Source organism: uncultured Oxalicibacterium sp. (assembly GCF_913776015.1).
In the GTDB taxonomy this organism is placed as follows: domain Bacteria; phylum Pseudomonadota; class Gammaproteobacteria; order Burkholderiales; family Burkholderiaceae_D; genus Oxalicibacterium.
The window spans coordinates 1-57,671 of the sequence record NZ_CAJYMD010000051.1; the positions used below are offsets into that span (position 1 = coordinate 1).

General features: G+C 52.6%; 49 protein-coding genes (1 of these 49 running past the window's edge). 16 read left to right on the forward strand and 33 right to left on the reverse strand.

Translation table 11 applies throughout. The annotated features are described in order from the left end of the window. Window positions 1-609: helix-turn-helix domain-containing protein (locus QZ725_RS08280; protein ID WP_293778382.1), on the forward strand; the 609-nt coding region annotated here is incomplete at its 5' end. A gap of 65 nt (window positions 610-674) precedes the next feature. Here QZ725_RS08280 and nikR read toward each other — a convergent pair. The 11 genes from nikR to QZ725_RS08335 all read right to left on the reverse strand — a co-directional run bounded on the left by nikR (window position 675) and on the right by QZ725_RS08335 (window position 14,375). Beyond that, window positions 675-1,160, reverse strand: a complete 486-nt coding sequence (nikR, locus tag QZ725_RS08285; RefSeq protein ID WP_293778384.1) for a nickel-responsive transcriptional regulator NikR — start codon at window positions 1,158-1,160, stop codon at window positions 675-677. 12 nt (window positions 1,161-1,172) lie between these two features. After that, window positions 1,173-2,549 (reverse strand): type III glutamate--ammonia ligase, encoded by a 1,377-nt coding sequence (glnT, locus tag QZ725_RS08290; RefSeq protein ID WP_293778386.1) that lies wholly within the window; start codon window positions 2,547-2,549, stop codon window positions 1,173-1,175. Between the two features lie 30 nt (window positions 2,550-2,579). Then, complete coding sequence (locus QZ725_RS08295; protein ID WP_293778388.1) at window positions 2,580-3,356, reverse strand: creatininase family protein; 777 nt, start codon at window positions 3,354-3,356, stop codon at window positions 2,580-2,582. Further along, complete coding sequence (locus QZ725_RS08300; RefSeq protein WP_293778390.1) at window positions 3,353-4,273, reverse strand: ABC transporter ATP-binding protein; 921 nt, start codon at window positions 4,271-4,273, stop codon at window positions 3,353-3,355. The genes QZ725_RS08295 and QZ725_RS08300 overlap by 4 nt, the downstream gene beginning before the upstream one ends. A gap of 21 nt (window positions 4,274-4,294) precedes the next feature. Then, window positions 4,295-5,260 carry an ABC transporter permease gene (locus QZ725_RS08305; protein WP_293778392.1) on the reverse strand — a complete coding sequence of 322 codons (966 nt, stop codon included), beginning with the start codon at window positions 5,258-5,260 and terminating at the stop codon, window positions 4,295-4,297. Window positions 5,261-5,293: 33 nt separating this feature from the next. Then, entirely contained in the window at window positions 5,294-6,259 is a 966-nt protein-coding gene (locus QZ725_RS08310; RefSeq protein WP_293778667.1) for an ABC transporter substrate-binding protein, read from the reverse strand. A 531-nt stretch (window positions 6,260-6,790) separates the two neighbouring features. Beyond that, window positions 6,791-7,912: a collagen-like triple helix repeat-containing protein gene (locus tag QZ725_RS08315; RefSeq protein ID WP_293778394.1), complete on the reverse strand. Its 1,122-nt coding sequence runs from the start codon at window positions 7,910-7,912 to the stop codon at window positions 6,791-6,793. 222 nt (window positions 7,913-8,134) lie between these two features. Continuing rightward, a complete protein-coding gene (locus tag QZ725_RS08320; protein WP_293778396.1) occupies window positions 8,135-9,538 on the reverse strand; it encodes a molybdopterin-dependent oxidoreductase in 1,404 nt (467 codons plus the stop codon). Window positions 9,539-9,614: 76 nt separating this feature from the next. After that, on the reverse strand, window positions 9,615-11,636 hold the full coding sequence (locus QZ725_RS08325) for a sensor histidine kinase (protein WP_293778398.1): 2,022 nt from the start codon (window positions 11,634-11,636) through the stop codon (window positions 9,615-9,617). 15 nt (window positions 11,637-11,651) lie between these two features. Continuing rightward, window positions 11,652-12,311 (reverse strand): response regulator transcription factor, encoded by a 660-nt coding sequence (locus tag QZ725_RS08330; protein ID WP_293778400.1) that lies wholly within the window; start codon window positions 12,309-12,311, stop codon window positions 11,652-11,654. Between the two features lie 99 nt (window positions 12,312-12,410). Then, entirely contained in the window at window positions 12,411-14,375 is a 1,965-nt protein-coding gene (locus QZ725_RS08335; protein ID WP_293778402.1) for a TonB-dependent receptor, read from the reverse strand. 328 nt (window positions 14,376-14,703) lie between these two features. Between QZ725_RS08335 and QZ725_RS08340 the strand changes: the two genes are divergently transcribed. Further along, window positions 14,704-15,246: a DUF2846 domain-containing protein gene (locus QZ725_RS08340; RefSeq protein WP_293778404.1), complete on the forward strand. Its 543-nt coding sequence runs from the start codon at window positions 14,704-14,706 to the stop codon at window positions 15,244-15,246. A gap of 69 nt (window positions 15,247-15,315) precedes the next feature. Here QZ725_RS08340 and QZ725_RS08345 read toward each other — a convergent pair whose 3' ends face one another. From QZ725_RS08345 to QZ725_RS08395, 11 genes are all read right to left on the reverse strand, one after another. Beyond that, window positions 15,316-16,254: a DUF5655 domain-containing protein gene (locus QZ725_RS08345; RefSeq protein WP_293778406.1), complete on the reverse strand. Its 939-nt coding sequence runs from the start codon at window positions 16,252-16,254 to the stop codon at window positions 15,316-15,318. Between the two features lie 30 nt (window positions 16,255-16,284). Beyond that, complete coding sequence (locus QZ725_RS08350) at window positions 16,285-17,898, reverse strand: type I restriction-modification system subunit M (RefSeq protein ID WP_293778408.1); 1,614 nt, start codon at window positions 17,896-17,898, stop codon at window positions 16,285-16,287. 46 nt (window positions 17,899-17,944) lie between these two features. Next, entirely contained in the window at window positions 17,945-19,090 is a 1,146-nt protein-coding gene (locus tag QZ725_RS08355; RefSeq protein ID WP_293778410.1) for an AAA family ATPase, read from the reverse strand. After that, window positions 19,083-20,312 carry a restriction endonuclease subunit S gene (locus tag QZ725_RS08360; RefSeq protein ID WP_293778412.1) on the reverse strand — a complete coding sequence of 410 codons (1,230 nt, stop codon included), beginning with the start codon at window positions 20,310-20,312 and terminating at the stop codon, window positions 19,083-19,085. Before QZ725_RS08360 ends, QZ725_RS08355 begins: the two co-directional genes overlap by 8 nt. A gap of 3 nt (window positions 20,313-20,315) precedes the next feature. Then, complete coding sequence (locus QZ725_RS08365) at window positions 20,316-23,351, reverse strand: type I restriction endonuclease subunit R (protein WP_293778414.1); 3,036 nt, start codon at window positions 23,349-23,351, stop codon at window positions 20,316-20,318. Window positions 23,352-23,605: 254 nt separating this feature from the next. After that, on the reverse strand, window positions 23,606-25,483 hold the full coding sequence (locus QZ725_RS08370) for a TniQ family protein (RefSeq protein WP_293778416.1): 1,878 nt from the start codon (window positions 25,481-25,483) through the stop codon (window positions 23,606-23,608). Continuing rightward, the gene (locus QZ725_RS08375) at window positions 25,473-26,444 is read right to left on the reverse strand and encodes a TniB family NTP-binding protein (RefSeq protein WP_293778417.1); all 972 of its coding nucleotides are present in this window, start codon (window positions 26,442-26,444) and stop codon (window positions 25,473-25,475) included. The genes QZ725_RS08370 and QZ725_RS08375 overlap by 11 nt, the downstream gene beginning before the upstream one ends. A 17-nt stretch (window positions 26,445-26,461) precedes the next feature. Then, window positions 26,462-28,444 (reverse strand): Mu transposase C-terminal domain-containing protein, encoded by a 1,983-nt coding sequence (locus tag QZ725_RS08380; protein ID WP_293778420.1) that lies wholly within the window; start codon window positions 28,442-28,444, stop codon window positions 26,462-26,464. After that, window positions 28,422-29,111: a TnsA endonuclease N-terminal domain-containing protein gene (locus tag QZ725_RS08385; RefSeq protein WP_293778423.1), complete on the reverse strand. Its 690-nt coding sequence runs from the start codon at window positions 29,109-29,111 to the stop codon at window positions 28,422-28,424. The genes QZ725_RS08380 and QZ725_RS08385 overlap by 23 nt, the downstream gene beginning before the upstream one ends. A gap of 237 nt (window positions 29,112-29,348) precedes the next feature. Continuing rightward, entirely contained in the window at window positions 29,349-29,789 is a 441-nt protein-coding gene (locus QZ725_RS08390; protein WP_293778426.1) for a helix-turn-helix transcriptional regulator, read from the reverse strand. A gap of 281 nt (window positions 29,790-30,070) precedes the next feature. After that, window positions 30,071-30,757 carry a hypothetical protein gene (locus QZ725_RS08395; protein ID WP_293778428.1) on the reverse strand — a complete coding sequence of 229 codons (687 nt, stop codon included), beginning with the start codon at window positions 30,755-30,757 and terminating at the stop codon, window positions 30,071-30,073. 122 nt (window positions 30,758-30,879) lie between these two features. Here QZ725_RS08395 and QZ725_RS08400 point away from each other — a divergent pair, with 122 nt between their 5' ends. Further along, window positions 30,880-31,725, forward strand: a complete 846-nt coding sequence (locus QZ725_RS08400) for a bis-aminopropyl spermidine synthase family protein (protein ID WP_293778431.1) — start codon at window positions 30,880-30,882, stop codon at window positions 31,723-31,725. Beyond that, window positions 31,718-32,296 carry a hypothetical protein gene (locus QZ725_RS08405; protein WP_293778432.1) on the forward strand — a complete coding sequence of 193 codons (579 nt, stop codon included), beginning with the start codon at window positions 31,718-31,720 and terminating at the stop codon, window positions 32,294-32,296. The genes QZ725_RS08400 and QZ725_RS08405 overlap by 8 nt, the downstream gene beginning before the upstream one ends. Here QZ725_RS08405 and QZ725_RS08410 read toward each other — a convergent pair. Genes QZ725_RS08410 through QZ725_RS08420 form a run of 3 tightly spaced genes read right to left on the reverse strand, consistent with a single transcriptional unit; the run spans window position 32,293 to window position 34,370 of the window. Beyond that, window positions 32,293-32,937, reverse strand: coding sequence for a hypothetical protein (locus QZ725_RS08410; RefSeq protein WP_293778434.1), 645 nt, complete (start codon window positions 32,935-32,937; stop codon window positions 32,293-32,295). The two genes, QZ725_RS08405 and QZ725_RS08410, sit on opposite strands and share 4 nt — an antisense overlap. Next, a complete protein-coding gene (locus QZ725_RS08415; RefSeq protein ID WP_293778437.1) occupies window positions 32,934-33,947 on the reverse strand; it encodes an ImmA/IrrE family metallo-endopeptidase in 1,014 nt (337 codons plus the stop codon). Before QZ725_RS08415 ends, QZ725_RS08410 begins: the two co-directional genes overlap by 4 nt. A gap of 36 nt (window positions 33,948-33,983) precedes the next feature. After that, window positions 33,984-34,370, reverse strand: coding sequence for a hypothetical protein (locus QZ725_RS08420; RefSeq protein WP_293778440.1), 387 nt, complete (start codon window positions 34,368-34,370; stop codon window positions 33,984-33,986). Here QZ725_RS08420 and QZ725_RS08425 point away from each other — a divergent pair. After that, window positions 34,369-35,121, forward strand: a complete 753-nt coding sequence (locus tag QZ725_RS08425) for a hypothetical protein (protein ID WP_293778443.1) — start codon at window positions 34,369-34,371, stop codon at window positions 35,119-35,121. The two genes, QZ725_RS08420 and QZ725_RS08425, sit on opposite strands and share 2 nt — an antisense overlap. A gap of 7 nt (window positions 35,122-35,128) precedes the next feature. On the opposite strand, the gene QZ725_RS08430 is transcribed toward QZ725_RS08425, so the two are convergent. Both QZ725_RS08430 and QZ725_RS08435 read right to left on the reverse strand, forming a co-directional pair. Beyond that, a complete protein-coding gene (locus QZ725_RS08430) occupies window positions 35,129-35,710 on the reverse strand; it encodes an ATP-binding protein (RefSeq protein WP_293778445.1) in 582 nt (193 codons plus the stop codon). A gap of 7 nt (window positions 35,711-35,717) precedes the next feature. Continuing rightward, window positions 35,718-36,041 carry a hypothetical protein gene (locus tag QZ725_RS08435; RefSeq protein ID WP_293778448.1) on the reverse strand — a complete coding sequence of 108 codons (324 nt, stop codon included), beginning with the start codon at window positions 36,039-36,041 and terminating at the stop codon, window positions 35,718-35,720. Between the two features lie 184 nt (window positions 36,042-36,225). Between QZ725_RS08435 and QZ725_RS08440 the strand changes: the two genes are divergently transcribed. The 3 genes from QZ725_RS08440 (at window position 36,226) to QZ725_RS08450 (ending at window position 39,995) form a co-directional block, all read left to right on the forward strand. After that, window positions 36,226-37,704 (forward strand): serine protease, encoded by a 1,479-nt coding sequence (locus tag QZ725_RS08440; RefSeq protein ID WP_293778451.1) that lies wholly within the window; start codon window positions 36,226-36,228, stop codon window positions 37,702-37,704. A 33-nt stretch (window positions 37,705-37,737) separates the two neighbouring features. Beyond that, window positions 37,738-38,880: a potassium channel family protein gene (locus QZ725_RS08445; RefSeq protein WP_293778453.1), complete on the forward strand. Its 1,143-nt coding sequence runs from the start codon at window positions 37,738-37,740 to the stop codon at window positions 38,878-38,880. 335 nt (window positions 38,881-39,215) lie between these two features. Beyond that, window positions 39,216-39,995, forward strand: a complete 780-nt coding sequence (locus QZ725_RS08450) for a metallophosphoesterase (RefSeq protein WP_293778456.1) — start codon at window positions 39,216-39,218, stop codon at window positions 39,993-39,995. Window positions 39,996-40,234: 239 nt separating this feature from the next. Here the strand turns inward: QZ725_RS08450 and gyrB are convergent, their stop codons facing one another. From gyrB to dnaA, 3 genes are all read right to left on the reverse strand, one after another. Next, entirely contained in the window at window positions 40,235-42,733 is a 2,499-nt protein-coding gene (gyrB, locus tag QZ725_RS08455; protein ID WP_293778459.1) for a DNA topoisomerase (ATP-hydrolyzing) subunit B, read from the reverse strand. A gap of 429 nt (window positions 42,734-43,162) precedes the next feature. Then, window positions 43,163-44,269 carry a DNA polymerase III subunit beta gene (dnaN, locus tag QZ725_RS08460; protein ID WP_293778461.1) on the reverse strand — a complete coding sequence of 369 codons (1,107 nt, stop codon included), beginning with the start codon at window positions 44,267-44,269 and terminating at the stop codon, window positions 43,163-43,165. Between the two features lie 323 nt (window positions 44,270-44,592). Beyond that, window positions 44,593-45,981, reverse strand: a complete 1,389-nt coding sequence (gene dnaA / locus QZ725_RS08465; protein ID WP_293778463.1) for a chromosomal replication initiator protein DnaA — start codon at window positions 45,979-45,981, stop codon at window positions 44,593-44,595. Window positions 45,982-46,347: 366 nt separating this feature from the next. Here dnaA and rpmH point away from each other — a divergent pair, with 366 nt between their 5' ends. The 5 genes from rpmH to mnmE all read left to right on the forward strand — a co-directional run bounded on the left by rpmH (window position 46,348) and on the right by mnmE (window position 50,380). Then, complete coding sequence (rpmH, locus tag QZ725_RS08470) at window positions 46,348-46,482, forward strand: 50S ribosomal protein L34 (protein ID WP_040041456.1); 135 nt, start codon at window positions 46,348-46,350, stop codon at window positions 46,480-46,482. 9 nt (window positions 46,483-46,491) lie between these two features. Continuing rightward, window positions 46,492-46,881 carry a ribonuclease P protein component gene (gene rnpA, locus QZ725_RS08475; RefSeq protein ID WP_293778466.1) on the forward strand — a complete coding sequence of 130 codons (390 nt, stop codon included), beginning with the start codon at window positions 46,492-46,494 and terminating at the stop codon, window positions 46,879-46,881. After that, entirely contained in the window at window positions 46,881-47,141 is a 261-nt protein-coding gene (gene yidD / locus QZ725_RS08480; protein WP_293778468.1) for a membrane protein insertion efficiency factor YidD, read from the forward strand. The genes rnpA and yidD overlap by 1 nt, the downstream gene beginning before the upstream one ends. Before the next feature lie 17 nt (window positions 47,142-47,158). Beyond that, complete coding sequence (yidC, locus tag QZ725_RS08485) at window positions 47,159-48,850, forward strand: membrane protein insertase YidC (protein WP_293778470.1); 1,692 nt, start codon at window positions 47,159-47,161, stop codon at window positions 48,848-48,850. Window positions 48,851-48,982: 132 nt separating this feature from the next. Beyond that, window positions 48,983-50,380 (forward strand): tRNA uridine-5-carboxymethylaminomethyl(34) synthesis GTPase MnmE, encoded by a 1,398-nt coding sequence (gene mnmE / locus QZ725_RS08490; RefSeq protein ID WP_293778472.1) that lies wholly within the window; start codon window positions 48,983-48,985, stop codon window positions 50,378-50,380. A gap of 206 nt (window positions 50,381-50,586) precedes the next feature. Here mnmE and cfa read toward each other — a convergent pair whose 3' ends face one another. After that, the gene (cfa, locus tag QZ725_RS08495; protein WP_293778474.1) at window positions 50,587-51,744 is read right to left on the reverse strand and encodes a cyclopropane fatty acyl phospholipid synthase; all 1,158 of its coding nucleotides are present in this window, start codon (window positions 51,742-51,744) and stop codon (window positions 50,587-50,589) included. Between the two features lie 356 nt (window positions 51,745-52,100). Between cfa and QZ725_RS08500 the strand changes: the two genes are divergently transcribed. From QZ725_RS08500 to QZ725_RS08510, 3 genes are all read left to right on the forward strand, one after another. Beyond that, window positions 52,101-54,329, forward strand: coding sequence for an NADP-dependent isocitrate dehydrogenase (locus tag QZ725_RS08500; RefSeq protein ID WP_293778477.1), 2,229 nt, complete (start codon window positions 52,101-52,103; stop codon window positions 54,327-54,329). 202 nt (window positions 54,330-54,531) lie between these two features. Then, entirely contained in the window at window positions 54,532-55,434 is a 903-nt protein-coding gene (lpxO, locus tag QZ725_RS08505; protein ID WP_293778480.1) for a lipid A hydroxylase LpxO, read from the forward strand. A 220-nt stretch (window positions 55,435-55,654) separates the two neighbouring features. Further along, window positions 55,655-55,780, forward strand: coding sequence for a hypothetical protein (locus QZ725_RS08510; protein WP_293778483.1), 126 nt, complete (start codon window positions 55,655-55,657; stop codon window positions 55,778-55,780). 260 nt (window positions 55,781-56,040) lie between these two features. On the opposite strand, the gene QZ725_RS08515 is transcribed toward QZ725_RS08510, so the two are convergent. Both QZ725_RS08515 and QZ725_RS08520 read right to left on the reverse strand, forming a co-directional pair. Then, on the reverse strand, window positions 56,041-56,265 hold the full coding sequence (locus QZ725_RS08515; protein ID WP_293778486.1) for a Lar family restriction alleviation protein: 225 nt from the start codon (window positions 56,263-56,265) through the stop codon (window positions 56,041-56,043). 234 nt (window positions 56,266-56,499) lie between these two features. After that, window positions 56,500-57,671: the 3' portion of a DUF4153 domain-containing protein gene (locus QZ725_RS08520; RefSeq protein ID WP_293778489.1), read on the reverse strand. It continues 649 nt past the right edge of the window; 1,172 of the gene's 1,821 nt are visible here — the last part of the coding sequence; its start codon lies off the right edge, out of view — the gene reads right to left on this strand; the stop codon is at window positions 56,500-56,502.

A 57,671-nucleotide genomic window follows, 5' to 3' on the forward strand; every position in this document is an offset into this window, starting at 1 on the left:
CGTGCTACGACGCATTGGTATTTCGGCCGCACTTTGCAAGAGAGGCATCCCGCCATTCACGTCGACGAAGACAAGATCTTCGTCAAAGACGGTGAGATGTGGTCCTCGGCTGGCGTCTCGGCTTGCATCGATCTTGCGCTCGCATTGGTGGAAACCGATCTCGGCACGGAAATCGCGAAGACGATCGCGCGCCTGATGGTCGTCTATCACCGTCGCACCGGCGGACAATCACAGTTTTCAGCGCTCAGTGAGCTCGCGCCGAGTTCGGATCGCATCAAGGACGCACTGAACTATGCAAAAGAAAATCTGCACAAGGATTTGAGCGTGGAAGACTTGGCCGAACATGTGCATTGGAGCCCGCGCCATTTCAGCCGCGTGTTTCAGATGCAGACCGGCATGGCGCCGGCCAAGGCGATCGAGAAGCTACGCATCGAAGCCGCGCAGGAACTCATCGAACAAGGCCATTCGTCAATCGGACGTATTGCTGCCATGGCCGGTTTCGGTGATGAAGAACGCATGCGCCGCGCCTTTCTGCGGACCTTGGGCCAAGCGCCGAAGGCATTCGTGCATCAGGTGAAATCACGTCACGACAACGTGTACTTGAATTGATCCGGAAACACGGCCGGCCACCAAGGGCCGACGCATCGATGCCATGAAATCAATGGTAGGAAACGTCAATCCTCATCCGGTTCGGCATGCAGCTGTGGAATCGCTGCCGCCATTAGTTGCAGCTTACCTGTGACGACGCCGCGCAAGGTCAGCATGGTGTTCGCCAGTTCCTGCAAATAGTTAGCCGGCCCCTGCAGCAAAATGACTTCCATCATCTTGTCGTGACTCAAATGCACGTGCAGCGAACTGATGACTTCGTGGATATGCTGATATTGAATATCCGCCAGATTCTTCTGTAGCCCGCGTGTCGTGCGGTCGTAGAGCAAGGTCAGCGTGCCCACCATGACTTCATTCCCAAGCTTGCGCTTGTGTTCGACGAGCTGGTAATTGACCATGTCGCCAATCGCTTGCGAACGACTGCCATAGCCACTGCTTTCGACCATGTGATCGAGTTCTTCCAGCAGCGCCGGGGGCAGAGAAACGCTGATCCGACTGACCAGCGCATTCTCTTTTTCGTCGATGGGGGCAGTGCCGACTTTTCTCTTCTTCATGCGTAATGGCGCTTAGAACATATAGCTGTAGCGATCGATCTCCCACTTGCTGACAGACAGGTGGTAGCCTTCCCATTCTTCGGTCTTGTAACGAATGAACTCGTCGCGCAGGCCCTTGCCCAGCACTTTTTCAACCAGGGGATCGGCAGCGAAGGCTGCCACGGCATCTTGCAGCGTGTGCGGCAGAAATTCGATGCCGCGCGCCTGACGTTCTTCATCGCTGATGGCGTACAGATTATCCTCATTCGGCTTGCCCGGATCAAGATTCTCGCGAATGCCTTCGAGACCGGCCGCCAGCACCAAGGTTGCGGCCAGATACGGATTGACTGCACCATCCGCATTGCGCGACTCGCAACGTCCGCCACCTGCGGGCACACGCACCGAGTTGGTCCGATTGTTGGAGCCCCACGAGTTAAATACTGGTGCCCACGAGAAGGTGCTCATCGCACCGCGACGTACTAGGCGCTTGTAGCTGTTGACCGTCGGCGCGAACACGGCACACAGCGCGCGACCATGCCGCAGCACGCCGGCGATGAAGTTGTAACCCAGCGGCGTCAGGCCAATCCCGTTCGGATCATCCTTTGGATCACAGGCAAACAGGTTCTTGCCATTTTCCAGGTCATACAACGACATGTTGAAGTGCGCGCCGTTGCCGGTCTTGTCGGCGAACGGTTTCGGCATCATGGTCGCAAGGAGCCCTTGTTCCCGTGCGAAGTGCTTCGCCATGAAACGGAAGAAGGTGAGGCGATCGCAGGTGGTCAATGCATCGGCGTACTGGAAATCGAATTCGAATTGACCATTCGCATCTTCATGATCGAAGGAATAGAGATCCCAGCCAAGATCGTTGATCGCCGAAGCCACCTTGTCGAGCCACTCGAAACTGTTGGTAAAGCCGCGCACGTCGTAGCAGGGCTTGATCAGCTTGTCTTCCGCATCGGGCACCGAGAGCTTGCCTTGCTCGTCCTGCTTGAGCAGATACACCTCGCACTCGATACCGAGGTTCATGCCGTAGCCCATCTTTGCCGCTTCATCGAGTTGCAGCTGAAGTGCGACGCGCGTGTTGAGCGGATAGGGCTTGCCTTTGAAATGGTTGTCCGACGGGATCCACGCAATCTTCGGTTCCCACGGCAGTTGGATCATGCGGCTGAAATCCGGCATGGAGGTCAACTCATCTTCGTTCGGTGCCTGTCCGAGTCCGTCGAGTGCATAGCCGGTATAGCGTTCCGAGCCCTTGGCCATGTTGCTGATATGGGCGATCGGGACGACCTTGGCTTTGGGGATGCCATGAATGTCGACATACGCGCCGATACAGTATTTGACACCGCGGTCTTCCAGTTCCGACTGCAGCGCGCCGATATCGAGTTTGCTGATATCCAGGGGGGTGATCATGATGGTCCTCTTTTACTAGGTGATGCCGAATCAGGCAGGATGGAAATAGGAGAATTCGAGTGGCGGACTTTCTCGCGTGCCGGTTTGCACCAGTGCCGTGAGGTCTTCTGCCAGCCAGTCAAAAATTTGCTGGCCCTTCTGGGCCGTGGCCACACTGGGTTGTCCGGTGACGCCATTGAGGCTAGTGCGATTGACCGGATGCGCGAACACGCAACCGCAGGTGCGATCGGGGTCGTCGGCTTCGGCCAGCTTGTCGGGGCGCACGCCTTCGGGTGCGATGGCGAGCATCAGCGAGGTTTCTGCATCGTTGGCATGCCAGTCGGCGGCATCGGCACTGTGCGCATCGCGCACGCGTGCCGATAGCGTTGCGGTATTGAGCACTGCCACCATTAGATCGTCATGCTCGGCGCGTAACATCTCCAGCGCGCAGCGCAGCGGTGCTGCATTGGTGACATGCGCATTGACGATGAAAAGACGTCGTACACCGCTGTGATAGGCCCAGTCACCAATCTGCTTGATCAGTTCGATCAGTAATACCGGGGTCAGTGCGATCGTTCCGGGCCAGCGATGGCTATGCCCCAGCGAGCAGCCGTACGGGAAAGTCGGCAGCATGGGCACACCGGTACGCGCCGACACTTCGGCACACAGCTTTTCAGCGATGATGAAGTCCACGCCATTGCCCAGATGCGGCCCATGCTGCTCGGTCGCCCCGACCGGTAGGATCGCGGCCTGGCCACAGGCACTGAGCTTGGCTGGCAATTCCTGCCAAGTGAGGTCTTGCCAGAGGGTGCTGGTTGAGGAGTTCATTCCACACTGTCCTTCACATCTGTCATGCGAAACATGTTTTGCCTGATCAATTCGCTATTGCCATGCGTGGTCTCGTCACCCTCGTCAATCGGCGGATGAATCAGATCGTCGAGACGCTTTTTGGTCGCGATGAATTCAGGACTGGTGAATTGCTCAGAGGAGCGTGGGCGCGGTACCGGCACTTCGATGATTTCCGCGACTTCGCCCGGATGCGGCTTGAGTACCAGAATGCGATCTGCCAGATAGATGGCCTCATCCAGATCGTGCGTAATGAACAGAATGGTGATGTCGATGTTGCGCCAGATGTCGAGCAGGTGGCTCTGCATCTTGCAGCGCGTCTGCGCGTCGAGGGCACCGAATGGCTCATCCATCAGCAGGATGCGCGGCTGGTTCACTAGCGCACGAGCGATCGCGACACGCTGACGCATGCCGCCAGACAATTGATGCGGATAGCTATCGGCAAATTTCGTGAGGCCGACCAGATCGAGCCATTGACGTGCATCGCGCTCGGCGGCATCGAAGCCATGCCCGCTCATGCTGGGCCCAAACATCACGTTCTTCTTGACCGTCAGCCACGGGAAGAGCGAGTAACCCTGAAATACCATGCCGCGATCACGGCCCGGACCATCGACCGGTTTGCCGTCGAGCAGCACGTCGCCAGAGGTCTGCTTTTCCAATCCTGCCAGCGTGCGGATCAGTGTTGACTTGCCGCAGCCAGATGCACCGATCACACAGACGAACTCGCGTCGATGCACCTGAAAGTTGATGTTGCGAAGTGCTTCCGTCTCGCCCTGCGGCGACACGTAACGCTTGTGCAGATTCTTGACTTCTAGAATTACCTCGCGCTGCTTGATACGCGCAAAGCGCTCTCGTACTGCATCCGACTGATCCAGATAACTGTGGTCAAAGGGTTTCATCGCATCGCTCCTCGATCTTTCTCACGCACGCTTCTGGTTTTGATCCCAGGCGAAGAATTTGCGGCCGAGCTTTTCCAGCAGCAGATCGCTACCGAAACCGATCACGCCGATGATGATGATGGCGGCATAGACGTTTTCGAAATGCTGGTACCGCGCCTGCTGCGTAATGAAGAACGTGATGCCGGAACTGGTACCGATCAGCTCGGCAACAATCAGATAGGTCCACGCCCAGCCAAGCAGGATGCGCAAGTCGCGATAGAGGTCGGGCAGGATGCCAGGCAGCATGACTTTGGTAATCAGTTGCACACCTTTCGTCCCCAGCGTACGTGCCGCTTCGATGATGGTCTTGTCGAGCTTGCGCGTGGTATTGGCAACAATCAGCACTTGCTGGAAGAACGTCCCGATGAAGATGATCGCAATCTTGGGGCCGTCATAGATACCCAATACGGCCACCGCCAGTGCGCCGAATGCCGGTGCAGGCAGGTAACGAAAGAACTCGATGAATGGCTCGCTCAAGCGACCGAACAAGGTATAGGTACCGGCCAGGATGCCCAACGGCACACCGACCAGAGAGGAGAGGAAAAATCCCCAGAAAATGATCTTGATGCTGTGCCACAGACTTTCATGCAACCACGGCGCACCGCGTTGCGCGGGAGGAGTCGTGAAGCCTGTATAGAGCGCCTTGGCAACTTCATGCGGTGCTGGCAGATAAATCGGATTGGCCGGCGTGCCAACGGGCAAGGCGAGATGGCCGCTTTGCATGGCCTCGACTTGTGTCGCAAATTCTTCCCGATCGACCAGCATGCCTGGCGCAAAGTAATCGACACCACCGGCCTCTTCGACCAGCACCTTGGGGTGCCAGACGAAGGGCAGATAGCTGACGGCGCACCAGAGCAGGATCGGCAGCACGAACGACGCAATCGTCAGTACCTTGCGACCATGCGGTTGCTGCAGCAGATGAACGGATTGTTTGAAAAACGTGCGCATGCGTGTTCCTGTCCGGTTCCTCGAGATGACGGCTTACTTGCCCAGCGTGATGGCAGGATCGAGGTAGGAATCGATGTTCTCGGGCTTTGCATACACCTTGTTTGCCACGTTGAACGCGTCAACGATCTTGGTGGAGCCGTAGATGGACTTGAACCCGTCGCCCTTGACGTAGATCTTGCGACTTTCTTCCAGCGTCAGGAAGTTGGAACCGTTCACCATCTTCTGGTATTCGGCAGCAGAAACACCGCAACGCGCTGCCATGATCTTCACGGCATCGGCACTGGTTTTCGGATCCTTGATGTAGGCGACGATCTTGTCCCAGACTTTGGTGACCTTGATCCAGTCGGCCTTGCGCGCCTTGGCGCTGGCGGGATTGACAGCCAGTACGTCATAAATCAGACCCGGCTCATCTGCGGAGGTATAGATCGGCTTGGAACCCGGCACTGCCTTCATGGCTTCCCCGGCCACCGGCTGCCACACGCCGATGGCGGCAATGTCAGGCGCGGCGAAGACTTGCGGCAACTCGTTGGTCTTGGCATTGACCAGCGTCACGTCGCTTTCCTTGAGGCCGGCTTTTTTCAAGGCATTGAGTAGCAGCAGATGATCGACGAGACCGACTTCAACCGCGACCTTCTTGCCCTTGAGATCCTTGATCGACCTGATGCCCGGTTTGGCCAGGATCATGTCGTTGCCGTTTGAGTAATCGTTGATCAGCACCATCACGCTTTTTGCGCCGCCCGAACCGGTTACCAGCGCATCGCCGTTGGTCATGCTGACGGCATCAATTTTTCCTGCGGTGAAGGCATCCATGGACGCCGAGTAATCGAACCACTCCAGTTTCACATCCACGCCGGCTTCCTGGAACCAGCCTTTTTCCTGCGCGATATGCCAGGCCGCCCATGCGGGATAATCGCTATAGCCGATCTTGAGTGATTGCGCTGCGTGCGCACTGACTGCGGTCACCGCCAGCATGGCTGGCAGGAGAATCTTTTGCAGCATCCGCTGCAAGGATGAACCAATGGTATCGAGCTTCACGGCATACTCCTTCTAAGGTTGAAAGTATTACGATTGTCTTTTTTCGTAATACTTTCAACCATTTAGCAGATTGCATGCCATGCGCCACTAATAATGTAAGCTCATGATTTTATTGGAATTAATTTAATTAACGCTTCTCTAACGCGTCCGTATTCGGTGCGCAGCATGATATTTCGCACCACGTTTGTTCAAATGACTGGTCCGTCTTCGTGCGCCCATCCACGTTGCACCGATTCGGATTCGATCTCGAATCAGCGAGAGAGCAAACATCGCCTGTCGAACAAGCGCCTATGTGAGGCGTACTCGATCTGCTTTATTGATGGCAAAGATCAATGCACGTTTAAGCAGGCCTTTGCTTCTCAGCAAAATGGGGAGATACCACATGCTCACGCGTTACCCCTCCACTCATCAACTCACAAGCGAAACGGCAAAACAAAAAAGCCTCAGAGCGAGGCTTTTTTTCAGATGCATTAAGAGATGATCAGTGTCGTATCTTCATCGACTCACCAATCCTGTCACTCCAGAAGTCAAATTCCGAATGGGCGTAAGCACGCTCGGTATAGTCGTGCCGTTTGCGGCATCGTTATTCACATTCACGCCTACAAGAACGTCAACAGTCGCTCCCACTGACGCACCCACTCCGCCAATACCATTCATGCCACCGCCGGCCAAACCACCCACGGTATTGGTCAAGCCGGAAATCAGATTCGATCCGCCCGTGCCCTGACGGTCATGCAGAATGACACCTGCCGAGGAGACAGTCTGTCCCGCAGAACTGACAACTGTTCCCAATCCAGTACCGAGTTCTGAACCACCAGTTAACGATTGGCCTACGCTATCGAGGCCACCACCGACACGACCGAGCATGCCATCAACCGGCTCGTCCAGCCCCGTCGCATTGCCCACCTGTTGCGTCAGGGTGGTTGCTCGAGCGGTCAACGGCGTAATGACGTTACTGCCAGTCTGGGTGACTTGCTCCACCGGCCCGGACGACAACGCATTCGTCAGCGTAGGAGACGCATTACTCACACCGACTCCCACCTGATTCACAAGCCCGCCAACCGGCTGCGTGACAGGTGCCAATGGGGATAACGGGCCACCGCCCGTGTTGGCAACGAGCGTCCCGGTATCCTGCGTGGTTTGGCCGACGCGCTCGACGACATTGCCGGTATTGGCGACCGTTACGCCAAGCGGATTCTGTACGTTGCCAATTTGGCCCAATCCATCCGAGACGCCCTGACCTAGTGTCTGCACAACACCATCCGTATCATCGACAACGCGAGCGAGGTCAGACTGCGTTTGGGCAGGCACGATACCCACATTGGCGTTCTCCACTGTCGCACCCAGTGCGGAAATCGCGCCACCTGTGGCGGTCACGAGATTACCGGCATTGCCCGCAACTTGCCCCATGGGCGAAACGGGGCTACTGACGTTATCGATGGCTGAGTTACCGCCACCAGAGCCATCGGCACCGCCGCCACTATTTCCGCCAACAGATCCATTCGAGCCACCTAAACTTGCACTCGTCGAACCGCTACCACTTGCACAGCCAGTTAGCGCCGCCACCAACACAAGCGTAGATAGCGGGATGAAACCAAAAGGGGAAGTCGTCTTCATCATGATCTCCTGTTATCGATATGGAAGAGCGGCGGGATGCGTGCGGCTATGCGCCCACCGTCTCAATATAGTTTTCTGATCGACAGGATGAAAAGACAGACGATGGTGCAAATTGACGTAGGAAAAACTATTCTTTCCTGCGTGCAAAACATGAGGGAGGGTAGAGAGAGGAATCAAACACCCTGCACTGAACAGCCACGGTCAGTGCAGGATGAACACGTCTTAAACGACGCGCACCATGAATTTTGGAATCGCAAAATAGTTGTAGCCACCTTTGTTGAATGGCACATTGACGGGCTGCGCATTGCCTAGTCGATCTGTGGTGCGGGTTTCAATCACGTAATCGCCGGGAGCCGGTGAAAACGGCAAAGCAAAGCGCACCCATGTATAGCGATTGACTTGTGGATCGATGATGCGCGCTTGCTGCCAAGCACCGCCATTTACGCGCACGTCGACGCGACGCACACCCGCGTTCGGTGCCCAGGCGTAGCCGCGCAGGATTTGCGGCCCGGCCTTGAGAATCGGACGCTCGCCGCGATCAAGCGGATAGTTGGATGGCATATCAGGCTGACGATTCAGCATCAGCGGCAAGGCCAATGTAGAGCGACCTTCCTGCCACGTCACGGGAATGCCGAGAATCTGATCTGGACGGACAAAGCGGAATTCATCGTTCGGCGACGGCTTCGGCGGCGGATATGCCGGCCCCATCATCGTGTGATCGTAGGTGTTGAGGCGCACCCAGAAATCGTGCGACGCAATCTTGATTTCAGTCAGCCACTTGGTCGATGCACCGCCGCACCAACCGGGGACCAGTGCACGCACCGGCGCCCCATGATCCGGTGGCAAGGGCATGCCATTCATCTTGAACGCGAGGCCAATTTCATCCGGCCGCTCCAGCACATCCTGAATCGACATCGGCCGCCCCGTATCCGACTCTGTATTCGGCGCCTTACCATCCACGCCCGACCAGAACAGCACCGCCTTCGCATTCTTCTTGAGCCCGACCAGATCGAGGATGTAACTCATCGGTACGTATTCCCACTCGGCCTGCCCGACACCACCCAAGCCCCAACCATTACCCGTCACACGCTCCGGCTCATTCAGAAAGCCCTCCTGCTCCCAGAACAGCGAACGTCCGTTGCCCGTACACTGCATCACACTGATGATCGAGCGCGATGGCATCTTGAGCAGATCGTCATAGGTGATCGTCATCTCACGCTCAACGCCATCGCCATGAATCTTCAATTGCCAGTAACGTGGATCGACACGCTTATCAAGTTCAGGGCGCGGCGTCGGAAAGGCATTGCGAATGTAAAACTGCGACACCGGCGTGATATAGGTATCAAAATTCCACCAAGCGCCACCTTGGTTCGTCTTGTTCAAGTCCGTCAGCAAACCAACATCCTTGACGAACGAAGGATGAAACCGACTTGCTCCACGCCCAGCCTCGCCAATCGTCAAACGTGCGGCCGGCAAAGACTGCGCAGCGTTTTGCGCCAAGGCAGGAAAGCTTGAAGTTGCGCCTACCGCCAGCGCCGTCATGAAGAAACGACGGCGACCGGTATTTAATTGCAGTTCTTTTTGTGCAGACTGGATCAGATGCGCGAACTCATCGGGACGGGACATGCAGCCTCCTTCGGAATGAATGAAGCGATGACCTTATCATTTCTCGCCTGCGGGACCTAGACGGCGTTACGACAAATCAACCGTCGATGTTTTGCACGCGCGGCAAAGTCAACCGAAACACATTGCCGCCCGAAGGTGGGCAGAGCAACTGCAAGGTACCGCCATGCTGTTCTGCAAACCGTCTGGCCAAGGCCAACCCGAGTCCTGTGCCAACACGGCTGGCGCTGGCACGACCACGATAGTAGCGCTCAAAGATCAGCACGCGCTCGTCTTCGGCAATGGCTAGGCCATCGTCGTGCACGTCAATCGTCCATCCGTCGATATCGGCTTGCGCAGAGAGTAGGACAGTGCTTCCCGGAGGGCTGTACTTGACTGCGTTATCGACAAGTGTGCGCAAGGTCAGACGCAAGCCATAGGGATCAGCCCACAAGTGCAGATCCGGCGCAACCTGCATCTGCAGGGTATGGTGATCGCTGAGTGTGAACGCTGCTTCGATCGTATCGGCAAACAATGGTGCGACCGCCACTTCCTGCGGGACCATCGGCTGCGACAGCTGGGCGAACCGTTCATCGCTGAGATAGTCGTTGAATAAGGACGACAGACGCTTGGTCGCCTGGCGAATCTTCTGTACGCGAAGTTGATGCTTGTCGCTGGCAACCGCCGCATCGCGTTGCAGATTCTGCGCCGACGCGTCAATCACTGCGAGCGGGGTGCGTAATTCATGCGACACGGTCGCAATGAAATGACGCTGTTCCTGCTGCACGGCGTGCGCGTGATTGAGCGCGCTCTCTGCGCTCTGCTTGGCTTCTTTCAATGCACGCGTACGTTCATCGACAAGCTTTTCCAGTTCGCGTTCGGAACGATGCGACAAACGCAGCATTTCACGCTGCGCGGTCTCCTGTGCCAGGCGCATCGTGTAATAGCGGCGACTGATGGCGTAGAAAACGATCAGGAAGAACGTCATCGAACTGATGTACATGATGTTGTTCGTGAGCCAGTTCGGTGCCAGCACATGGTAGGACGACGCAGCCGAATACAGATACGACATCACCAGCAAGAAACCGCCGCCCACAAAGGTGAGGCGTATTTCGTTTTCACTACGCATGGCTGGGCCCGATAGAAACAGCACGCCCAATGGCAGAATCACAAAGATGACCGTGAGATTGAAGAAGTAGAGTGCGTACCGATGATAACCGGCCAGCGAGGCACACATCGTCACGGCACAGAGCGCCCAGATGCCAAGCAGGCCATGTCGTGTCAGTCGCGGGCGCGTACGATGCAAACCCACAAAGACGACAAAGAACTGCACGGCAGCACCAATCATCATCACGAAGGACAACGCATAGAACTGCACGATCACCCGTCCGCTTTCAGGCATGACATATTGCTGCCACAAACCCGTCGAGATAAGCGTAATGAAGATGCAGGCCGTGACATAGAGCGCGAAACAGAGATATACCTTGTCACGCATGACGCGCTCGAACCACAGACTCGCCAGCACGAGCAACGCATACATGCCAATGTAGAGACCAAAACCCAGTTGCTCTGTCCCACTCGCCGCCAGAAAAGCCATTGGCTCCCAGACCGTTAGTCTGGCCGTGCGCCACATGCCACTGTCCACGCGCAGGTAATACTGCCGCGTTTCCCCTGCGGGTAGATCAAGCTGGAAGATCGCGTGCCGATACGTAATGCCGCGCTGACTGAACGGCAACAACGATCCTGCTGCATGCTGCGTCACGTTGCCGTCAGGCTGCAAACTGTATAACGTGACGTGCTCCAGAATCGCCGGTTCGACCTCCAGCCAATAGGCGTGTGGATCCGTGCGCGTGCCACGCAGGCTGAAGCGTATCCAGACCGCCGCATCCACCGCGTCGCGCTGCACCTGATCAGCAACCGGCGCAAACGTCGCGTCAGCGGCGCGAATGTCAGCCAACGTCATCGCATGACTACGATCCACCAATTGTGCGAGCTGGCCCCGCAGATCAAGCTTGGGTTGATCGACGATGGTCACGGCATGGGCGAAGCCATGAACCATCGCAGTCAAATACAGCAGCAAGAGCAAGGCAATCGATTTGCATAGCGTGGGAAAGCGCATCATCGTGAGTGTGTGCGGTCAGACCACATCGATCTCGGACGTGAAGGTGAAGCCCTTGCCATGATCAGTACGGATCGGCAATTCGGCTCCCGTCGCCTTCAACCAGCGGCGTCGCAGCCGACTCACCAGTTGGTCGAGCCGACGGTCATCAAACTCCAGCCAGGCAACACCGAATGCGGCAGCAATCGCACGACGCGTCACCACTTCTCCAGCGTGTTGCGCCAGGATTTGCAGCAAGTTCGTTTCCATGTCGTTGAGCACTTCGCAATGCTGGTTCGGCGCTGTCAGATGGCGCTCGACCAGATGCAGCCGCCACTTCGATGCGACACGCCGCTGCAACGATTGCAGATGCGCGAGCAGTTCATCGAAACTCACGGGCTTGACGAGGTAAGCATCGGAACTGTCGCGCAGACTCGCAAGCTTGATATGCACGGCACTCTGCGCAGTGAGCATGATGATGCCGCACTGTGGGCGTTGCTCGCGCAAGTCCGCTGCGATGGCAAGCCCGTCACCATCGGGCAAACCGACATCAATCACAGCGATATCGAACGCGAACAATAGAGATTGAAACTCCTCCGTGGTTGATGCCTCAAGCACGCGATAGCCTTCGCCTTGAAGGAAATCGGCGATCTCTTCACGCAAATCCAGTTCATCTTCCAGCAGGAGTACGGTTGTCATGTTTCTTCTAGCGAATGGGGCATATGGCCGAAAATTTCCAAGAAGAAATTGTCGAAGAAAGCCTGTCGCTAATTCTGACCAATCCTGACAGCGCCCCTATTACCAGCGCTTCTCTACACCCGCAAACACGGCACGCACTTGCCCTGGACGGAATACAGCGGTCGACGTTGATGCGGCACTGGCATTGACCAGAATATCGGCAGTTGAGGCATAGTGCTTGTCGCCCAGATTGCGCGCGTCCACAAAGAAACGATAACCAGTTTTGGTGAGATAGCCTGCCTGCAGATGCAAGACGCCGTAGCCCGGCGCCTTGAGTGTGTTGGCTTGGTCAGCGTACCAGTTGGAGCCCAACTCCATCCTCGGACCAATATAGAAACCATCTACATGACGATAGGTGAAACCGGCCTGCAATACGTGATCGGGAATACCGGGCAACTTATTGTCCCCGTAAGTAGTATGGCCATCGAAGCGGAAGTGATTCCACGTATAGGCCAGATTCCAATCTAGGCTTCCTTGCAGGGATGGCAAAGCCTGATTCCCGTGCAGGCCAAGCTCCAGTCCACTGTGCTCGGTATCGGAAGACGAATTGATGTTAATCGGCGGCAGTACCGGCGAAATTGCGTTGGCAACGACAAGCAGCTCCCTGCTGACGCGACTGCGATAGAGCGCCACATCCCATCCCATCTTTTGATCGCCGCCGCGCATGCCGACTTCAAAAGTCGTCGCACGTTGCGCATCAAGCGTGGTGGGTTGTGCCGGTGGTAGCTTGGTAAAGAACGTCAGGCTGGCTGGTGTTTCGTGGCTACGGCTGAGGTTGGCATAAAGCTGTGTGCGTCGCGCTTCGTCCAGATCCCAGATCAAGCCGAGCTTGGGATCGAATGACTCATAGGTTCGTGATGCTGATCCGTTTGGATATTGCGTCAACAATGCCGGTGTCTGATTCTCCGTACGTCGTTGATCACGACGCCATTGCGCTCCCGTGACCAATGCCCAGCGGTCGGCAAATTGATAAGTGTTCTCGGCGAAAAGCGCAACCGTTGAACGTCGATCTTTCACTGCTCCTGTCGTGCCTGGCATGGTGAATGGCGGAGGTGCCGGCAAGAGACGGTTATCGCCGTTACCGCGCGCACCGTTCACGCCCCAGACGAAGCGGTTACCCGCAGCACCGAAGTTGGGGATTTCGTGCCGCAAAGAGAAACCATAATCGACCGCATCGTATAACGCGCGCGCGGCGGGCGTCGGTGAATCGAATTTCGTTCCGGTGTGGAATATACCCGCCGACAATCGTTGATCGCCCAGATCCAGTTCATGCTGATAGGCGACATGCCAGCGCGGCGAGGTATGAATTGAGGCATTTGCCCGTCGATTATTGGCGTTCGCCGCACTCGGATCACGCTGAAGTTGATCCAGCGTGATCGTGCCCGGCAATCCACCCGTGTACCGCTCTTCCGTCAGATGAAAACGACCGCGCGAGGTCGCACTGAATTGATAACCGAGATTGGCGTACAAGCGCGACGAACGCTCCGCCGCGTTCTGACGAAAGGTGTCGTTCTCATAATGCGTGAGCGACACATATGCATCCAAACCCTGCTCCCAAACCTTGCCACCTTTAAGCTGTGCACGCCTGAAGCCATCCGAACCAAGCTCAAAACGCGCCGTCGGGGTACCATCATTGCGAGCCGTTGGCGAAATGAGATTGATCGCACCACCCAAGGCAGAGATACCATACGCCAGCGAAGCCGCACCGCGATAGACCTCAATACGCTGCGCCGTCATGGTGTCTGCAGCAATCGCTTCGTTCATGTCGTCCAGTCGTCCAAGCGGCAGACCATCCCGCAACAAGCGTATCCCGCGAATACTGGTACTAGAAATGCCCGATCCACGCATACTGATACGCGCAGCCTCTTGGCCCGAAGGACGCTGTACATACACGCCAGGCATCCCACTCAGCGCATCTGCTAACCCAATCGATGCACGCTCGCGGTATTCGTCGCCTTCACGCAAAGACACATGACCAGGAATATGCCGCAGTGCCTCCTTCGCACGTAGGGTTTCTTCGGACATAGCTTGCACATCAATCGGCGAAAGCGTTTGAGAGACAGGATCGCTTTCATAGGCGAAAGCGGAGCAGGGTAAAACGAGCAGAGCGAGAGAGGGAATGAAAGAGCGCATTGCGAAAAGATGAACGTACATGAAAAAACCCCCGCTTAACGGAGGCTTTGGGGATATCGGATGCCATGGTTAATGCAAGTAACAGCATGGATTTATAACGGCCTTTGCATTTTCTATGCAAGCACTATGTCTGCGCTGTACCAAAGTAGACGCAAAAGCAGCGGAATATTCAACGCTGAACAACAGCGTCTGGGCAAATTTGTATCAAAAAATCATATTCATGAGATTGCCATTGAAATATGTCGCTCTTATGATTTGCCCTCCAAAACCAAGGGAGAATAAAAACATGTTTAAAAAGCTACTGCTTATCGCGATGACATCGCTGCTCTTCACGGGCTGCGCATCCGTCCAGATGGAAAGCAAGGAAGCATCGCAAAAAGCAAAAGAGTTCAATAAACCGTCTGAAGGCAATGCAGGCCTCTATATCTATCGCGATAGCTTCGTCGGCAAAGCATTAAAAAAAGATGTGTGGGTGGACGACAAATGCATCGGCGAAACCGCGCCTGACGTTTTCTTCCGCACGGAAGTGGCCGGCAATAAGGAACACAAAATTTCGACGGAATCCGAATTCTCGCCGAATAACCTTTCACTATTTACCGAGGCTGGCCGTAATTACTTTATTCGCCAGTACATCAAGCTCGGTGTGTTTGTTGGTGGGGCTGGTTTAGAGTTGATGGATGAAAGCGAAGGCAAGGCAGCGGTAGCGAAACTGGAGATGGCGATGCCTGGCACTTGCAGCGATATGCCCGCTGCAAAAAAATAACTTAATTAGAAAGGGCTGAATGCAACGGCCCTTTTTTATTTGTTATTGGTTAACCGAAAATTATTATTTTCATTCGGATACACGCCCCTCATAGGCTTTTTGAATAAGAGGCTTAATGAGTTCAAAGTCACTAGCATTGGAAAGCGAAAGTTCTAGATCACCGGTTCCCCAATGCCCACTCCCACGAACATTTCTTCCGTTGCTTGGTAGCGTGCCAATTAAATCAGGATTTAAATGGAGATAAAGCAAAAGTCTGTTTTTTTGTAAGACAATTGTCGCAAAATTTTTGATGCGTTTAAAAGCTGCATATAATTTCAGCTCTTTATGTTGTACATCATCACCTAGCGACTGTATGTACTCTTCAACAGAAGTAAGTAACTGGCGCAAATTAGGCGCGAGGTCATCAACCCACTCTGTGTAGGTTTTATCTCCTTGTTTAGCGCGGCCTAAGAGAGTCGCATCGCTCTCTATTTTTTGCCCTTTTGTATAGATGATTGGTGTCGTACTAAACGCATTTGCCTGCTCTAGCAGCAACAACTCATCACCAAATAATCTGTAACGAATTAATTCAATGTTTCGTCTAATTTGTTGAACAGCATGAGCATCATATTTCGTGAAATCCGCTGCGATACAAATCAATCGAGGTGCAGTCCAATCGATATTCTCTGCCACTTCTATGCCTAGTTTACGCATAACTATCCGCTCAAACTCTGCTTGATGGTCCATCAGCCAATCTAGATAAAACAATCCTTGATTGATAACGTTCTCGCCTACAGAGCGTTTGTACTCAAGGATTACCGGGCAATCGTTCTCATCTAGTCCGAGCGAATCTATGCGACCGCTATGCGTTTTACCTGTTGCGTACTCAGTTGCCAAAAACCGAATGCCAAGCAATGGCTCTAAATTGTTTTCGATCAAAGTCTGTAAAGGCTTTTCCAAATCCGATGCATCACCTTGCAGCTCCGTTGCTGTGCCGCCATTCAATTTAAAGAGTTTTATGTCGCTCATATGTACGTTGGTGTGTGTTAAGCGAAATCGTTAAGGCAATAAGGGCAATCCCAATTCCTTCAGAAAAGCATTGTGCTTATCCTTGGCCTTTTTAATATCGCCCTCGATTTTCGTCAATTCACCATGTATCGCCGATAGATCAATTTCCTTTTCCGCAACCGAGGTACTGACATAACGCGAGATATTCAGATTGAAATCGTTTTTCTCGATCTCTGCCATGCTCACCCGGCGCGAATAGCGTGCTTCTTCCTTACGGAACTGATATGTATCAACGATGCGCGCGATGTGATCATCGCTGAGCTGGTTTTGGCGCTTACCTTTGTCGAAGTGCTCAGCAGCATTGATAAAAAGCACGTCATCCGGCTTCTTGCACTTTTTCAGCACAAGAATGCAAACGGGGATGCCGGTCGAATAGAAGAGGTTCGCAGGTAGCCCGATCACCGTGTCTATATGGCTGTCCTTGAGCAACTTGGTACGGATACGTTCCTCTGCTCCACCACGGAACAGCACACCATGCGGCAGGATAATGGCCATCACGCCATCGTCCTTCAGGTAGTGCAGCCCATGCAGCAGGAAAGCGAAGTCCGCAGCGCTCTTGGGTGCTACGCCATGGTTCTTGAAACGCATGTCTTCGCTAATGCTATCGCTCGGGTCCCAGCGGTAGCTGAAGGGTGGATTCGCTACCACCGCATCAAACTGCGGCTTCTTGGCCGGGTTGGTTTCGCGAAGGAAATCCCAAGCGTTGGTGAGCGTATCGCCGTGGTAAATCTCAAACTCGGTGTCTTTTACCCCGTGCAACAGCATGTTCATGCGCGCCAAGTTGTAGGTGGTGATGTTGTATTCCTGCCCGTAGATCTTCCCAATATTACCGCCCGCATCTTTCATGCGGTGGCGAATGTTAAGCAGCAACGAACCCGAACCGCACGCGAAGTCAAATACGCTTTCCAGCTTTTTGCGTGCACCTTCCTTCGGCTCCTGGCTGTCGAGCGTCACGATTGCGGAAAGGATGTCGGAGACTCTTTGAGGGGTGTAGAACTCGCCCGCCTTCTTGCCCGACCCCGCCGCAAACTGACCGATCAAGTATTCATAGGCATTGCCTAGTGTGTCTGTATTAGTTGAAAATAACGACATGCCGCGCGCCAGTTCTGAGATGATCGAGCACAGTTTGTCATTTCGCTCCGAGTGCTTGCGGCCCAGTTTTTCGGACGTGAGATTGATCTCCGAAAACAGACCGTGGAAGTTGCTCTGGAAGGATTCTTCTTCGATGTACCTGAAACCCTTCTGTAGCGTGCCGAGCAGTTTGTCACTTTGTGTCTTAGCCAAATAAACGACGCTACCCCATAGAAAATGCGGTTCGATCACGTAGTGCACCTTGCGGCGCATCTGTTTTTCGAATTCGACGATATCGTTCGGATTCGCGTCATACCACAATGCCAGAGGTGGCCTCGTTTCTCCATCCTCCGACTTCGGGTAATCCGCGCCCAGCTCTTTCTTCGCCGCCTGCTCGTAGTTGTCCGAGAGATAGCGTAGAAAGAGGAAGGACAACATGTAATCGCGGAAATCGTCCGCACCCATGGCGCCGCGTAATTGGTCGGCTATGGCCCACAGCGTTTTTCCTAGTTGCTTCTGATCTTGTTCGGTCATAGTTTTGGCCGTTTCCTATGCATGCTTTGTAGTGCCTTGAGTTCGCTCATCGTGTTCCACCAAAGAGTGCCGGGCTGAAAGGATGAGTACTGATGAATTGTCTTAGCGCTCTAATAAGATGCTCCTTGTTCTCCGGCAGCATTTCCCTGGGTTCATATAGCGAATAGTCGCCGTGACTCATGAGGTCAATCACTCGCTTGTATCCGGTCTGGTTGGGGTCGTCGGCTTCCGGTGCAGGCCTGATGCAGTCATCCCACTTGGCATAGCCGAAAAAGCAAGCTGTCTGCTCCATTACCCGGCGCAGCATGTTGAAGTGATGCGTATACAAAGCACCTGAATGCACTGCTTGATGCAACTCAACCAGCGACGACAAGTGATGTAGAAATGGAGTGCTATCAGTTTCCTGAACCGTAAATCCACGCCCGCGCCGCTCTCGTGTTAAAAAATATTTTCTCGACTTACTAAATTCATTGCACAGCACGTTGAAGAACAGCACATGGTGGGTCGATACAACTACGCGCAGATCTCGCGGTGGATCCTTCAGCATTTGCGCCAGATGATGTGCAACCATGACGATGTTGCCGTCATCCAGTGACGACATTGGATCGTCAATGTAAATGTAGCGTACCCACTTGTATGCCTCAGCTTGGTCTAACACTAGTTGGACGATAGCCAAGAAGAAGCACCAAATGAAGATGCTTTCCTCTCCTCGGGATGCCTTGATCGGAATGGGTTCACCATTTTTGTCTCGTTCGCGGAAAAACAATATTGCAGGCGGCAGCTTAGTCTCGATACTGTCGGAGCGATCCTGCTTGCGGCGGTCGTAGTCGATGTAAAAACTAAAATCGGCGTAACGTTGCAGGAACTTTTCAATCTTTACCTCCATTTCAAGATCACGAAGACCATTGAAAAACTTCGAGTCGGTATTAAGCTCAAGCACTCGCTCCTGATCTTTTTCGAGATCATTGTCCCAAGTGAATAGATCCTCTGTATATGCGTTGAAGTACAACGTATCACGTTTCGTAACTTCCCCATTCTTGTCTACAACCTTGCCAATGTCTTTAAATGCTGAGGAAAGGCGCGTCTTACCTGTACCGTTATAGGCATATAGCAAAATCGTTTTCTTCGCCTTAAGCTCATCGCGAAAGTGCTCCGCCAACCAAGTCAAATTAAAGTAGCTCAGATTAGTCATGAGTCTTCTCCCCCAGCAATGGGAAGAGTTTTTGCATAAGGCCCTTCTTGTGACTTTTTAAAATATCAAGTTGCTTAGATTCATGCGCGATTCGATCGTCCAAAGAGGAAAGAAAACTTGCTATTTTTTCTTGCTCATCTTTCTCGGGAATAGGGGCAACTAAATTTAATACATCTCCACGAGCAAGTCCGGGAATTAGATTTCCAGCCGCAAGATCTTCAAAGCGATGACTCTTTGTTAGAAGTAGCTGAAAGATGAAACGATTTGAGCAATCATGGTGAGCACGAACGGCCATCAATTGACGCCCAATAGCCACCGATGGTATTTCGAGATACCAGATCTCACCGACACCGCTACCTTTCACCGTAATCAACGTATCGTTTTCTTTGGCAATGTTGCTTGACGCCTTTGTCCACTTGCTTGCGCCTTCAACATCGTTGCTGAAATCTGATGGGCCGGTGAAGTAAGGTATGTCTCCGTCTATACTGTACTCATCCGGAGATAGGTGCAGGCCTGAGACCAAGTCAATTACCGCTGAAAGTTTTTTATCTGTCCACTCCGGCACATCGCGAAACTCGGGGAAGCGGAGGCGAGGGAAGTTTTCACCTTCTCGTGGGAAGAGCTGCTGCATCAGGCCGCGCTTGTAGGTCTTCAAGCCCTCGACTTTTCGCCCCTGCGCGGCAATCAGTTCGTCCAGCGAGCTCAGACATTCGGCGATTTTTTTTTGCTCCGCCGGGCTAGGTACTGGAACCTGCTGCTCGGAGAATTGCTTGTAGCTAATCATCTTCCCATCGCGCAATCCTTCGATATTGCGCGTCAGTTGCTGGATGAATCTGGCTGATTTGAAGAGATGTCGGAAGTAGCCGTCTGAGCCATCACCCTTTCTGCGAAGTATTACATAGGCTGGACTACAGATTCCTCGATAGTTGGAATACTCAATGCCCCCTTGAAAAGAGCGAAGGCTAATTATGAAGTCGCCTTTCTCAACGACTTTATAGCTCTCAATGCTCTGTTCGGTAACCGAGACGTGGTAATCAATTTGATCTCGCGGAATAGCCCCGTACTCTTGAGTGATTGCGAGTATTGGCAGTGCCTCTGATGGTGATCGGTCATTGATTGCGTCGAAGAGCTGGTCACCATGCGTCAAATGCCAGCCCTCGGCGTCTTTAAACTCCGGGAAACGAAGCTTCGGCACGAGCACTTTCTTACTTTCCTTCGCCATCACTCAATCCTCATACGCCTGGAGGCCGGAGATTTCCCGACCTCCAGCGCGGCGCTTCAGCATGGGCACGAGCTCGCTCATCAAGGCAAGCTCCTTTTGCGTGCGGGCCTTCCAGCCCAGTTCCAGCGGAGCCAGCAGTTCGGTGAGTTGTTCGCCGTCGAAGATACGGCGCTCTAGCACGGCATCGACAAAACCTTGCAGGGCCGCTGCTGCCAGGCCGTGGCGGGCAGCAAGCTCGTTCAGCTCGCGGGCGGCTTTTACAGCCTTGAACTGCAGGTAACCGGTATGGATGGCGCGTTCGTCTAACCCCTCGCCTGCCGTGAGGCCCCGCACGTATTCGGTAATGAGATCGCGTTCGTCGATGAATTTGGCATCGCCCGCGATCAGACTGATCAATTGTTCGCGGCTCATGGCGGCCTTGCCGGGCTTCTTGCTGGAGAAGTCGGCAATGAGCTTCATGATGTAGTCGTAATCAATCGTCGCCGAGGCGAAGAGCACGAACTCGAAATCGAGTTGCGCCAAATCTTCGTTCCGGGTTTCGCCTTCGCGGTCGCCGGTACGCGCGCGTTCATCGCGCAGGCGCTTGGCGGTCTCCAGGTATTGGCCACGGAAGGCGTTGAGTTCATCTTTAGGTAGGATGGTCTCAATTGTTTGTGCCTGCTCGGGGGTGAGGTCGGTGTATTGGTCGAGCTGGGTTTGCAGCTTCTGCACTTCCTTGAACGCCTTGACAAAGCCGACGCGGGCTTCGTCGCCCATGAGTTTGGCGATGTCTTCGGGCTTGCCAGACAACCCGTGCGCCTGCATGAAGCCTTGTAAGGCGAGTTTGGCTTCTTGCAGCTTGTCGATAACGATGGGGGCTTTGTCCACCAGCCAGATTTCGCGTGCGCGCGATTCGTCTCTCTTGCCGGAGAAAAGAGCAATGGCTTCATCTACCGCGCTTTGCTGTCCTCGGAAATCGAGGATGTGGCCGTAGGGCTTGGTGTCGTTGAGCACGCGATTAGTGCGGCTGAAGGCCTGGATGAGGCCGTGGTGCTTGAGATTTTTGTCGACGTAGAGGGTGTTGAGGTACTTGCTGTCGAAGCCGGTAAGCAGCATGTCGACGACGATGGTGATGTCGATCTTGTGGTGTGCTGCGCTTAGGTTGGCTTTGCGCAGATCGGCATCGGGCCATTGCTGGTCTTTGATGCGCTGCTGCACGTCCTGATAGTAGAGGTCGAACTCTTCGATGCGGTGATTGGCGCCGAAGTGGGTGTTGTAGCTGGCGATGATCTCGCCAAGCGCTTCTTTCTTGGCGTCTGGTTCCTGTTGGTTGTCTGCCAATTCGTTGGGCAGGTCTTCCTGCAACTGGCGCACGTCGGCGCTCACATCGCTAGGCGGTGAGAACACGGCGGCGATATTCAGCGGCACAAAGCTGAGATCTGCCTGCAACTTCTCGGCCTGGATGTCTTTGAACAGCTGGTGATACTCAATGGCTTCGTTGATCGAGGCGGTGGCGAAAATGGCGTTGAATTTGCGCCCGCCCGTGGCGGCATCGTGCTTGGCGAGGATGGCTTCGACGATAGCGCGCTTGGCAATCTTTTCACCCTGTTTGGGCGGGTTCTTCCCATCGGGCTTAAAGTAGTCGACGTGAAACTTCAGGACGTTGCGATCTTCAATTGCGTGGGTGATGGTGTATTCGTGCAGGCACTGCTGGAAGAGGTCTTCGGTGGTTTTAAGCGTTTGTTCTTCACCTGTGATTTGCTTGACGGTCGAGTTTTTGTCGAAAATCGGTGTGCCGGTAAAGCCAAAGAGCTGGGCCTTGGGGAAAAACTCTTTGATGGTCTGGTGGTTGTCGCCAAACTGGGAGCGGTGACATTCGTCGAAGATGAAAACAATGCGCTTGTCGCGCATGGCGTCGAGCTGATCGGCGTAGGTAACAAGTCCACGTTTCTCTCGGCTCTTGTTGCGTTTGCTGTTTTCGTTCAGCGCCAGGCCCAGCTTCTGGATGGTGCAGACGATAACTTTGTCCGCCGCGTCGTCAGACAGAAGGCGACGGACCAATTCGCCGGTGTTGGTGTTGCTCTCGACGCAGCCTTCTTGGAAGCGGTTGAATTCTTCGCGCGTTTGGCGATCAAGGTCTTTGCGATCGACCACGAAGAGGCATTTCTCAATATTAGGGTTGACCTTGAGCAGCGTGGAGGCCTTGAAGCTGGTAAGTGTTTTGCCGCTGCCGGTGGTGTGCCAGATGTAGCCGTTGCCGCTGTTCTCTTCAATGCACTTGACGATGTTTTTGACGGCATAGATCTGGTAGGGCCGCATCATCAAGAGCTTTTGCTCGCTGGCGACCAACACCATGTAGCGGCTGATCATCTGACCAAGCGTGCACTTGGCCAGCACTGCATCGGCAAACTCGTCGAGCCCGGTAATTTTAGTGTTATCTGGCGCAGCAAACTGATAGATGGGCAGAAAGCGCTCATCAGCATTGAAGCTGAAGTGCCGCGTGTTGTTGTTAGCAAAGTAGTAGGTGGAATCACGATTGCTAACGATGAAGACCTGCATGAAGCACAACAACGTGCGCGTGAAGCCATTGCCGGGATCGTTCTTGTACTCGACGATTTGCTCGATGGCACGACGCGGGTTGATACCCAGCGTCTTCAACTCGATCTGCACCACAGGCACGCCGTTGATGAGCAACACGACATCGAAACGATGATGGCTGTAGTCGGAATTGATGCGTAGCTGATTGACGACTTCGAAGCTGTTCTTGCACCAGTCTTCAATATTAACGAGGGTGTAGTTCAGCGGCGTGCCGTCTTCACGGATGAAGCTGTTACGGGTGCGTAGGGTTTGTGCAGCAGTGAAGACATCGGGTGTGACAATTTCTTCGAGCAAGCGATTGAACTCTTCGTCGGTGAGTTTGACTCGGTTCAGCTCCTGAAACTTCTCGCGGAAGTTTGTCTCAAGCGTGGCGCGGTCGCATATATCAGGCCGGCACGTATATTTAAGATTACCTAGCTTGGCAATCAAGTCCAATTCGATTTTGGTTTCAGTTGTTGTCATCAACAAGACTACTAGCTAGGTTAGGAGATTGGATTATCCAAGATAACTAACTTCAGAAGTAAAAAAGCCCGCAAACACGGGCTTTTTAGCACCTCACTACTGTACGTTTGCATGGATGATGGAAATATGAATCGTTGATTTGAAAGAGAAATTTCAATTTTTCATCATCTCGTAATGCGGAGTCTAATCACAGTTAGTGAGAAAAACCATTTCCTTCATCGTAGAACCTGAAAAAATCTCTATCTACACTAAATTCAACACTTTGCTAGTGTATCAAAATCTTCGCGCAGTACTGCGGCTACCTCATCACGTTGATAGAACACTTGCCGACATTTATCAGTAGGCGGCCCGATCTTTGGCAACACTCCATTATCCCTCATTCGATACACCAGCCCTGCCGATGAGGTATTCATAAGCACCGCTAAATTAACGGCAGTGATGTACTGTTTGGCGAATTTTCTAACGGAATGTTCAGACACCTTTAAACAGCGACGGCGTCCAATCACCACAGACTTCGAGGCAATCAGTCCTTGCCTAACCAAAAAATAAGCGACTTCTTCTTTCACACTGAGCCGCTCTGCAAGTTCTTGCACACTTAAATAATCAAGATACTTTTCATTCCTTTGTTTGTGCAGCCAATCAGTAACCTCACTCTTCATAAAAAAAGCTTTCTTCAAGTTCCATTTTTTGAAAGGTAGTGTTTTCAAAATAGGGATACTCAAATTAACAACGTCAAACATAAAACGCTCCGCCTCAGCGGTAGTGAGTATATTTTTGCATGCCTTTGCATAGCTCAAGCACTCGTCATCTTTATCAGGCTGCCTACCATACGAGTAAATTCTATTTAGTGTGTCGAAAATCTGGTTCCGATGAAACGTACGGTGTCCTGACTTCTCGCCGAAAAGTAGCGATTGTCCGTACACTGTTAGATGGCCTGCATTAACCAGCTTGTTAACCACACCTTTAGAAACGCCCAGAAAGTCGCGTGCTGCCCGCTCAGTAATATCTTCTGACGACATCGTTTTTAGTTCGAAGAGACTTTTACGACAAACAATATAGAACTCACGACCAGAGGCAGTTTTCTTGATACTTCCTTTTAGCATGTTGTCACGCACCAGTTTTTTGACCGCAGCTTGCGTAACTTGAAGTACTTTTGCCGCTGTAGGCAAAAGAACATGCGCTTGCTCATCCAATTCAGCATCTGGCACCCATGTGTTTCTACGCGTAAGTACTTTGGGCCAGTTATTCAAAGCGAAGTCCCTATACTCTCGCAACAGAAAATCGATCTTAGAATTCTTACTTTCTTTTATTAGACGCTTAGCAAATCTTTCGTACACCCCGGCGTCATACTGAGAGGATTGCGTTTCATCAAAGTAGGCTTGATTGTCATGCAGGAATTTTCGGAAATTGTTTGGCCAGTCATCCAGAAACCAAGCTGTTCTACTCGTCATTAAGGAGGCTTTTGATAATCCGCCTGATCCTAAAATATCTAGCCCCGGTTGCCCCCCACTGCCCCTAGGTAACACCGTTTCACCCATTATTTTGATGAGCAAAGGAACGCTATCTGGCGCGAATATCATTTCAGGACACGGCTCACGCACTAAGAGTTCGCATTCATACTCTTTGCAAAGTGCCGTCGCCAGCGACCAGCAAAGCAGCACCTCCATTTGACTAGCTAGCTTAGGCGTAGAACCACCCAGCTCGCATCCACAATCACACCTGCGCATCGTCCCGCGACTCTCCCAGCCAACGGTACGGCCACAAGCATCACACGTGCTCTGCATAAAACACCCATGTTTATGACACGCCGTATAAAACTTGTTTTCCCAATAAAACGGAATGTAATCAATCGTTGATATACAAACTGGGCAATACGTAAATGCGGATGTAGCTGATTGATATGTCGGATGTTGATTAACGAATGATTCTTTACCTAGTTTGATGAATCCCGGAGTCTTGCCAAATAGTCGGGAGCCATATAGTTCCACTATTCTTTCGATTTCATTTGGCACTTCGCTTATCCAAGTCGCTTTTGCAAATCCGTTGTACTCGGCTAATCTAAGGGTGTATCCCCTTAAACTTTCCCCCATTTGACTGTCGATCCGAAAGTATGTGCGGTAACTATTTCGCATATCTCTCTCCCGCCTTAAACCGTGTTCTTTTGCCTATTGGGATACTGACGTTATAGGGTTGCTCGAATTGATCAAGCCGTTCATAACTAAAATCGGGTGAGAACGGATTGAGTTTGCCGATGCCATTGCTCCATATCACTTCGGTAAATGCAGTCTCAAAGTGTTCTACCTCCAACCTCCTGCAACTTTGCGCGGTCATCACTTCTACCGCCCCAACGAGCAGTTTCATTAGGTAACCCAGCAAACCATTACTAGCGAAGTACAAGCGTCTAGCGAGCTCAGGCTTAGCGAGTCCTTGCATCTCATCCAGCGGCAACGCCTTATCGATCTCATTCAACACTGATCTGAACAGTTTCTGATCTTTAGGCTCATCGTATTGAAATGCTTCGAGAACCAGATGCGACGAGAAGCGACGTCTGAGCTGTTCATTAATACTCAGTATCCTTTGACTACGCGGTAATCCGGTGAGAAGTACGCATAGCCCGCTACAGTCGATGAATGCTTTTAACCAGTCGGCTACCGCAGCAGAAGCACTTTGGCCGCCATGGTCGATAAAGTGATGAAGCTCTTCAAAGATTAGTTTTTCGACGCGAGCATTTCGAATGATTGCCAGAGCTCGATCGCGCATATTCGATGCGGTACCACGTCCCGCAAATGGATCGCCTAATGCTTGAAGTGTGGCTTCCGCAAGATTTTTTACAGTTGGGATTGGTGGTGTCTGAACTACGACCACCGGCATGCGAACAACCCCATCCACTTCAATCGACGGATTCATGCTTTCTAAGCGACCGACGAGATATGTCTTGCCCACACCGGCTTCACCAATAAGCAACGTGTGTCGAGGTTTGCCACCGCTTCGTCTCACCATCATTCCGTGCTGCAAGCTCTTAAGGGCATGCATAAAGTATGGATGTTCAATCGATATACTTTCGATCGCTTGGATACGGTCCGTATCGTTCATTGCTTGTGCATGTGGGATCATCTTGAAGCCACCTTCCCGCTCATTCGATCAAATTTCATCGAGCCAAGATCGGCTACGACATCATCTACATCATTGGCGGCAGTAGGGATTTCTTTAATAGGCGTTGGTAGTGATGGTTCATCTTGCGTCAGATAGTTAACTCCCTTACCTTGTCCGATACCCTTGATCTTTGCGGCGCGTTGTTTTTTACGAATCTTGTTGCTATTTTCTAGTGCCTTAACCTCTCGCACCAGTTCCGCCCTTGCTCTTGCAACATTAAGAGCGACATCAGGGTCTTGCCCTTTCTCAACCATGATTTGTCTCAAACGCTTGTGCTGGTACAGAGTTATGCCCCGTGTGTTCTCTTGATTGAGTGCGGGCACGACGATGTGCTCTTTGGTTTCCGGATCAACTACATAGACATATGAAATGTCCTCGTCCAGAAAGCAAACCTCTACATCGATGGTTGCACCTAAGCGCTCTCGCAATGCTTTTAACTCATGGTTGTTATATCGAATACTGTGTAGGCTTACACCAGCGTGACTCAAACTCCGATTAAGTCTTTTACAGATAGCAATGTCCAGTCTGCTCGGGTCTGAAACAAGCTGAGGGGGATGTTTCATAGCCAGCTCATTCCACTTCTGAATTGGTGACATGCCAATTCCTCTATGTCGTTTTTGCATGTAGACATCGATGATCCATTTATGTAGTAGGCGATCAAGCACATCCAGAGGAATAATGGCGTGCTTGAGTGGGTCATAATCTTCGCGCTCAAGCCACGAAGCAAAACTATGTCCCGGCATGAGTCTTGAGAAGTCGTAGTTCAAAGTCTTTTGGTATCGCTCAAGGGAACCCTTGTAGTAAGGCTCCCTTGGTGGGCAGTAGCCCACGGTAGTGCCAATTTCCAATGCAGCACGTTCTAGTGCTTCGCCATGAAACTCCAAACCATTGTCCGCTAGGAGATACGTGATCAAGCCATAGCAGGGCCAGCTATTTCGAATATCAGGGAAGCGTTCCTTGACATAGGTCTTGGGCATGATGGCGTGCTTAAGACAAGCAAGTACAGCTTCCGCACAAGGCCCTTGAAACCCAAGAAACATACCGACGGGAACTTTCGATGCCTTGCAAAGCATCGTTGTCAGTGTGGGGCGACCATATATTTCGCCTGTTATCGGATTCACGGCAAAAACATCCATTAACGTATGGTCGACTTCGACGAGCTCCATGACGTTATTTACGGTCGGTGACTTTCCGGCATATCGGAAGCGAATATCCGCCAGACGCTTACCGTATCTCGCCTTTTCAACTTCATACGCATCGATGCTTCCGATAGCACGCGAGACGGTGGCGTAAGAGGGTGCCGTAAGTTGACCAATGTTCTTGAGATTGTGATCATCTATGCGCGTTACGAGCTCGTCGTGGACGGCTTGTATCGCGTATCGATCCTGTGTCATGTAGATCGTATCTATACAATCCCACATGATCTCTTTCACTACATCTTTCAGTTTGGATTTCCCACTACCTTTCCGATCGTGCCTGTCAATCAGCACGCGATAGTCACCACCCGACTTACTTACTGCTTTCGTCCAACGCCACACGGAAACATGAGAGGGTGGATGGGCGTCACCCAGCTCTGCTGCAACAATGTCAATTAGTGGATTTAAGTAATCCGGGCTTGAATTGAAAGGCCCAAATGCTTTGATTTTCTCTACGTAATTTTTCCTACGTATCGCTTCTTTTTGTATGCCTTCACTGAAAGTCGACAATGCTCGATTTACGTAGAGCGATCCCTGTTTTTTAGCTTCGTCACTGGGCATCAGTGGTTTGAGTTTTCCTTTTGAATAAAGGTCAAGCAGCTCCTCTTTGCTACTAAACTTCAGTGATCCATCCTGATGGCATTCGAGCTGCACGCGACCATCTTCTAAGATTCTGCGCACGTCAAAGTGTTCGTCATCGATCGAGATGCTTAAGTCAACCTTAATTACGAATGTCGGTGCCATTTGTGCTCCTTGGAACGTTGATCTGAAAGATGGTTTGGTCGGTGATACAGCTACGCAGATCGGTCGAGAAAATTCCATCGGCCACTAGGGCCCACACGCGATCTATTCCACCCAAATGCACCTGTGCTTGGGCGAATGTGATGACGGCAAGTTGTTCAAAATGATGTTTGACTGTGAACCAACTGGTGGGCCGCAGCGCACTACTTCGATAACGCTCGACCATTCGAAGGTTGTCCAACAACGGTTTTGTACGAATTTGGTTTTCGGTCAGGATTTCGAAGTAGCTACCCTCGCCATTGAACTTCGATTCGATGTGTGAAAAGCGAGCTTTCTGGTCCGGACGTCTTGCTATCTCATCGGGCTTTACTTCAATGTATCCATGTCGTCCGTCTGTATGCCAGACCTCAAAGTCAGGGAAGTAGGTCTTGACTGCCCCTTGCATGGCGTACGTTATTTTTCGTGGTTGTTCTTGATACGCAGTGATGTCGGGCGAGTATTCCAACAATAGAATTGCGTCTCGCTCTAACTGGCTCTCCCATTGGATCATTCGACCCATTTTTTTCGATGGGTATTTGCCTCGGATACTTTTGAAGGAACGTCCGACCGGGTTCCGTACACGGCCGTGTTTATTCGCATCGCCATTCCGGCGACGTGTTGGTAGTTTCATGGTTCTCCCTTTTTAGGCGCGAGCGCGCCTTTGGTTCACCAAATCTGGTGAAGCCGAGGAACAATTGGCAAAGCAATCCCTCTGGCTTCTCCAAATTTGGAAAACCATGTGTGGTTAAAATGAAAGGAATAGATGGAAGGCTTGACTACTTACGGTAGGGAGGCAGAAACTACAGTTTCTGACGCTGGGGTCCGCCCCAAATCGAAAGCGCTGCGAGCCTTCATGGTCGTGGCGCTTTTACATTTTGACCTCCTCTAGCGACGAGGTTGCTCCTGCTGCAGGCAGGTGGTCGTTTCTCTGCATTCTCTTCAGACCTTCCAACATCGTCTTCAGGAACGCGAGCTGTTGCTCGTTAGCGCCGTCCAGATAGCCAACAAGGTGATCGACGACCTCGTAGCCTGTCAAAGGTAGGTTGCGTGGCAGCGTAATACTGCGTCGTGATTTTCTAGCCTCTGCGAAGAGCACTTCCTTTTCTTCGCCATTCAATTCCAGCCCCTTCGCCAGCCGTTCAAGGAAATCTACTTTGCTTGGCGTTTTCCCGCCCGTCTCAATCGTACTCAGATAGGTAGCGTGCACGCCAATGCGCTGCGCAAGCTCTACCTGCTGCATCGCAAGTTCAGCACGGCGGTCAAGAATGAATCTCCCGAGAGGAGTCAATGTGGATTTCTGCGGAGTCATAGAACATCATTATCGACGCGCTTTTTCCACTAGTCGATTAGTTCTTATGTACTCTCTCGATCGCCAAGACACGATAAATGTGGAGATCACGCAGTCGTCGTTTGTTCTCGAAATTTATTTGGGCTGCGCGCGCAAGAGGATTGCAAAAACAAGGTATCAAACATGATTTTTTTGATTTGTTTTTCTCTGGCTTGATTAGAAAATCAATATTCTTTTCTCGTGTTTTTGCACGTTGCAAATTTACGTCAGCCTTCAGGCTTGAAGCAGATATTTGAGGTCAATTACTGTGTGAGATATTTATATCTCTGGCGACCTGCTGTCGCTATTTCTTCCCGCGTTGTATGCGCGGGTGGGATGAGTGCGACTTTTGGACCCCAGTATTCTCTTAGTAGTTTTAGATACTCCATTGCTCCGTCGATCGCAGACAGCATAAAAGAGCCAAAATGCTCCCACTCTGGCGGATACAAGAGATCAGGGACAGTATCAAATACTTTGTGTTGCCCATCCTCTTCTACATAGGTATTAATTGCGGTCTCTAATAGCCATAGATTTATTAGAACCATCATCTGTCTGTCTCTGCTGCTTGGCAGTATCTTACTCACTAGCGGGGATCGTTCTAAGGCTTGAGCTAGAAGCTCAGGATGCATATGCCCTACAAATTTGTTTCGCAAGTATTTCGCGAGATCAAAGTGTTTCCGAAGTGGTTTGTATATCGTTGAAGGTAGGTGGTATTCACGATAGGTGAATCGAGCAGTCGCCTCGAAGTCCCGCACATTCGCCAGCGTCACCAGCACTGATTTTAGTTGTAGAACGTCAGCCTCATTTATGGGTCCTGTTTTAAACAACTTCTTATCAATGGCTCGTAGGTCTCCTGTGTATATCTCCGCTTGCAGCAGCATTGCCATGCTCATGCCATTTCCTGTCGTATTTTCTACGCGCCCCTGTTGCTTCGGTTTATCGTCCTTCATATTGGGTCTCCCGTCGTACCATTCGCCCTTGTCCGCACCATCCCATAAATATGGGATAGGAATATTTATTGCCTCATCGCACTCTTGCTTGATTTTAATAAGAACTTAACAGGGTGGGATTTATGGCTGAACGAAAGGACATTGATCTGCGCGCAGCGATCAATGCGATTTCGGACGTGGTGCAGAATCGACCACGCCCGTTGCGCGAGATGGATCAGATTTACATGAAGACCGGCGACATGGTTCTTCAGAGCGAGATGGTTGCTAAGTGGGCTGATAAAAAACGTCTTGCTTTCATTGGTGATGGTGACGCGATTAGTATCTGCGTGGCCTATTTACAGCATCGTGGCATTCTTGATTACGGTCCTTCCGAGATTAAAGTTTTTGATTTCGACGAACGCATCTGCCGCGCTATCGAACGTTTCGCCGATAAGGAACGTATGGAGACGTTGTCATCGCAGCTTTACAACTGCCTTGATGCTTTCCCCGCCTTGGGAGAGTTTGACTGCTTTTATACCAATCCACCTTGGGGCGCGAGCAACGACGGCGCAAGTGTCCATGTCTTCGTAGAGCGTGGCATGGAGGCGGTTGGCAATAGCGGGGAGGGCATGATCGTTATCGCTGATGACCACGAACTGGAGTGGCCACAACAGGTTTTAGCGTCGACTCAACGCTTTGCGTTGGAGCGAGGATTCTTCATCCAGAAGATGGCATCGAAGATGCATCTTTATCATCTGGATGATGCGCCAGACTTGCGCTCTTGCAACCTCATGCTGAAGTCGCTTCCCGGTCTCGATGCGCCATCTAGCTCACATCCGATTACTGATCCCGATAGATTGGAGCATTTCTATGGGAAGGATAAGCACATTCGCATTCGGTATGTGCGGGAAAAAAAGCGTGTCGACTATGGTCAAGCACACGATGACGAGTATCACTACGAAGTGTTTGAAGGGGAATCAAATGTCTGAAATTCTGGTACCGAACCAAGGAATTCTGTTTATGAAGGTTGGTGTGCATGCAAAGGAGTCTCTCGAAGACATCATTGCGCGTAAGACGCAAGAAATCGAAGAGGCTGGATTTGCACTATGGGGATATGGTGGCAGTACTTGCCATCCTTCAACGATGGTCCAGCCCTTTGCCAAGGAACATGCTGCGCTAGGTAAGCCAGTTGTACTGTGCATGCAGGAAATGGATTCCAAACACTTTGCCGATCCGGTCCGCGCTGAGGAATTCTCCGTTGATAAAGTGCACTGGCATCCGATCCATCCAAGTATTCATGTGCTTGGTTCACGCTATGCGCTGGCAATTAAAGGCTTACGCCATGAAGAATTTGATCTGCCTTTAGACAAGACACACGTCGCTCTGGGCAAAAGCCTTGGTCGTGCTGGCAACAAATATATTGCAGGACGCGTCGATAAGGCTTGTCTTAATTTGGGAGATACGATCAACGTTCCTGCTGGCCCGGATGATCCTATCGTCAAAATCAATTTGGTTGCGGAGTTGTGTGATCCGTACGCTGTCTTCCTACGCAATACTTAGTAGGCAAGAATATTGGGGGCTTTGGCACGCAGGTCCCCAATATAGCTTTGTAGTCCCTGTTGGCAGGAATCACTATCGGTATTCTGAGAACCGCATGAAAAGCAATTACTAATTGCTTTATCGGCATTTGCCTCGCCGCATACAGCAGTTTTGAGTACGTCATATCCCAGCCGAGACAACAAGTATTCGATCACTTGTTCAAGACATAGAAACTTGCCTTGCATGCCGTTTGCGATGTCATCGTCACTCATCGCGCCAAGTGCAACCATGGCACGCTTATCTCCGGACATCATGTAGGTGCATTGCCTCTTCAACAAGACAGCACAGAGCAAGCTCTCCCCACCATCCAGTTCCAGCGCCAGTTTCTGCGCGCGGAACTCAAGCTCAGCAGCAAGTGAGATTTCTTCTTCACTCGGTTCTAATGCACTGATCCGTTTCAATGCATCAGCGAATTCGGCCAGCGCGATTTCTGCTCCCCGTGTCGGTGGCTTCTTGGCGAGCTTTTTACCGACCATGAATTTAGCGGCACCCAACATGCTGCAGCTCTCTGACTTGTACGGCAAGTCCGCCAGTAAGTGATTGAGCAAGCCATAGATGCTGGTCTTGTAAAGCACATCGGTATCGATCAATGCATGTGTCATGCTCCGATACCTCCCATCACCGCCTGCAGGAAACTTACGTTCTCATCTGATAGCTCGCTCCAGTTCAGTTGATTACTTGCGATTTGATTTGTCACACGCCACGCCGGAATATCCTGATCATAGATTTCTTGCATGGCAGCTTGCGCCACCGCCCACTCTTGCGTTGCATACGCATAGCAAAGGGCAATTGTTCCCGGCTCAATGGCATATTCGATAGATAGGCGCCGAGCTTCATGTGCCAGTTCTTTGGCGTTATGCCCCGGACCTTCCTTTGCGATTTTAAAGTCTGCGTCGCCGGTCAACAGTTCTAGAGCAAAGCGATCTGCTTCTTCCTCTTCGTGATCAGCTTGCGCATCGTGGGCCGTGCCGGGTTCCTCCATGTCGATGAGCGCCGAATTTTCGGTAACGTGGCCAAGCATGATGTGGCCTATCTCGTGCGCAAGATGGAATGCTGACATTGCTGGATAGTTCGCATCTTTAGCCAGCAGGATTGCGTGACGATCGCCACTACGAATCGCCATGGCACACATACGCTTGGCTGCAAGCGGATAGACCTTAAGATGAATCACTGGAATACCAATGCCCCAGCATGTTGCCAACAAATCCGATAATCGGACAAATGGAACGCGTTCGTTTCGAAGGATGCTTGCTCTGATCTGCTTCGCACTAAGCTGGCCTATGCCAGCTAGCTCGGGTGTTCCGTTAACCAGCATTCTCCCTACCGATGTCCCGAATGCAGCGATTGCTGGCTGTTCGTTCTTTGCATCACCACGGAAGTTTTTGAATTTCGCAGAGTCATCCCAAAAGAAGCTTGGCTCTTGGTTGTCCAGTAACGACCGTGGGTCTAATCCGAGTTTTCTAGCGATGGAGAAGCGCAGCTCCGCTTGCGCAGATGGAGAAGCGTCAGCGGTTTCACTCCACCATTCTGGCCAAGCTGCATTAATTGCGGCATCGGTCAGTCCGGTGGACTTGACAAGTTGATTTCTAAAGTCTTTCGCTTTAGCGGCCATAGTTGGGCCTCCCTTTTGTCACCGCATTCGATACGGCTATTTTCGTTCTGTTACCCGAAATGGCTTTGTGCTTTTAATGAGTTCAGCAATCAGTTCCGCATGTGGGACTGATCCATCCCATACCGACGTCACCAAATTCTTTAAGTCTTCCAGAAGCTCCGGTTGCACTTTTTCAGTTTTTACTAATTCGATTCCGAAGAAACTGCAAACTTTCTCCGCATTCTTATTTCTGTTTTTTATGCCTTCCGTCAGGAAACGACGTGCAGCAAAATAATTAATCCCACATTGCTCAGCAAGCGCCTTGGGGGACTCTTTATAGCCCCCCAATTTTGCGTTCAGATCGGGCAGGATTAACTGCCATGTTGTTTTCACTTTTTGCATATTTGGCGTATAATAACCAAAAAACTGCAAAGAGCCAATCATGTCCTCAGTCCTTGCCGAGATCGGTACCGCTCCTTTTTTCAGCGACATTCCCGAAGTCTTTTGCTGGACAAAAATGGGCGCTGAAGCCGGTCAGTCACTAGATGCGATCATCCACCGCAAAGAACTCGAACGTAGCGCCTCCAACGGCACCTTTGTCTGGGGCATCGGCAACTCACTGGGAACCTCCGCAGAACTCGCCAAGAAAATGTCCCCAAATGGGGAGGTCGATGTTCTTTTTACGCCGATGAAAAGTCAGGCCAAAACAATCGACTCGGCACCTTCTGAAATTTTGCTTTGGCTGTCCTACTACGATCGTAATGGTCATGTCACTGACCTGCCGCAATACACCATGGTGACCAGTCGTGGCGGTTCAAAACGCGCGCACTATGCCCTTCTTTGCTACAGCGACAAAACCTTGGCGGATCATACTGATCTCGGTTCTTTCGATGCCGCCTATGCACGCAACTTGGCTAGTCTGAATCCAATCGGTGCATCACAAGTTACTTCCATCGTCAAATATGACAATGCATCATGCGTAGCCGAAAAACCTTATCGCATTGCTTTCAAAGGCAAACTGCATAAAGAGGGATTCGTGCGACTTGCTTCTCCAGTTGTACTCGATACAGCACTGATGGCGCTCTATCACGACGTTTGCCGTGCAAGCTCTGTTAGAGAGTGGCAAGCACGACTCGAATTCTTCAAGGAAGAGGCATCACATCACGTCCGTGGTGAAACAGCAGAACTTTTTTAAAGTCACGCTACCAATTTACCGCCGACAAGAAGTTCTTTGCTAACTGCTCACGTGTCGCGTCGGTATCAAGCATGTAACACGTACGCCCCAGCATCAATGCATATTGGGTGCATACGGCTGCTTGTAGCTGCACATGAGTAGACAATGCAAACTCGGCTGGCAACGGTCTCCCAGCAGGGTCCTTTTCAATTCGCTGACGAATCACATCAGGCGCCGCATAAAGACAAATCAATGCATCAGGATTGAGAAGCTTCAGCTCCTCTAAAGCAAACTGCGTTATACGGAAACCGTACTCTTCGATTGTCACAGGATGACTATCGATAATAATTTTGTGGCTATTCCGCTTACTATTCACTTCCTCAATCAGCAATTGATCAACTGCCGCCACATCCTCTGCGGTGATCGCACGCGCTGATTGCTCGCGGATATCATCTTCATCCAACTTACTACCTTGGCGTTTATTGATGTAATCGCGAAGCAAGGCGCTATAAGACAGGACCAACAAGTCCGGCACCGTTTGAGCAAGGTACTTACACAGCGATGACTTACCTGTGGCCGGAGCTCCCGTCAAATAAACGACATTCTTCATCGTGATCCTAGTAGGCTCGTAATAGCTGATCGACTCGATTGCCATAAGCGACCAAGCTCGCGCCACCCAGAGCAAAGGCAATGACAACAACGAATCCTGCAGGATTTTCAGGGATAAACCATGTTGGCCAGTTTGGAAATAGAACGGCCAGAGATAACGTCGTGAAATCGTTCGCCATACTCCGGAACGTTTCATTTACTGCAGTAAACACCTGCCCAGCACATCCAAGGATGAACAAGCAAATCATGACGGCGTAAATGATTGAACCAAGTATAGAAATACGTTTGGGCTCGGTATAGAAAAAGCCTTGCAACCGATCGATAACAGACATGGCAAATTCCCCTGAAAATATGTTGAGAAGAAATACTGTATAAATGTACAGCACACAAGAATTCAGAGCAAATCTCTGTTGTAATTTCCCCAACCAACGAAACGATAAGCCTTAGATTCGATATTGATACCAAGCCATGTTCTACTAGTGGATTACCCTACGCTGCTTACATCAAAGACCGCATATGCCTTCAGTTCAAATTACAGAAGATAATCCAGCGCTTGAAACACTACAAAGATCTTGGGTTACCACCGTCTACTCTGACGAAGATGGCATTGGCTCCATGGGGTCTTTGCACGAGGCAGGGGATGCACTTGTTGCCTTGGCTTTTTTGGACGAAGTCGGGCCTATCGTCTTAGGCAGTGGCGTCATGATTGGTCCGGGACTTGTCCTAGCAGCCACGCATGTACTAGAAGAGTTCGTTGCACAGAATGAAGCCCCTGTACTGCTGACATTTCTTCCAGATGCAGCACGTGCTTGGCTTCCCCGTGAGCAGGCGTCTGTATCAGGTCCCAGCATGTTCGGAACGGACCGTCGAATCGTTTCGGATATATCTTTGTTGAGTTGCACACTAAACTCTGAAGCCCATTCACACCATCCACTGACCCTTGCACCAATGCAAATTGCACTGCCCTTAGTGGGGGAACGTTTGTGGGCATTCGGCTACCGACACGGAGCAGTACAAGATTCTGCTGCGCTAGTTACCCCATTGGTGACTTCAGGAGTTGTGACTGCAGTCTTTCCACACGGTCGAGGTGAACGCATGCCTGCATCGTGTGTTGAAGTCGCGATGGATACAAAAGGGGGGATGAGCGGTGGGCCAGTGGTCAATACGAATGGTGATTTGGTTGGCATCGTCTCTTCTTCGATTGACGGTGGCCCATCGTACGTTACCTTGATTTGGGATGCGCTTCGCTTAAAAACTTCCAGCAGACTGCCTTCGCTGGCGGATTGGGGAGATATAAATTTATTTACTGCTCGAGAAATGGGGCTCGTAAAACTACATGGAAACATCAAGCGTAGCAAACGTGGCGATGTCACGTTTAGGTTGTCTGGAACAGAATCTGAGTTAATGGCCGCCGCTGCACCAACAACGATAGTGCCGCAAAGCGGCAGAATGTTCACCGCTGAGCAATTAGATACTTTTGAAGAGGACTGGCTGTCTGAGTTGGAAGCGACCGCGTCGGATGTAGCAATGGCATACCTAGAAAATTTGGAACTACCAAAGATGCGAAGTTTTCTAGCAACGTCAGATGTACCTGTCGCATGCTTGAGGTCAATTCAGGGGTTTACCGTTGAAGACATGGAAGGCCTAGAGGACCCAGATATTCAGTCCATTCGCGAGGATGAAGATGGAATTGCGGCTATTGCATTTGCCTTCGATCTGTTGACAGTTATTTGGACCGTCCAAGTATCCACCGAGGACTACCTAGCTCTGTCAAAGGACTATGATGCCTTTTTCTTTAATATTACGATCAACGAACAAACAACTAACATGGATTTAATCCAGCATTGTCATTTCGAAGCAGCGCTGAAGTTTAATCAAAAAACAGAACAGTTTACGGAGGCGTTCATCAAGTTCTCTGGCGTTCTACGTCCTAGGCCGTTACCACGGCTTACTAAATCATCGCTATCTCTCTCAGGACAGACTAGCCCAACCTGAGAGAATGTAGCCCTGTTACGAGGAAGGATAGTTTTGTCTACAGTTCATGGAAAGAAGGTTGGGCATCTTAAAGATTTGCTGAACAGCCAAACGTTTGACGAAGAGACTTTGAGACGTCTGATCGATGGAAAATCAGAAATCAATAATGGACCCGTCACGTTTAAGATTCTTAGAGACGTTGATCTTAAACTTGATGAAGAACATCGCTTTTATGAAGATAGTTTTGTGTTTCATCAAACTATCTTTGATTGCAAACACATCGATCTTCGCAACAGTTCCAAAATTAAACTGATTGATTGTCTCGTCATCGGCACTCTTTCTGTTCTAGGACATCCTAGCGAGAATACAGAGGTTTCTCTTGATGTTGTTGCTATCACTGAAAAGCTGAGCATCTCGGGCCGCAACGACCCTATGTCGGTTTACCTAAATTCAGTTCAAGCAAGAGAATTGTGCCTCTATAACTTCACGACATCAGACCTTAATGTAACGGACAGCCGCTTTGCATTAACTGCCGTGAGTCATTTGATTGGCGATTCACTTACGATGACTGGTAATGAACTCGGAACTTTGAGCATCTCCGATTGTGAATTCCACAAAGTGAGATTTCCTGCGGGCCAAGTACAGCTTGACCATTTGAATACATCTCAACAGCGTGCTTTTTTACGCAGATCGCCATTCACGCCCTTAAAGTTTGTAGTTGGCATCGAAGCGATTGACCAAGCATTGGACGTCGCGGTGGAGTCCGAAAGGAAGAGGCAACAGATTGAAACCCTTAACTTCTTAGTTGATCGGAGTGATATACCGCATAGCAAGCGAGACGCCGCTCAACTGAAATACCTTCGATCTCTGGCTGAAAGCCCAAGCTGGTTCAGTCGTGTTTTTGTAATTGCCACAGGCGGCTTTATTAAGCCTTCACGTATTGTACTTTGGGCTGCCGTTGTAATACTCGGGTTCTCTGGAATCTACTGGCAGGGAGCTAGCAGTTTCGGTCAAGCTAATCCGATTGGCTCTTACTGGGATGCACTGTATTTCTCTGGTGTCACCTTTACGACAATCGGTTACGGTGACATCTTGCCCTTGCACTGGATGAGAGTGTTTGCTGTGTTTGAAGGATTGCTTGGTATCTCATTGAGTGGAGCATTCTTGGTCAGCCTCACCCGCCGCTACATTGAGTAATATCCCATCAAAATGTCTACCGTGGTCGATATTGGCCGGTTATTGTTGGCCAAAGCGAACACTGTCAGACAGTGTTCGCACTGACATTTTCACACATTAGTTTACCCGTTTGAAAAATTAGCCAAGCTGCGAGTTCAAGAATGAGCGCACTGACGACCATCGTCGCCTGCAAGTTAATCAAATCAAACACCAATCCACCCATCGTAGCGCCTCATGCACATGGCAGATTTGGATTTCTAGCCAACAGCAATATTCGTTTAAGCACTTCGAAGCAAATGCTATAGTAATTTCACCATCAACATAGATCACTCCTTTATCTCCGCACATAACGTCTTATGCGAGTTCTCGTTTTATCGGACCTTCACCACGAGGTATGGCGGAAGAACGCACCCAAGATTTCGTGGAAAGACCCAGCACCGGAATTGGTAGTGCTTGCTGGCGATATTGATCAGGGTGACGCCGCAATAAGATGGGCAGCTGAATGCTTTGCGTCAATTCCTGTTGTTTATGTCGGAGGCAACCACGAAGCATATGGGCTCTATCTTGAGGATGCCGAAGAACGGCTCCGAAGCACATGTGCATCAACAGCCAATATGCATTTTCTGAATTGTGCGGAATTCTTTCTCGATAAGTATCGAATACTCGGCGCCACACTCTGGACCGACTTCAAATTGTTCGGCGTTGAAAATCAGGATCGCGCAATGGCTGCTTCCATAGCATGTGTCATGGATTACAAACGCATTCGATTACGCTCGGAAGGTGGTCGCTTGCTGAACCCAAGCGATACCATCACACTCCATAACCTACAGAAGGCTTGGCTCGAGCAACGGATCGCAGAACCTTTTGAAGGAAAGACTATCGTTGTCACTCACATGGCTCCATCAATTAGATCGATCTCACCAAAGTACATCAACGATTTATCATCTGCGGCATTTGCCTCGAATCTCGATGCGTTGGCAGACAAGGTCGATGTATGGATACATGGCCATACACACGACTCTTTTGACTATTCAATAGGGAAGTGCCGAGTTATTTGCAATCCATGCGGATATATAAATCGTAGTGGTGGCACAGAGAACTTCGCATTTTCGTCGAATTTCATCATAGAGATATAAGTGCAACTCAACGTTCAAAAGCTCCGACTTGTTTCAACTGCCAATATTCCGAATTCAGAAATTCTAATTTGTCGTAGATACTATTAAATAGAAAAGGACCCATTAGGGTCCTTTATCTATGCCAAAGTACTTTAGGTAGATTTTTGCACTTTCTTTGAAATTTCTTTTTCACAGAACTGAAGAATTTTTCAACTTCTGCGCAAACCTACAGGTATTCTGAGAACCTACAACTACTTACATCAAATATCAATATTCCCCGCCGCCAGCGCATTCGATTCAATGAATGCACGACGTGGTTCAACGTCATCACCCATCAACGTCGTGAAAATCTGATCTGCCGCAATTGCATCTTCGATCTGCACTTTCAGCAGACGACGCACGTTCGGGTCCATCGTTGTTTCCCACAGTTGTTCTGGATTCATCTCACCCAGACCTTTGTAGCGCTGTTTACCAACGTTGCGCTCGGCTTCATTGCGTAGCCAGTTCATGGCCTGATGGAAGTCGTTGATGGCGCTGACCTTGGCTTTGTCGCCGGTACCACGTTGCACCATGGCACCCGGACCGATCAGGCCTTTGAAGGTGGCCGCAGCGTTGGCCAGGGTGGTGTAGTCGGGGCTGGCGATGAAGTCGGCGTCGAAACCGGTCACCTTGACGTTGCCGTGGTACATGCGGTTGATGCGCAGGCCGAACTTGTCGGCGAGTTCATCGTGGACGACATTGACCGTCACACTTGGCTCTTCAATGCCGGCTTGCAGTCGTGCTGCGGACTGGTCTGCAGCTTCCTGCGAGGTGAGGTCGATCGTCACGCCTGTCATGATGGCGGTGAGTGCCGCGCCATCGATCACGCGTGTGAGACGGTTGATGATGGCGTTGGCGGTGTTGTATTGGCGAACCAGTTCCTGCAATGCGTCACCGCTGATCGGCTGCGCGCCTTCAGAAGGTACCAGGGAGGCATCGTTAAGGGCAACTTGCATCATGTAGATCGACTCTTCGAGGTCGTCCTTCAGATAGCGTTCGTCCTTGCCATGCTTGACCTTGTAGAGCGGCGGCTGCGCGATGTAGACGTGGCCGCGCTCGACCAGTTGCGGCATCTGGCGATACAGCAATGTGAGCAGCAGCGTGCGGATGTGGGCGCCGTCAACGTCGGCATCGGTCATGATGATGATGCGGTGGTAACGCAGTTTTTCGATATTGAATTCATCGGCGCCGATGCTGGTACCGAGCGTGGCGATCAGCGTGGTGATCTGTTCGCTCGAGAGCATTTTTTCGAAGCGGGCTTTTTCGACGTTGAGCACCTTGCCGCGCAACGGCAGGATGGCCTGGAATTTACGATCACGACCTTGCTTGGCCGAGCCGCCTGCGGAGTCACCCTCGACGATATAGAGTTCGCAGAGTGCCGGATCTTTTTCTTGGCAATCGGCCAGCTTGGCGGAAAGGCCAAGGCCGTCCATCACGCCTTTACGACGCGTGAGTTCGCGTGCCTTGCGTGCGGCTTCACGCGCACGTGCCGCTTCGACGATCTTGCCGCAGATGATCTTGGCGTCGTTCGGGCGCTCTTGCAGATAGTCGGCCAATGTCTTGGCAACGATTTCTTCTACAGGGCCACGCACTTCACTCGATACGAGTTTGTCTTTCGTCTGCGAACTGAATTTCGGTTCTGGCACTTTGACGGACAGCACGCAAGTGAGGCCTTCGCGCATATCGTCACCCGACACTTCGACCTTGGCTTTCTTGGCCAGATCGTTCTCTTCAATGTACTTGTTGATGACGCGCGTCATCGCTGCACGCAAACCGGTAAGGTGTGTGCCGCCATCGCGTTGCGGAATATTGTTGGTGAAGCAGAGCACCTGTTCGTTATAGGCGTCGTTCCATTGCATGGAGACGTCCACAGTGATGTTGGTGTTCTGGTCGGACATGCGCTCGCCGACGGCTTGGAAAATGGTCGGGTGCAAAACGCTCTTGGCCTTATTGATGTACTCAACGAAGCCACGCGTGCCGCCTTCAAAGGCGAAGTCTTCTTCCTTGCCGGTGCGTTGGTCGGTCAGCTTGATGTGCACGCCATTGTTGAGGAACGACAGTTCGCGAATGCGCTTGGCCAGGATGTCGTAATGGAATTCAACATGCGTGAAGATTTCTTCGTCCGCCCAGAAATGCACTTCGGTACCGCGCTTGTCGGTTTCGCCGATGACCTTGATCGGCGACACGAGGTGACCGTCTATGGTTTCGACTTCGCGGTTCTGCGGAATGCCGCGTGCAAATTCCATCTGATGCACTTTGCCGTCGCGGCGAATGGTCAGTTGCAGTTTTTTCGACAGGCCGTTCACACACGACACGCCAACGCCGTGCAGACCGCCGGAAACCTTGTATGCGTTTTGATCGAACTTGCCGCCGGCGTGCAGCTCGGTCATGACGATTTCAGCCGCGCTACGTTTTGGCTCGTGTTTGTCGTCCCACTTCACGCCGGTTGGAATACCGCGGCCGTTATCAACGACAGAGATAGAATTGTCCGAGTGGATGGTGACGTGGATTTCGCTGCAGTGACCTGCCAGCGCTTCGTCGATCGAGTTGTCCAGCACTTCGAACACGCAGTGATGCAGACCGGTGCCGTCCGATGTATCGCCGATGTACATACCCGGGCGCTTGCGCACCGCTTCCAGACCTTCAAGAATCTGGATGGAGGATGCACCGTACTGCGCGGCTTGCGGCTGAGGGACGTTCTCGTTCGGGATCGCGGACATGGCTGCCTTTACTTGTCGGTTACTGATGATTCACAAACGGGTGAGCGGTTGTCTCGTTCCAGTCCAATAGAAGAATCACGCCTCGAATGCCTTACGGCGATTCAGACGTGTCATCTGGACGGGGAAGGAGAAAAGCGTGCTTTGCGCCGATGGCGCTGGCTGGCTGAGGACCTCACCTGATTGCGAAATGACGTGCAATGAAACGTGCTGCTTACTGCAATTGCCCGGCCGCTGCGTGCTGATGACAGCCCGCAAAGGTGATGACAGAAGGGGAATGGGATGATGATTTTTTCCACCCCGTCTGCCTCGGACAATCAGCGTTTCGGCGACCTATTTGAAATGGGGCCAAATTGCTGTTTTTAAAGGCAAATTTTACCTCATCGGAGCCTCCAAACCAAGCCTGGCGGGCACCGATGAGGCAGGGCAACATCAGATGCGCATTGGCATCACGACGTACTTGAAGTCAGGATTCTCTGGCACGGTGATCAATGCCGACGAATTCGCATCGCCGAGGGCGATATTGATGTTGTCGCCCTTGAGGTTATTGAGCACGTCGAGCAGATAGGTGACGTTGAAACCGATGTCGACGCTGTCGCCACCGTAATCGATTTCGATCTCTTCCACGGCCTCTTCCTGATCGGCGTTGGTCGAGCTGATTTTCATGCTGCCGGGGCTCATGATGCAGCGCACGCCCTTGAACTTGTCGGACGTCATGATGGCCGCACGTTGCAGCGAGCGCAGCAGCGTGTCGCGACCGATCGTGAAGTTGTTTTTATAACCTTTGGGGATCACACGCGTGTAGTCGGGGAACTTGCCTTCGACCAGCTTGGAGATCAGTTCGATATCGCTGAAGGTCAGCTTGACCTGATTGTTGGCGATTTCCAGATCAACCGGCTGTTCGGTTTCTTCCAGCAGGCGTTGCAGTTCGATGATTGTCTTGCGCGGGATGATGACTTCCTGGCGCGCAAATTCCTGTTCGGCTTCGACCTGGCAGAACGCCAGACGGTGACCGTCCGTTGCGACGGCGATGACGTTCTTGCCATCGACCACCAGCAACAGGCCGTTGAGGTAGTAGCGAATGTCCTGCTGCGCCATCGAGAAGTGCACCATATTAAAGAGGTGCTTCAGCGTTTTCTGCGGCAGCGTGACTTTGGCGTTGTAATGCTCTGCCTGGGCGACGGTGGGGAATTCTTCTGCGGCCAGCGTTTGCAATGCGAAACGCGATTTACCGGACTGCACGCTCATGCGCTTGTTAGCCAACGTCAGCGATACGTCGCCGGAATCGGGCAAGGCACGCAGAATGTCCAGCAATTTGCGCGCTGCAACTGTGGTGGAGGCCACGTCGTTGCCGCTACCGACTTCGGCGTGCGTCGTGATCTGCACTTCGATGTCTGTCGAGAGGAAAGAAACGCGTTCGCCATCCTTGCGAATGAGGATATTGGCCAGAATCGGCAAAGTGTGCCGACGCTCGACAATACCACTCACAATCTGCAACGGACGAAGTAGCGCGTCTCGTTGGGTTTTGACCAATTGCATAGTTAGATCCTTATCGATAGATGGTTAAACAGATGCGGATGCGGTTTTCGATAAAAGCTGATGCTGCATGCCTACCTTGCCGACGAAGACATCGCCTTCCGTCTTCGCCCAACCTTGTCAGAACACATTGGATTTCCTCTCTGGCCCCATCTGCTTGAGAGGACTATTTCCGACGAGGTGACAATGCCTTGTATTTTGACAGAAACATCCGACAAGAAGCCGCCCGGAAACGATTTTCTGCCTGTGGCAAGTTGTCCACGGTCTATCCACTGCTTATCCCAAGGATTTCCACAAAGTTATCCACAGGCACGTAGGCAGTGAAATCAACCCTTCAGGGTCTGCTCCAGAACGTGCAACTCATGGTTGCATTCGGGGCTCTTCGCACGATCTGCGGCGATCTTGCGTACCGCATGCAAAACGGTCGTGTGATCGCGACCGCCGAACAATTCGCCGATTTCTGGCAGACTTTTCTGCGTTAATTCCTTGGCAAGATACATCGCAATCTGACGTGGTCGTGCAATGTTGGCAGGCCGCTTTTTCGAGTACATATCGGCGACCTTGATATTGAAAAAGTCCGCCACCGTCTTCTGGATATTCTCGACCGAGATCTGCCGATTCTGCACCGACAGCAGATCTTTCAATGCATCTTTAACAACTTCAATCGTGATGTCTTTGCCGTGAAAACGGGAGTAAGCAAGAATCTTGCGCAGTGCGCCTTCAAGTTCACGCACGTTGGAACGCAGGTGTTTTGCCACAAAAAAGGCCACGTCATCTGACATGGTGACGCCTTCCTGCACAGCCTTTTTCAGCAAAATTGCCACACGCATTTCAAGCTCGGGTGGTTCGACGGCGACCGTCAAACCCGAGTCAAAACGGGAAATCAGGCGGTCATCCATGCCTGTGATTTCCTTCGGATAGGTGTCGCTAGTGATGATGATTTGTTTCTTGGCTGCAATTAAAGCCTCGAACGCATAGAAGAATTCTTCCTGCGTGCGGCTCTTGCCACCGAAGAACTGGATGTCATCGATGAGCAACAAATCGAGCGAATGATAGTACCGCTTGAAGTCGTCAAAACCCTTACGTTGGTAAGCAGTCACTACGTCGCGAACGTACTGTTCAGCGTGGATATAGCGAATCTTGGTGCCTGGATTATCAGCCAACACCTGGTTGCCGATGGCATGGATCAAGTGGGTTTTGCCGAGGCCAACGCCACCATATAAGAACAGCGGGTTGTACGAACTGCCCGGATTGTTGGCCACCTGAATCGCTGCGGCGCGTGCCAACTGATTGGCCTTACCGGTCACAAAACTTTCGAACGTGAGGGCGGTATTGATGCGACTCTGATCGCGGCGCGGGGTCGCTTCGGCCGGGCTGGCCGGAATCGGCTCAAGCACGTTGGCCGGTACTTCGTCGCCTTGCGCGCCGTGCACCTGGGCGGCTGGGGTAGCTGCCGGACGACGTGCACCAGCCAGTCGCGGATCGAGCACAAATTGCACATCGATCGGCATTTCCCAGAATTCGGCGGCGAGGGTGGTGATGCGATTGGCGAACTGAGTTTTCACCCAGTCCAGCTTGAACCGATTCGGCGCAGCGATGCGCAAGGTACCGTCTTCATAGTCGAGCGGCGCAAGCGGTTTGATCCACGCACTATATTGCTGCGGCGTCAATTCCCGTTCGAGCTGGGCGGAGCAGGTCTGCCAGAAATTTTCCATGAAGGTCTACTTGGTCTTTATTATGCGAAGGGTGAAACGGCCCCCTTGGGTGGTCTATTCGCATGCCTGAAGGGAAGGGATTCCGCTTGCCGGCTGCTGCCACACGGAGCGCCTATTCTACCCCCGCAAAGCAAAGTTATCCACAGGCGGAACGCGAATTTATCTACGTGCATTCCCGCCAAAACCGTGCTAAGTAATTGACAGGCAAGCGGAAAGTGCTGTCTAATTCAGGGTTCACTACCCACGATGTTGGTCCTTTGTGTTGTCGCCGCTCTGGCACCAGCGCATGCGCCAGCTGCCCAAAGTACGAGGGCGACGGGGCGCGTGATTTCCGATTTATATTTTTGCTGACTAGCGAGACAACAAATGAAACGTACCTACCAACCTTCCGTCGTACGCCGCAAGCGCACTCATGGCTTCCGCGTCCGCATGGCAACCCGCGGTGGCCGCGCTGTGCTCAATGCACGCCGCGCCAAAGGCCGCAAGCGCCTCGCTGTTTAAGCGAATGGCGTGACCGGCGATCGTTCGCTCGACTTTGCACGCGATCGGCGGATCGTTAAAACGGATGAATTTTCATCCGTTTTTCGTTTGCGCCCTGCGTATCGGACGGCCCATTTCGTCCTTTACACGCGGCAAACCGATCTGCCCAACGCCCGTTTGGGCGTGGTCGCTGCCAAACGCCTCGCTCCCCGCGCTGTGACGCGCAACACGATCAAGCGTGTGACGCGCGAACTGTTTCGCCAGACGGCCCTGCCGTCGATCGATTGCATCGTTCGCCTGTCGCAACCCGTCAATACCAAGAAAGGGCCTGCCACCAACGCAGGCCTCAAACGGTTGTTGCGGGAAGAACTCACGCGCCTGTTCGCGTCGCAAACAGTCAGCGGCAGGAGTGCGGGCTGATGAAAAAGATTCTGCTGTTACTGGTGCGCGGCTATCAATTGTGCATCAGCCCCTTCCTCGGACAAAACTGCCGCTTTTATCCAAGCTGCTCAAGTTACGCCGCCGAAGCGATCGAGGAACATGGCGCCCTCAAAGGGAGCCTGCTGGCGTCGCGCCGTCTGTGCAAATGCCATCCGTGGCATCCGGGCGGCTTTGATCCGGTACCACCCAAGAAAACGTCTTCAACCAATACAACTGCTTGCGGTTGCCGCCAATCCTGATGACTGATTAAGAGCTTATGGATATCAAACGTACCGTCCTCTGGGTAATTTTCTCGTTCTCGCTTCTGATGTTGTGGGACAACTACAACCGTTACACCGGCAAGGACTCGATCTTCTTCGGCAACGCAGGCAAGCAGCAGCAAGCCGCCGTCGCAGAAGGCAATGCAAACCAAGCTGCGGCTGCCAATTCGGATGTGCCGACCGTGTCGAACCCGGTGCCTGCCAACCAGGCCATTCCTGGCGCACAAACGGCCGCCAAGAGTGAAATCGTCACCGTCACGACCGACTTGATCAAGGCTGACATCGATACCGTCGGCGGCGAAATCCGTCGCCTGGAATTGCTGCAACACAAGGAAAGCGAACACAGCGACAAGAATGTCGTCCTGTTCGACAGCACGCCACCACGCACCTATCTCGGCCAGACCGGCCTGACGGGCGGCGACTATCCGAACCACCGTTCGGAATTCAAGGTCGTACCCGGCGCGCGTGAACTGGGTGATGGCAACCAGGTACAACTGGTGATGGAAGCCGAACGTCAAGGCGTCAAGCTGGTGAAGACCTTCACCTTCAAGCGCAACGACTACAAGATCGATATCAAGCAAGACATCGTCAACAACACCAACGCGCCGATTTCGCCTTCGATCTACCTGCAACTGGTACGCGATGGCGGCAAGCTGGCCGAATCGATGTTCTACAGCACCTTCACGGGTCCGGCGGTCTACAGCAATGCCGAGAAATTCCAGAAGGTGACGTTCGATTCGATCGAAAAAGGCAAGGATGAGCACATCAAGAAAGCCAACGATGGCTGGATCGCGATGGTGCAGCATTACTTCGTCTCGGCCTTCGTACCGCAAACCGATCTGCCACGTGAATACTTCACCAAGAAACTGGCAACCAATCTGTATGCAGTCGGCACCATCGTACCGATGGGCGAGATCGCTCCAGGCCAAAGCAAGTCGCTCGACGCCACGCTGTTCTCTGGTCCACAGGAATCGAGCCGCCTGGATGCCGTCGCGCCTGGCTTCGACCTGGTCAAGGATTATGGCTGGCTGACCATCATCGCGCGTCCGATCTTCTGGGCGATGGAACATATCCATGCCGTGCTCGGCAACTGGGGCTGGACCATCATCGCACTGACCGTGCTGATCAAGCTGATCTTCTTCCCACTGTCCGCAGCCAGCTATCGCAGCATGGCGAAGATGAAACTGGTCACGCCGAAAATGACCGAAATCCGTACGCGCTACAAGGAAGAGCCGCAAAAGATGAACGCGGCCATGATGGAGCTGTACAAGAAGGAAAAGATCAATCCGCTTGGCGGCTGCATGCCGATTCTGATCCAGATTCCGGTCTTTATTTCGCTGTACTGGGTATTGCTGGCCAGCGTCGAGATGCGTAACGCGCCGTGGCTGTGGATCGCCGATCTGGCCGCACCGGATACGCTGTTCGGTTCGTACAACATCTTCGGTTTCCATCTGACCATCGGTATCCTGCCGATCCTGATGGCGATCTCGATGTTCGTGCAGACCAAGCTGAACCCGACGCCACCAGATCCAGTGCAGGCGAAGCTGATGATGTGGATGCCGATCATCTTCTCGCTCATGTTCTTCTTCTTCCCGGCCGGCCTCGTGCTGTACTGGGTAGTCAACAACGTGCTGTCGATTGCACAGCAATGGACGATCACCAAGAAAATCGGCGCACCAACGACCTGATCCATACGCTGAAGAGCAAAACAGCGCTCTTCGCAAAAAGCCCGTGCCATGCCAGTGCATGCACGGGCTTTTTTACGCCGTGATCGTTTATCCTTTCGTTACTCCATAACGCGACAACCAATTTTTGACTTCATGAATTTCGACTCTGCACCCATCGTCGCCATCGCCACCGCTCCGGGTCGCGGCGGCATCGGCGTTGTCCGCATCTCGGGCAAAAACATCACCGCCATCATCGATGCCATCTGCGCCACCAAGGGCAAACCGCTGCAAACACGCCATGCGACCTATCTGGATTTCCTGCGTGCCGATGGCAGCGTGATCGATCAGGGGCTGGCAATTCACTTCAAGGCACCGCATTCGTACACGGGTGAAGACGTGCTGGAACTGCAAGGCCACGGCGGCCCGGTCGTGCTGCAGATGCTGCTGGCCCGCTGCCTCGAAGCCGGTGCCGACGTCGGTCTGCGTCTGGCGCAACCGGGCGAGTTCACGCATCGTGCCTTCCTCAACGACAAGCTCGATCTGGCACAAGCCGAAGCCGTCGCGGATCTGATCGAAGCATCGACCGAGGCCGCCGCCAAGTCGGCCTCGCAATCGCTGTCCGGTGCCTTCTCGAAAACCATTCAGGATCTGGTCGACAAGATCATCAACCTGCGCATGCTGGTCGAAGCCACGCTCGACTTCCCGGAAGAAGAAATCGACTTCCTCGAACAGTCGGATGCGCGTGGACAACTCACGCGCATACGCGAAGCACTGCAGCAGGTCTTCCGGCAGGCAGCACAAGGCGCCTTGCTGCGCGAAGGGCTCAACATCGTGCTGGCCGGCCAGCCCAATGTCGGCAAGTCCTCGCTATTGAATGCGCTGGCAGGTGATGACATCGCTATCGTCACACCGATTGCCGGCACGACACGCGACAAGGTCATCGAAACCATCCAGATCGAAGGCATCCCACTCAACATCATCGACACCGCCGGCATCCGTACCGAAGAACAGGCCAGCGATGAAGTGGAACGCATCGGCATCGCGCGCACCTGGGCCGCGGTGGAAAAAGCCGACGTCGTCATTCACATGCTCGACGCCGCTCGTGGCCCCACACGCGAAGACGAACAAATCACAGCACGCTTCCCACAAGGCGTGCCCGTCATTCGCATCTGGAACAAGATTGACCTGTCGGGCCACAAACCTTCTGTGGATCATTTGCCGGATGCGACACATATCTATCTGTCGGCATCCGAACTGGCAGGCATGGATTTACTGCGCAGCGAACTGCTGCGTCTGATCGGCTGGCAACAAACAGGCGAGTCCCTCTACCTCGCGCGCGAACGTCACTTGCTGGCATTGAAAGCAGCCGAAGAACATCTGGATATCGCCGCGCAACATGCCGCACACGACAGCGAAACCACGCATCCGGCGCTTGATCTGTTTGCTGAAGAATTGCGACTGGCTCAGGATAGGCTGTCGAGTATTACGGGAGAGTTCACCCCGGATGATTTGCTGGGGGTGATTTTCAGCCGTTTCTGTATCGGCAAATAATCAGCCTCCATAATAAAAAAGCGACTGCAATGCAGTCGCTTTTTTTATTTGCCTTTCGTTGGTGGCTGATTATCTCGCCCTTTGCCTGACGGATTACCTGTCTTGCTAGGACCGTTCGGTGGCGTGCGGTTATTGGCCATACTGGCTCTCCTTTCCAATAGTGTGTCTTATTTGGCTGCTCATCGACATTACATTTCCCCCCTGATTCAAGAGACCGGCCGCCGATAGCCTCCGGGCAAGCCTTCTTTTGATAACACCAATTGCCATAACTGGATATCCCGCGCTCTGAATGCGCCTGCACACGAAAGCAGGTAGTACTTCCACATCCGATAAAACCGCTGCCCGAGCTTTTCTGAAAACGCCGGCCACGCGCGGTCGAAATTCTGGAACCACGCTATGAGCGTCTTGTCGTAATCGGCGCCGAAGCTGTGCAGGTCTTCGAGGACGAACAGATCATCCAGTGCATCACCAATCTGGCCGACAGAGGGTAGATCGCCGTTGGGGAAAATGTACTTATCGACCCAGGGATCGGGCGTGGTGCGGCGTGAATTCTTACCAATGGTGTGCAGCAGGAACAGCCCGCCTTTATCGAGCGCACGGTTGGCGACTTCCATATAGACGCGGTAATTCTTGCGGCCCACATGTTCGAACATGCCGAGGCTGGCGACGGCATTGAAACGCTCATCGAGATCACGGTAGTCCTGCAGGAGAAATTCAATGGGCAGGTGCGAATAGCGTTCCTGTGCGTAGGCGATCTGTTCCTTTGAAATACTGACGCCCACACCTTCAATGCCGTAACGTTCCGCAGCAAAACCGAGCAGGCTGCCCCAGCCGCAACCGATATCCAGCAACCGCATGCCCGGCTGCAATTGCAACTTGCGGCACACCATATCGAGCTTGGCCTCCTGTGCCTGTTCCAGATTCTCGGCATGTTCCCAATAGCCGCAGGTATAGGTGAGGCGCGAATCGAGCATGCCGGCGTAGAAATCGTTGCCCAGGTCGTAATGCACTTCGCCGACCTTGCGCGCACGTTCCACATTTTGCCGATTGAGAAATTTGGCCATCAGCACATAGCCGACGAGGCGCAATGGCTGAATCTGGTCGGTCAGCCGCGTGCCCAGCAGACGCGCAAAAAATTCGTCTAGCTGTTCAGCGTCCCAATCACCATCCATATAGGCTTCGCCAAGACCGAGATTGGCCTGCGCCATGCCGCGCTCGAGCACGTCGGGTGAGTGCAATTGCATGTCCCAGGGATTGGTGCCGTTAATACCGATGCCCGCCTTGTTCAGCAAGTCGATCGCAGCCTGATGCAGGCCCGAGGTTTTGGGCGGAGAAGGGTGAGGCAGAAAGGTATTGGTATGCATAGAGCCATCTGAAAAAGAAGGAGCCGTGCGTTCAAGAACATTCTTCTGCTTGTCCGAATTTGGACATTCGCCATGCGCATAAGTGCGGCGTGCTCTCGGCGGAAAGAGAAAATTGCATCATCTTGATAGTCTGCCAAACCAACAAGGTCAAGCACGTTTTGCCAGCCGCCGGTGCAAATCCTCTTTTCTAACAGGATCTTCACGCCAGGCATGGCTGACAAGGGGACAATGTGGGCGGCCTTTGCCCGACAGGGGTGTTTTCGGCGACAATGTTGCCATTCGGCGTTTTGCCTGAACGGCAACGGCTGGCACGCTGCCGGGCCGTCATGTCCTCAACCAGCCCACGTTTTCCATCCATGACCACTTCCTCCAAGATCATCTATACCCTGACCGACGAAGCGCCAGCCCTGGCGACCTATTCGCTGCTGCCCATCGTCAAGGCATTTACCCGATCTTCCGGCATTGCCGTCGAAACGCGCGACATTTCGCTGGCAGGTCGCATCATCGCCGCCTTTCCCGAATTTTTGACCGATGCCCAGAAGATCGGCCCGGCACTTGCCGAACTGGGCGAACTGGCCACCAAATCCGAAGCCAACATCATCAAGCTGCCGAACATCAGTGCCTCGATCCCGCAGTTGAAAGCCGCGATCAAGGAATTGCAGCAGCAAGGTTACAAGCTGCCCGATTACCCTGAAGAAGCGAAGACCGATGCCGAGAAAGACATCAAGGCACGCTACGACAAGATCAAGGGCAGCGCCGTCAATCCTGTTCTTCGTGAGGGCAATTCGGATCGCCGTGCGCCGGGCTCGGTCAAGAATTACGCACGCAAACACCCACACAAGATGGGCGCGTGGTCGGCCGATTCGAAATCGCATGTGGCGCACATGGACAACGGCGATTTCTACGGCAGCGAGAAATCGGCGCTGATTGCCGAAGCCGGCAACGTGAAGATCGAACTCATCGGCAATGATGGCAACACCACCGTGCTGAAGGAAAAGACTGCCGTCAAGGCAGGCGAAATCATCGATGCCGCCGTACTGAGCCGCAAGGCGCTGCGCGACTTCATCGAAGTGCAGGTCAACGATGCGCGCGAGAAAGGCGTGCTGTTTTCAGTGCACCTGAAAGCGACCATGATGAAAGTCTCCGACCCCATCCTGTTCGGCAATGTGGTCTCGGTGTTCTACAAGGATGTGTTGGCGAAACATGCCGACACGCTCAAACAGATCGGCTTCGATCCGAACAACGGCATTGGCGATCTGTATGCACGCATCGGCGCACTGACGGCTGACAAGCAGGCAGAAATCGAAGCTGATATTCAAGCGACCTACACAACACGCGCCGCGCTGGCGATGGTCAATTCGGACAAAGGCATCACCAATCTGCACGTGCCAAGCGACGTGATCGTGGATGCATCGATGCCAGCCATGATTCGCGATTCGGGCCGCATGTGGAATGCCGAAGGCAAGCTGCAAGATACCAAGGCCGTAATTCCAGATCGCTGCTATGCAGGTATCTATCAGGCCGTGATTGATGATTGCAAAAAGAACGGCGCATTCGATCCGGTCACCATGGGCACGGTGCCGAACGTCGGCCTGATGGCGCAGGCAGCAGAAGAGTACGGTTCGCACGACAAGACCTTCCAGCTCGACAGCGATGGCGTCGTGCGTGTGACCGATGCCGGCGGCAAAGTACTGCTGGAGCAAGCTGTGGAAGCTGGCGATCTGTTCCGCATGTGCCAGACCAAGGATGCACCGGTGCAGGATTGGGTCAAGCTGGCCGTCACGCGCGCACGCCTGAGCAACACGCCAGCCGTGTTCTGGCTCGACAAGAATCGCGCACACGATGCGCAACTGATCGCCAAGGTTGAAACGTATCTGAAGGATCACGACACCAGCGGTCTCGATATCCGCATCCTCGCGCCGGTCGATGCGATCCGCTTCTCGATCGAACGCATCCGCAAAGGCCAGGACACGATCTCCGTGACCGGCAATGTACTGCGCGACTACCTGACAGATCTGTTCCCGATCATGGAGCTGGGCACCAGCGCCAAGATGCTGTCCATCGTACCGCTGATGGCCGGTGGTGGCCTGTTCGAGACCGGCGCTGGCGGCTCAGCACCGAAACACGTGCAGCAATTTGTCGAGGAAGATTTCCTGCGCTGGGACTCGCTCGGTGAATTCATGGCACTCGCGGCTTCGCTCGAACATCTGGGCCAGGTCAACGGCAACAAGAAGGCACTGGTACTGGCAAAAACACTGGATGAAGCGACCGGCAAATTCCTCGACACCGACAAATCGCCAGCTCGCGCCGTCGGCGGTCTCGACAATCGCGGCAGCCATTTCTATCTCGCGCTGTACTGGGCACAGGCGCTGGCCGCACAAACCGAAGATGCCGAACTGCAAGCGCAGTTCGGCGCGCCGGCCAAGGCCATGACCGAACAGGAAGCTGCCATCGTGGCCGAACTGAAGGCGGCGCAGGGCAAGGCGGTCGATATCGGTGGCTACTATCATCCGGACGCAGCAAAGACGGCCGCCGCGATGCGCCCTAGTGCCACGCTGAACAGCATCATCGATAGCATCACCTGAAGTCATTGAGGCAATCCGCCCCCGGCTTGACCAGCGAAGTCAGCCGGGGGTTTTAATATCCGCCGTGCCAATCGTTCGACGACATGGCATCACGCATGGAGCCAGATTCCTGCTGCAATCGGGCAACAGCATGATCGAAACCAGTTGAGTACAATCTCAGCTTCACCATCCTTCACCCTCAGGCAGCATTACGCCCACCGACATGATCAAATGGACCCTCATCACGCTGTTTCTTCTCAGCGTGCTCTACACCCACTATCGCGGCAAGGTGCGTCACAAATGGTTGCGTCAGTCGACCGATCATTCCACGTTCATGGCGCCGATCAATGCGTTCATGACGCTGTTTTCGAGTCTGCCGGATCGCCCTTACCACGACTTGAAAAGCTACCCCGAACTGAAGACGATTCAGGACAACTGGGAAATTATTCGCGAAGAAGCACTAGCATTGCAAAGCGAAGGCGCGATCAAGGCCTCGCAGAAAATGGACGATGCCGGTTTCAACTCCTTCTTTCGCCGTGGCTGGACGCGCTTTTATCTGAAATGGTACGGCGACAGCCATCCTTCAGCCGTGCAGCGCTGCCCACGCACGACCGCACTTCTGGATTCGATTCCGATCGTCAAGGCGGCCATGTTTGCGCAACTGCCACCGGGAGCAGATCTGGGCAAGCATCGCGATCCGTACGCCGGTTCGTTGCGCTATCACCTCGGCTTGGTCACGCCGAATGATGATCGCTGCTTCATCAATGTCGATGGCATCGATTACAGCTGGCGCGATGGCGAAGCCGTGATCTTCGATGAAACCTATATCCACTGGGCGGCTAACAACAGCGACAAGAACCGCATCATTCTGTTCTGCGATCTGGAACGCAAGATGAAATGGGGCTGGGCGCAGGCGATCAACCGCTGGTTCAGCAACAACGTGATGGCTGCTACGGCTGCGCCGAACGACATGCAGGACAAGACTGGCGGCGTCAACCGGGCCTTCAAGAACATTTACCAGATTCGCGCCAATGGCAAGAAGCTCAAGGCCTATAACAAGCCGCTTTACTATCTGGTGAAGTGGTCGATCCTACTGGGTATTGTCGCGCTGATCGTTTTCATCTGAGGCGCGCTGCAACGGCACACATGTGTCAAATATCAGTTCCACGTTAAGAAAGCCCGCTCTTGCGGGCTTTTTCTTTGCTGCCTGTCGCCTGCACGCTACAACGTTATTTTTTCTTACAGAAAGATGCGGATGGCGCTGATACGCGTGCGTTCAGGCTTTGCCTACCATGCAGGTCATCGGCACATCGCCCACAGCATATTCAGGACTACGGAGAACCATCATGATCAAATTTTCGACACTGAGCCTCATTTCTGCCGCCGCAGCAGTCAGTTTTTTGTGTGCCTCGGTCGTACATAGCGACGATCTTTCCGGTGAGAAAACTATCATCGTCGCGGAATCGCGTTAAGCCTGTCGCGGAAAAAGCACATGAGTCATGCTGGTGTTGTCATGCAAACAGAGCGGACAAGCATGGATTCAGACGAATAATCGGCCAAAAAATTTGAGAGCGTTTTAGGGAAAGCCACAAAAGGGTTTAAGCAGGATCAGGTCGTATGGCTTGATCGATGCCAAAAGCAGGGAGGAGAACCGGTCACCGTCACAGGAAAACCGGTCTGAGAAAGCAAATCGGCCTGATTCAATCAGGCCGTTTTCATTAGGGGAAGGACATCAATGCGGGACGGGGATCTGTTCACGCAAATTCCACGCCGTAACCGCGTTCTTGGCGTTTTTCTCTTCACTGTCGCCGCTAAAGTGCGCAGTGTTGTTATGCAGTGTGCAATCATGATTCATGCAATGCACATAGCTGTAAGGCAATTCCGATTCGAGATAATGGGCCTGCTTCAACTCCGCCTTGGTACCGCAGAATGGGCATGGTTTCAGTGTTTGTTCCATTGTTTTCTCCTCATGCTGATTTGCTTACGCTTCTCGATGAAGTCCACTTGTTGGATCACCTGCTGACGCCAGAGTTCTGTCGTTTCCTCCCACTGATGGTTTTTGCTGCTTCGATACGAGCCGCCTGAGGTTGATTCTAGTACAAAAGAAAAAACAAATTCCACTCTTGTTTTTCGGCACTGCCATTCTCATCACATGCCACACGCCGCTTGGAGGCAGCAATTTGTTCACCGCTCATTTATTGCACGCGTTGGCATCCATGCCCCACGTCTGCAAGGTGAGGCGTGTGCCACCAGCATCCAAATCCTGAAAGCGCGGTGTCACGGCGTGTGCATGGCCTTCCCGCAATGCCTTCAACAAATCGCCGCACCCCTGTGGCAGACTCAACCAGCCCATCGATCGCCAACCCTTTTCCTCCCGCGCAAAAAGGATCAGTTGTTGATTCGGCGAAGCATCGGCAATCAGAATTTCTTCTCTGCCATCGGCATTCATGTCGAGCATCCAAGCTTCGCAACGACGACCGGTCCGACGCAGACATTCCGGCAGGATGTAGGAATTCTGTTCGGCCATCCAGTCCTGTGCCATGAAATCTGCAGGTAAGGCGCGACCCTTTGGATAAACGGTGATATTGGCTTGTCGTGTAGCGGCACTGAGCGCCGGCAACGCGTCGGAGCGATCCCATTTATTGGTCTTGGCCAATGCCGCTTCCGCGCCCTTGCGCAATGTTTCGGCATCGCTGCCTTCACTGCGCGATTTGAGTTCCTGCAAGGCGGTATTACCGTAACGCGCGCCTTCGAAACGCAGATAGTGAAAATCGAATTCGGCAGCCGAAACCTTGCCTGCCTCCAGCCGAGCCATCTGGCTGTTGACCGACAAGCGTGCCGGATCTGCAAGCGGTGTGAACAACACTAGGAGGATCAGCACGATCCACAATGCCGTCAGCACATTGGTTTGCGCAATGCGCGTCAGCCAGCCGCGCTCGCAGGCAGCCCACAGATAGCCAATGGCATATGCCGTAGCGACCAGCAGACAGGCAACCGCCGTAATACGGTCAGCACTCCAGCCATACTGGCCGACGCGCAGAGTCAGGGCATGGCTTGCAATCACCACCAGCGGCAGCAACAGCACACAGGCGATGCGCGCGGCGAGTTGCAGAATACGCGGCGGCAGTTGCGTCACCTCTCCCTGTTGAAAGGTGGCATTGATCAGGACGATCAACACCCCAGCCGCACTCAGCAATACAGTCGTGGCATGACGCGTTGCCCACAGGGGTTCCAGTCCGATGAATGGCAATGTCAGCAGAAAGCCGCCGACCAGCAACACACTTAGCGGCAACAGCCACGACAGCAGGGTCAACAGCAAGCCGCGTATGCCCTGCACGATGCGTGGCCGCACATCCGTCACAT

What these genes read in the sequence shown, in the direction of transcription:
- nikR (WP_293778384.1), bottom strand. Translation starts at nt 1,160, where the DNA reads ATGAAGAAGAGAAAAGTCGGCACTGCCCCCATCGACGAAAAAGAGAAT.
- glnT (WP_293778386.1), bottom strand. Translation starts at nt 2,549, where the DNA reads ATGATCACCCCCCTGGATATCAGCAAACTCGATATCGGCGCGCTGCAG.
- QZ725_RS08295 (WP_293778388.1), bottom strand. Translation starts at nt 3,356, where the DNA reads ATGAACTCCTCAACCAGCACCCTCTGGCAAGACCTCACTTGGCAGGAA.
- QZ725_RS08300 (WP_293778390.1), bottom strand. Translation starts at nt 4,273, where the DNA reads ATGAAACCCTTTGACCACAGTTATCTGGATCAGTCGGATGCAGTACGA.
- QZ725_RS08305 (WP_293778392.1), bottom strand. Translation starts at nt 5,260, where the DNA reads ATGCGCACGTTTTTCAAACAATCCGTTCATCTGCTGCAGCAACCGCAT.
- QZ725_RS08310 (WP_293778667.1), bottom strand. Translation starts at nt 6,259, where the DNA reads ATGCTGCAAAAGATTCTCCTGCCAGCCATGCTGGCGGTGACCGCAGTC.
- QZ725_RS08315 (WP_293778394.1), bottom strand. Translation starts at nt 7,912, where the DNA reads ATGAAGACGACTTCCCCTTTTGGTTTCATCCCGCTATCTACGCTTGTG.
- QZ725_RS08320 (WP_293778396.1), bottom strand. Translation starts at nt 9,538, where the DNA reads ATGTCCCGTCCCGATGAGTTCGCGCATCTGATCCAGTCTGCACAAAAA.
- QZ725_RS08325 (WP_293778398.1), bottom strand. Translation starts at nt 11,636, where the DNA reads ATGATGCGCTTTCCCACGCTATGCAAATCGATTGCCTTGCTCTTGCTG.
- QZ725_RS08330 (WP_293778400.1), bottom strand. Translation starts at nt 12,311, where the DNA reads ATGACAACCGTACTCCTGCTGGAAGATGAACTGGATTTGCGTGAAGAG.
- QZ725_RS08335 (WP_293778402.1), bottom strand. Translation starts at nt 14,375, where the DNA reads ATGTCCGAAGAAACCCTACGTGCGAAGGAGGCACTGCGGCATATTCCT.
- QZ725_RS08340 (WP_293778404.1), top strand. Translation starts at nt 14,704, where the DNA reads ATGAGATTGCCATTGAAATATGTCGCTCTTATGATTTGCCCTCCAAAA.
- QZ725_RS08345 (WP_293778406.1), bottom strand. Translation starts at nt 16,254, where the DNA reads ATGAGCGACATAAAACTCTTTAAATTGAATGGCGGCACAGCAACGGAG.
- QZ725_RS08350 (WP_293778408.1), bottom strand. Translation starts at nt 17,898, where the DNA reads ATGACCGAACAAGATCAGAAGCAACTAGGAAAAACGCTGTGGGCCATA.
- QZ725_RS08355 (WP_293778410.1), bottom strand. Translation starts at nt 19,090, where the DNA reads ATGACTAATCTGAGCTACTTTAATTTGACTTGGTTGGCGGAGCACTTT.
- QZ725_RS08360 (WP_293778412.1), bottom strand. Translation starts at nt 20,312, where the DNA reads ATGGCGAAGGAAAGTAAGAAAGTGCTCGTGCCGAAGCTTCGTTTCCCG.
- QZ725_RS08365 (WP_293778414.1), bottom strand. Translation starts at nt 23,351, where the DNA reads ATGACAACAACTGAAACCAAAATCGAATTGGACTTGATTGCCAAGCTA.
- QZ725_RS08370 (WP_293778416.1), bottom strand. Translation starts at nt 25,483, where the DNA reads ATGCGAAATAGTTACCGCACATACTTTCGGATCGACAGTCAAATGGGG.
- QZ725_RS08375 (WP_293778417.1), bottom strand. Translation starts at nt 26,444, where the DNA reads ATGAACGATACGGACCGTATCCAAGCGATCGAAAGTATATCGATTGAA.
- QZ725_RS08380 (WP_293778420.1), bottom strand. Translation starts at nt 28,444, where the DNA reads ATGGCACCGACATTCGTAATTAAGGTTGACTTAAGCATCTCGATCGAT.
- QZ725_RS08385 (WP_293778423.1), bottom strand. Translation starts at nt 29,111, where the DNA reads ATGAAACTACCAACACGTCGCCGGAATGGCGATGCGAATAAACACGGC.
- QZ725_RS08390 (WP_293778426.1), bottom strand. Translation starts at nt 29,789, where the DNA reads ATGACTCCGCAGAAATCCACATTGACTCCTCTCGGGAGATTCATTCTT.
- QZ725_RS08395 (WP_293778428.1), bottom strand. Translation starts at nt 30,757, where the DNA reads ATGAAGGACGATAAACCGAAGCAACAGGGGCGCGTAGAAAATACGACA.
- QZ725_RS08400 (WP_293778431.1), top strand. Translation starts at nt 30,880, where the DNA reads ATGGCTGAACGAAAGGACATTGATCTGCGCGCAGCGATCAATGCGATT.
- QZ725_RS08405 (WP_293778432.1), top strand. Translation starts at nt 31,718, where the DNA reads ATGTCTGAAATTCTGGTACCGAACCAAGGAATTCTGTTTATGAAGGTT.
- QZ725_RS08410 (WP_293778434.1), bottom strand. Translation starts at nt 32,937, where the DNA reads ATGACACATGCATTGATCGATACCGATGTGCTTTACAAGACCAGCATC.
- QZ725_RS08415 (WP_293778437.1), bottom strand. Translation starts at nt 33,947, where the DNA reads ATGGCCGCTAAAGCGAAAGACTTTAGAAATCAACTTGTCAAGTCCACC.
- QZ725_RS08425 (WP_293778443.1), top strand. Translation starts at nt 34,369, where the DNA reads ATGTCCTCAGTCCTTGCCGAGATCGGTACCGCTCCTTTTTTCAGCGAC.
- QZ725_RS08420 (WP_293778440.1), bottom strand. Translation starts at nt 34,370, where the DNA reads ATGATTGGCTCTTTGCAGTTTTTTGGTTATTATACGCCAAATATGCAA.
- QZ725_RS08430 (WP_293778445.1), bottom strand. Translation starts at nt 35,710, where the DNA reads ATGAAGAATGTCGTTTATTTGACGGGAGCTCCGGCCACAGGTAAGTCA.
- QZ725_RS08435 (WP_293778448.1), bottom strand. Translation starts at nt 36,041, where the DNA reads ATGTCTGTTATCGATCGGTTGCAAGGCTTTTTCTATACCGAGCCCAAA.
- QZ725_RS08440 (WP_293778451.1), top strand. Translation starts at nt 36,226, where the DNA reads ATGCCTTCAGTTCAAATTACAGAAGATAATCCAGCGCTTGAAACACTA.
- QZ725_RS08450 (WP_293778456.1), top strand. Translation starts at nt 39,216, where the DNA reads ATGCGAGTTCTCGTTTTATCGGACCTTCACCACGAGGTATGGCGGAAG.
- gyrB (WP_293778459.1), bottom strand. Translation starts at nt 42,733, where the DNA reads ATGTCCGCGATCCCGAACGAGAACGTCCCTCAGCCGCAAGCCGCGCAG.
- dnaN (WP_293778461.1), bottom strand. Translation starts at nt 44,269, where the DNA reads ATGCAATTGGTCAAAACCCAACGAGACGCGCTACTTCGTCCGTTGCAG.
- dnaA (WP_293778463.1), bottom strand. Translation starts at nt 45,981, where the DNA reads ATGGAAAATTTCTGGCAGACCTGCTCCGCCCAGCTCGAACGGGAATTG.
- rpmH (WP_040041456.1), top strand. Translation starts at nt 46,348, where the DNA reads ATGAAACGTACCTACCAACCTTCCGTCGTACGCCGCAAGCGCACTCAT.
- yidD (WP_293778468.1), top strand. Translation starts at nt 46,881, where the DNA reads ATGAAAAAGATTCTGCTGTTACTGGTGCGCGGCTATCAATTGTGCATC.
- yidC (WP_293778470.1), top strand. Translation starts at nt 47,159, where the DNA reads ATGGATATCAAACGTACCGTCCTCTGGGTAATTTTCTCGTTCTCGCTT.
- mnmE (WP_293778472.1), top strand. Translation starts at nt 48,983, where the DNA reads ATGAATTTCGACTCTGCACCCATCGTCGCCATCGCCACCGCTCCGGGT.
- cfa (WP_293778474.1), bottom strand. Translation starts at nt 51,744, where the DNA reads ATGCATACCAATACCTTTCTGCCTCACCCTTCTCCGCCCAAAACCTCG.
- QZ725_RS08500 (WP_293778477.1), top strand. Translation starts at nt 52,101, where the DNA reads ATGACCACTTCCTCCAAGATCATCTATACCCTGACCGACGAAGCGCCA.
- lpxO (WP_293778480.1), top strand. Translation starts at nt 54,532, where the DNA reads ATGATCAAATGGACCCTCATCACGCTGTTTCTTCTCAGCGTGCTCTAC.
- QZ725_RS08510 (WP_293778483.1), top strand. Translation starts at nt 55,655, where the DNA reads ATGATCAAATTTTCGACACTGAGCCTCATTTCTGCCGCCGCAGCAGTC.
- QZ725_RS08515 (WP_293778486.1), bottom strand. Translation starts at nt 56,265, where the DNA reads ATGGAACAAACACTGAAACCATGCCCATTCTGCGGTACCAAGGCGGAG.